Annotated in this window: 51 protein-coding genes and 1 tRNA gene (2 of these 52 running past the window's edge); 22 read left to right on the top strand and 30 right to left on the bottom strand. The window is 57.1% G+C overall.

Annotated features, from left to right (window positions below):
• Both GOW98_RS07085 and GOW98_RS07080 read right to left on the bottom strand, forming a co-directional pair.
• On the bottom strand, window positions 1–1,663 hold the 5' portion of the coding sequence (locus tag GOW98_RS07085) for a sugar phosphorylase (RefSeq protein WP_254437928.1). Its footprint begins 83 nt before the window's first position; 1,663 of the gene's 1,746 nt are visible here — the first part of the coding sequence; it begins with the start codon at window positions 1,661–1,663; its stop codon lies beyond the left edge, outside the window.
• 120 nt (window positions 1,664–1,783) lie between these two features.
• Entirely contained in the window at window positions 1,784–2,401 is a 618-nt protein-coding gene (locus GOW98_RS07080; RefSeq protein WP_170330394.1) for a TetR/AcrR family transcriptional regulator, read from the bottom strand.
• Window positions 2,402–2,584: 183 nt separating this feature from the next.
• On the opposite strand from GOW98_RS07080, the gene GOW98_RS07075 reads away from it, so the two are divergent.
• From GOW98_RS07075 to GOW98_RS07055, 5 genes are all read left to right on the top strand, one after another.
• Window positions 2,585–3,514 carry an AEC family transporter gene (locus GOW98_RS07075; protein WP_170330392.1) on the top strand — a complete coding sequence of 310 codons (930 nt, stop codon included), beginning with the start codon at window positions 2,585–2,587 and terminating at the stop codon, window positions 3,512–3,514.
• Window positions 3,515–3,616: 102 nt separating this feature from the next.
• A complete protein-coding gene (fghA, locus tag GOW98_RS07070) occupies window positions 3,617–4,450 on the top strand; it encodes an S-formylglutathione hydrolase (protein ID WP_170330390.1) in 834 nt (277 codons plus the stop codon).
• A gap of 3 nt (window positions 4,451–4,453) precedes the next feature.
• Window positions 4,454–5,911 (top strand): Si-specific NAD(P)(+) transhydrogenase, encoded by a 1,458-nt coding sequence (gene sthA / locus GOW98_RS07065; protein WP_170330387.1) that lies wholly within the window; start codon window positions 4,454–4,456, stop codon window positions 5,909–5,911.
• On the top strand, window positions 5,908–6,363 hold the full coding sequence (locus GOW98_RS07060; RefSeq protein WP_170330385.1) for a YaiI/YqxD family protein: 456 nt from the start codon (window positions 5,908–5,910) through the stop codon (window positions 6,361–6,363). The genes sthA and GOW98_RS07060 overlap by 4 nt, the downstream gene beginning before the upstream one ends.
• Window positions 6,364–6,508: 145 nt before the next feature.
• On the top strand, window positions 6,509–7,129 hold the full coding sequence (locus GOW98_RS07055; protein WP_170330383.1) for an HAD family hydrolase: 621 nt from the start codon (window positions 6,509–6,511) through the stop codon (window positions 7,127–7,129).
• Window position 7,130: 1 nt separating this feature from the next.
• Here GOW98_RS07055 and GOW98_RS07050 read toward each other — a convergent pair whose 3' ends face one another.
• On the bottom strand, window positions 7,131–8,372 hold the full coding sequence (locus tag GOW98_RS07050; RefSeq protein WP_170330382.1) for an MFS transporter: 1,242 nt from the start codon (window positions 8,370–8,372) through the stop codon (window positions 7,131–7,133).
• A gap of 148 nt (window positions 8,373–8,520) precedes the next feature.
• Between GOW98_RS07050 and zapE the strand changes: the two genes are divergently transcribed.
• Window positions 8,521–9,579, top strand: coding sequence for a cell division protein ZapE (zapE, locus tag GOW98_RS07045; RefSeq protein WP_170330380.1), 1,059 nt, complete (start codon window positions 8,521–8,523; stop codon window positions 9,577–9,579).
• A gap of 75 nt (window positions 9,580–9,654) precedes the next feature.
• Here zapE and GOW98_RS07040 read toward each other — a convergent pair whose 3' ends face one another.
• Genes GOW98_RS07040 through GOW98_RS07025 form a run of 4 tightly spaced genes read right to left on the bottom strand, consistent with a single transcriptional unit; the run spans window position 9,655 to window position 15,907 of the window.
• The gene (locus tag GOW98_RS07040; RefSeq protein WP_170330378.1) at window positions 9,655–10,929 is read right to left on the bottom strand and encodes a bifunctional folylpolyglutamate synthase/dihydrofolate synthase; all 1,275 of its coding nucleotides are present in this window, start codon (window positions 10,927–10,929) and stop codon (window positions 9,655–9,657) included.
• On the bottom strand, window positions 10,926–11,858 hold the full coding sequence (gene accD / locus GOW98_RS07035) for an acetyl-CoA carboxylase, carboxyltransferase subunit beta (RefSeq protein ID WP_170330375.1): 933 nt from the start codon (window positions 11,856–11,858) through the stop codon (window positions 10,926–10,928). Before accD ends, GOW98_RS07040 begins: the two co-directional genes overlap by 4 nt.
• A 58-nt stretch (window positions 11,859–11,916) precedes the next feature.
• The gene (locus GOW98_RS07030; protein ID WP_170330373.1) at window positions 11,917–12,807 is read right to left on the bottom strand and encodes a CPBP family intramembrane glutamic endopeptidase; all 891 of its coding nucleotides are present in this window, start codon (window positions 12,805–12,807) and stop codon (window positions 11,917–11,919) included.
• The gene (locus tag GOW98_RS07025) at window positions 12,800–15,907 is read right to left on the bottom strand and encodes an ABC transporter transmembrane domain-containing protein (protein ID WP_170330371.1); all 3,108 of its coding nucleotides are present in this window, start codon (window positions 15,905–15,907) and stop codon (window positions 12,800–12,802) included. Before GOW98_RS07025 ends, GOW98_RS07030 begins: the two co-directional genes overlap by 8 nt.
• A 243-nt stretch (window positions 15,908–16,150) precedes the next feature.
• On the opposite strand from GOW98_RS07025, the gene GOW98_RS07020 reads away from it, so the two are divergent.
• From GOW98_RS07020 to GOW98_RS07010, 3 genes are read left to right on the top strand one after another with little or no spacing between them, the layout of a single operon-like run.
• Window positions 16,151–16,912 carry a DUF6478 family protein gene (locus tag GOW98_RS07020; protein WP_170330369.1) on the top strand — a complete coding sequence of 254 codons (762 nt, stop codon included), beginning with the start codon at window positions 16,151–16,153 and terminating at the stop codon, window positions 16,910–16,912.
• Window positions 16,913–16,923: 11 nt separating this feature from the next.
• Window positions 16,924–17,283 carry a hypothetical protein gene (locus GOW98_RS07015; RefSeq protein WP_170330367.1) on the top strand — a complete coding sequence of 120 codons (360 nt, stop codon included), beginning with the start codon at window positions 16,924–16,926 and terminating at the stop codon, window positions 17,281–17,283.
• 51 nt (window positions 17,284–17,334) lie between these two features.
• Window positions 17,335–18,888 carry an MFS transporter gene (locus tag GOW98_RS07010; RefSeq protein WP_367646820.1) on the top strand — a complete coding sequence of 518 codons (1,554 nt, stop codon included), beginning with the start codon at window positions 17,335–17,337 and terminating at the stop codon, window positions 18,886–18,888.
• 47 nt (window positions 18,889–18,935) lie between these two features.
• On the opposite strand, the gene GOW98_RS07005 is transcribed toward GOW98_RS07010, so the two are convergent.
• The 7 genes from GOW98_RS07005 to GOW98_RS06975 form a co-directional block, all read right to left on the bottom strand.
• Entirely contained in the window at window positions 18,936–20,276 is a 1,341-nt protein-coding gene (locus tag GOW98_RS07005; protein ID WP_170330365.1) for a S41 family peptidase, read from the bottom strand.
• A gap of 6 nt (window positions 20,277–20,282) precedes the next feature.
• Window positions 20,283–21,413 carry a murein hydrolase activator EnvC family protein gene (locus GOW98_RS07000; RefSeq protein ID WP_170330363.1) on the bottom strand — a complete coding sequence of 377 codons (1,131 nt, stop codon included), beginning with the start codon at window positions 21,411–21,413 and terminating at the stop codon, window positions 20,283–20,285.
• Entirely contained in the window at window positions 21,410–22,927 is a 1,518-nt protein-coding gene (gene gpmI / locus GOW98_RS06995; protein ID WP_170330361.1) for a 2,3-bisphosphoglycerate-independent phosphoglycerate mutase, read from the bottom strand. Before gpmI ends, GOW98_RS07000 begins: the two co-directional genes overlap by 4 nt.
• Window positions 22,928–23,015: 88 nt before the next feature.
• Window positions 23,016–24,704 carry a sulfatase-like hydrolase/transferase gene (locus tag GOW98_RS06990; RefSeq protein ID WP_170330359.1) on the bottom strand — a complete coding sequence of 563 codons (1,689 nt, stop codon included), beginning with the start codon at window positions 24,702–24,704 and terminating at the stop codon, window positions 23,016–23,018.
• 64 nt (window positions 24,705–24,768) lie between these two features.
• Entirely contained in the window at window positions 24,769–25,011 is a 243-nt protein-coding gene (gene nqrM, locus GOW98_RS06985; protein ID WP_170330357.1) for a (Na+)-NQR maturation NqrM, read from the bottom strand.
• A 15-nt stretch (window positions 25,012–25,026) separates the two neighbouring features.
• Window positions 25,027–26,052 carry an FAD:protein FMN transferase gene (locus GOW98_RS06980; RefSeq protein WP_170330355.1) on the bottom strand — a complete coding sequence of 342 codons (1,026 nt, stop codon included), beginning with the start codon at window positions 26,050–26,052 and terminating at the stop codon, window positions 25,027–25,029.
• Between the two features lie 63 nt (window positions 26,053–26,115).
• Window positions 26,116–26,274: a hypothetical protein gene (locus GOW98_RS06975; protein WP_254437949.1), complete on the bottom strand. Its 159-nt coding sequence runs from the start codon at window positions 26,272–26,274 to the stop codon at window positions 26,116–26,118.
• 151 nt (window positions 26,275–26,425) lie between these two features.
• Here GOW98_RS06975 and GOW98_RS06970 point away from each other — a divergent pair, with 151 nt between their 5' ends.
• The gene (locus tag GOW98_RS06970; RefSeq protein WP_170330351.1) at window positions 26,426–26,950 is read left to right on the top strand and encodes a CBS domain-containing protein; all 525 of its coding nucleotides are present in this window, start codon (window positions 26,426–26,428) and stop codon (window positions 26,948–26,950) included.
• Between the two features lie 292 nt (window positions 26,951–27,242).
• Window positions 27,243–28,526 carry a Vi polysaccharide biosynthesis UDP-N-acetylglucosamine C-6 dehydrogenase TviB gene (gene tviB / locus GOW98_RS06965; RefSeq protein WP_170330349.1) on the top strand — a complete coding sequence of 428 codons (1,284 nt, stop codon included), beginning with the start codon at window positions 27,243–27,245 and terminating at the stop codon, window positions 28,524–28,526.
• 36 nt (window positions 28,527–28,562) lie between these two features.
• Here tviB and nqrF read toward each other — a convergent pair whose 3' ends face one another.
• The 6 genes from nqrF to GOW98_RS06935 are packed head-to-tail and all read right to left on the bottom strand — an operon-like array spanning window position 28,563 to window position 34,423.
• The gene (gene nqrF / locus GOW98_RS06960) at window positions 28,563–29,786 is read right to left on the bottom strand and encodes an NADH:ubiquinone reductase (Na(+)-transporting) subunit F (RefSeq protein WP_170330347.1); all 1,224 of its coding nucleotides are present in this window, start codon (window positions 29,784–29,786) and stop codon (window positions 28,563–28,565) included.
• A gap of 10 nt (window positions 29,787–29,796) precedes the next feature.
• Window positions 29,797–30,405 carry an NADH:ubiquinone reductase (Na(+)-transporting) subunit E gene (gene nqrE, locus GOW98_RS06955; protein WP_050603817.1) on the bottom strand — a complete coding sequence of 203 codons (609 nt, stop codon included), beginning with the start codon at window positions 30,403–30,405 and terminating at the stop codon, window positions 29,797–29,799.
• A complete protein-coding gene (locus GOW98_RS06950; protein WP_170330345.1) occupies window positions 30,405–31,058 on the bottom strand; it encodes an NADH:ubiquinone reductase (Na(+)-transporting) subunit D in 654 nt (217 codons plus the stop codon). Before GOW98_RS06950 ends, nqrE begins: the two co-directional genes overlap by 1 nt.
• A complete protein-coding gene (locus GOW98_RS06945; RefSeq protein WP_170330343.1) occupies window positions 31,058–31,873 on the bottom strand; it encodes a Na(+)-translocating NADH-quinone reductase subunit C in 816 nt (271 codons plus the stop codon). The genes GOW98_RS06950 and GOW98_RS06945 overlap by 1 nt, the downstream gene beginning before the upstream one ends.
• Window positions 31,866–33,074 (bottom strand): NADH:ubiquinone reductase (Na(+)-transporting) subunit B, encoded by a 1,209-nt coding sequence (locus tag GOW98_RS06940; RefSeq protein WP_170330341.1) that lies wholly within the window; start codon window positions 33,072–33,074, stop codon window positions 31,866–31,868. The genes GOW98_RS06945 and GOW98_RS06940 overlap by 8 nt, the downstream gene beginning before the upstream one ends.
• 5 nt (window positions 33,075–33,079) lie before the next feature.
• Window positions 33,080–34,423, bottom strand: a complete 1,344-nt coding sequence (locus tag GOW98_RS06935) for a Na(+)-translocating NADH-quinone reductase subunit A (RefSeq protein WP_170330339.1) — start codon at window positions 34,421–34,423, stop codon at window positions 33,080–33,082.
• Between the two features lie 288 nt (window positions 34,424–34,711).
• On the opposite strand from GOW98_RS06935, the gene GOW98_RS06930 reads away from it, so the two are divergent.
• Both GOW98_RS06930 and GOW98_RS06925 read left to right on the top strand, forming a co-directional pair.
• On the top strand, window positions 34,712–35,827 hold the full coding sequence (locus tag GOW98_RS06930; protein WP_170330337.1) for a THUMP domain-containing class I SAM-dependent RNA methyltransferase: 1,116 nt from the start codon (window positions 34,712–34,714) through the stop codon (window positions 35,825–35,827).
• 99 nt (window positions 35,828–35,926) lie between these two features.
• Window positions 35,927–36,003 (top strand) — tRNA-Pro (locus tag GOW98_RS06925).
• 459 nt (window positions 36,004–36,462) lie between these two features.
• On the opposite strand, the gene GOW98_RS06920 is transcribed toward GOW98_RS06925, so the two are convergent.
• The 7 genes from GOW98_RS06920 to GOW98_RS06890 all read right to left on the bottom strand — a co-directional run bounded on the left by GOW98_RS06920 (window position 36,463) and on the right by GOW98_RS06890 (window position 44,425).
• Window positions 36,463–38,256 (bottom strand): TRAP transporter permease, encoded by a 1,794-nt coding sequence (locus tag GOW98_RS06920; protein WP_367646819.1) that lies wholly within the window; start codon window positions 38,254–38,256, stop codon window positions 36,463–36,465.
• 72 nt (window positions 38,257–38,328) lie between these two features.
• Window positions 38,329–39,288, bottom strand: a complete 960-nt coding sequence (locus GOW98_RS06915) for a TAXI family TRAP transporter solute-binding subunit (RefSeq protein WP_170330334.1) — start codon at window positions 39,286–39,288, stop codon at window positions 38,329–38,331.
• 624 nt (window positions 39,289–39,912) lie between these two features.
• Window positions 39,913–40,809, bottom strand: coding sequence for an EamA family transporter (locus tag GOW98_RS06910; RefSeq protein ID WP_170330333.1), 897 nt, complete (start codon window positions 40,807–40,809; stop codon window positions 39,913–39,915).
• A 58-nt stretch (window positions 40,810–40,867) separates the two neighbouring features.
• Entirely contained in the window at window positions 40,868–41,491 is a 624-nt protein-coding gene (wrbA, locus tag GOW98_RS06905; RefSeq protein ID WP_170330332.1) for an NAD(P)H:quinone oxidoreductase, read from the bottom strand.
• A 106-nt stretch (window positions 41,492–41,597) separates the two neighbouring features.
• Window positions 41,598–42,467 (bottom strand): LysR family transcriptional regulator, encoded by an 870-nt coding sequence (locus GOW98_RS06900; RefSeq protein ID WP_254437927.1) that lies wholly within the window; start codon window positions 42,465–42,467, stop codon window positions 41,598–41,600.
• Between the two features lie 961 nt (window positions 42,468–43,428).
• Complete coding sequence (locus GOW98_RS06895; protein WP_367646818.1) at window positions 43,429–43,800, bottom strand: helix-turn-helix domain-containing protein; 372 nt, start codon at window positions 43,798–43,800, stop codon at window positions 43,429–43,431.
• A gap of 169 nt (window positions 43,801–43,969) precedes the next feature.
• A complete protein-coding gene (locus GOW98_RS06890) occupies window positions 43,970–44,425 on the bottom strand; it encodes an Lrp/AsnC family transcriptional regulator (RefSeq protein ID WP_170330329.1) in 456 nt (151 codons plus the stop codon).
• A 115-nt stretch (window positions 44,426–44,540) separates the two neighbouring features.
• On the opposite strand from GOW98_RS06890, the gene GOW98_RS06885 reads away from it, so the two are divergent.
• Both GOW98_RS06885 and GOW98_RS06880 read left to right on the top strand, forming a co-directional pair.
• Complete coding sequence (locus GOW98_RS06885) at window positions 44,541–45,740, top strand: methionine gamma-lyase (RefSeq protein WP_170330328.1); 1,200 nt, start codon at window positions 44,541–44,543, stop codon at window positions 45,738–45,740.
• Between the two features lie 14 nt (window positions 45,741–45,754).
• A complete protein-coding gene (locus GOW98_RS06880) occupies window positions 45,755–48,127 on the top strand; it encodes a 1-deoxy-D-xylulose-5-phosphate synthase N-terminal domain-containing protein (RefSeq protein ID WP_170330327.1) in 2,373 nt (790 codons plus the stop codon).
• 646 nt (window positions 48,128–48,773) lie between these two features.
• Here GOW98_RS06880 and GOW98_RS06875 read toward each other — a convergent pair.
• The gene (locus GOW98_RS06875) at window positions 48,774–49,709 is read right to left on the bottom strand and encodes a LysR family transcriptional regulator (RefSeq protein ID WP_170330326.1); all 936 of its coding nucleotides are present in this window, start codon (window positions 49,707–49,709) and stop codon (window positions 48,774–48,776) included.
• 183 nt (window positions 49,710–49,892) lie between these two features.
• Between GOW98_RS06875 and GOW98_RS06870 the strand changes: the two genes are divergently transcribed.
• A complete protein-coding gene (locus GOW98_RS06870; RefSeq protein ID WP_170330325.1) occupies window positions 49,893–50,873 on the top strand; it encodes an alpha/beta hydrolase in 981 nt (326 codons plus the stop codon).
• A gap of 50 nt (window positions 50,874–50,923) precedes the next feature.
• Window positions 50,924–51,856 carry a hypothetical protein gene (locus GOW98_RS06865; RefSeq protein ID WP_170330324.1) on the top strand — a complete coding sequence of 311 codons (933 nt, stop codon included), beginning with the start codon at window positions 50,924–50,926 and terminating at the stop codon, window positions 51,854–51,856.
• A gap of 216 nt (window positions 51,857–52,072) precedes the next feature.
• Here GOW98_RS06865 and soxR read toward each other — a convergent pair whose 3' ends face one another.
• Complete coding sequence (gene soxR / locus GOW98_RS06860) at window positions 52,073–52,546, bottom strand: redox-sensitive transcriptional activator SoxR (RefSeq protein ID WP_170330323.1); 474 nt, start codon at window positions 52,544–52,546, stop codon at window positions 52,073–52,075.
• Window positions 52,547–52,648: 102 nt separating this feature from the next.
• Here soxR and GOW98_RS06855 point away from each other — a divergent pair, with 102 nt between their 5' ends.
• The 3 genes from GOW98_RS06855 to GOW98_RS06845 are packed head-to-tail and all read left to right on the top strand — an operon-like array spanning window position 52,649 to window position 55,112.
• Window positions 52,649–53,020: a DUF1330 domain-containing protein gene (locus GOW98_RS06855; protein WP_170330322.1), complete on the top strand. Its 372-nt coding sequence runs from the start codon at window positions 52,649–52,651 to the stop codon at window positions 53,018–53,020.
• Between the two features lie 27 nt (window positions 53,021–53,047).
• The gene (locus GOW98_RS06850) at window positions 53,048–54,469 is read left to right on the top strand and encodes an MFS transporter (RefSeq protein ID WP_170330321.1); all 1,422 of its coding nucleotides are present in this window, start codon (window positions 53,048–53,050) and stop codon (window positions 54,467–54,469) included.
• Window positions 54,470–54,473: 4 nt separating this feature from the next.
• Window positions 54,474–55,112 carry an MBL fold metallo-hydrolase gene (locus GOW98_RS06845; protein WP_170330320.1) on the top strand — a complete coding sequence of 213 codons (639 nt, stop codon included), beginning with the start codon at window positions 54,474–54,476 and terminating at the stop codon, window positions 55,110–55,112.
• 116 nt (window positions 55,113–55,228) lie between these two features.
• Here GOW98_RS06845 and GOW98_RS06840 read toward each other — a convergent pair whose 3' ends face one another.
• Window positions 55,229–56,095 carry a LysR family transcriptional regulator gene (locus GOW98_RS06840; protein ID WP_170330319.1) on the bottom strand — a complete coding sequence of 289 codons (867 nt, stop codon included), beginning with the start codon at window positions 56,093–56,095 and terminating at the stop codon, window positions 55,229–55,231.
• A 115-nt stretch (window positions 56,096–56,210) separates the two neighbouring features.
• Between GOW98_RS06840 and GOW98_RS06835 the strand changes: the two genes are divergently transcribed.
• Both GOW98_RS06835 and GOW98_RS06830 read left to right on the top strand, forming a co-directional pair.
• Window positions 56,211–56,642: a VOC family protein gene (locus GOW98_RS06835; RefSeq protein ID WP_170330318.1), complete on the top strand. Its 432-nt coding sequence runs from the start codon at window positions 56,211–56,213 to the stop codon at window positions 56,640–56,642.
• 26 nt (window positions 56,643–56,668) lie between these two features.
• A protein-coding gene (locus GOW98_RS06830; protein WP_170330317.1) for an isochorismatase family protein crosses the window boundary here: on the top strand, window positions 56,669–57,131 show its 5' portion. The gene runs 293 nt beyond the window's last position; the window shows 463 of its 756 coding nt (coding positions 1–463); its start codon is at window positions 56,669–56,671; its stop codon lies off the right edge, out of view.

Here is a 57,131-nt window from a genome sequence, read left to right as displayed (position 1 = left end):
GCGCATCGGTCCAGACCTCCTCGGCGATCATATTGATCTCGGCGGGACTGACATGCACCGGGTCGGCTGACACATTATGCAGCGCAAAGATCGACTGGCTCCGGTCCAGGCTCTGCCGCCAGATGCCAAAGACGTGGTCGTCCAGCCGCAGCGTGAATTGCGTGGCGTTCGGGTGGAACGCCGGTTGTTGTGCCCGCAGGCGCAAACGGCGCGAAAGCTCCGACAACACCAGCGCCTGGTTAGACCCCGGATCGGCCAGTCGTGCCAGCAGATCGGGATAATGCCATCGGTGCCGGTTGATCGCCCGGTTCATGCCGCGCCGTTCCACGGCCTCGTGATCGTTGGGCGTGGCCAGCAGGGAGTGAATGTAAAAGGCCGGTATCCCCTCCAACGACATGACGATGGTTTGCGAGCAGATGAACCGGGCCAGATGGTATTGATCCGGGCCGTCGAACGTTTCGGCCATCGCCTCAAAATACCCGCAGTTTAGTTCATAGGGTTCTTCTCGCCCGTCCGGCAGCGCCCGCATGGACACCAGCCCGCCAATCCGGCGCACGGTATCGATCATGCGCTCTTTTTCTTCGGGGGGTAGCACCCCTTCGGCGGGGCGCATCCCGATGCCGTCATGGCTGGCCGTGAAATTCAGATAGGCACAGCCCAACTGGGCGGGCGGCATCGCGGCCTGCCATTCGCGTAAATATCGCGCTGTACCAGACTGCATCGCGTGCAGGATCAGCGGTGGCAGAGGGAAGTTGTAAACCGCGTGCGCCTCATTCCTGTTGCCGAAATAACTGAGGTTTTCAGTGCGCGGCACGTTGGTTTCGGTCAGCAGAACCAGCGTTTCCGTGGTGTAGTCGCACAACAGCCGCAGCAGTTGCACTATGGCATGGGTTTGCGGAAGGTGGATGCAATTGGTGCCAATCTCTTTCCACACAAAGGCCACTGCGTCCAGCCGCAGGATCCGCACCCCCTTGTCGATATGGAGGCGGATGATCCGCAGCATCTCAACCAACACTTCAGGGTTCGAGAAATCTAGATCCACCTGATCGTGGCTGAAGGTGCACCAGACGTATTTTTCGCCCTGATTGGTGTCGACCTGCCGCAACAGGGGCGTGGTGCGCGGGCGCACGACCTGAGACAGATCATCCTCGGGCGAGGCTTCAAAAAAGAACCGGTCGTGCGGAGATTTCCCCTGCAGGAAACTGGTGAACCATGCACCCTGGCTTGAGACATGGTTCAACACCAGATCGGACATCAGGTGAAAATCCCCGGCGATCCGGGTGATATCCGTCCAGTCCCCCAATTGCGGGCTGACGGTATAGTAGTCGGATACCGCAAACCCGTCATCCGAAGTGAACGGAAAGAACGGCAGGATGTGTACACCGTTTACCACACCGCTCAGGTGCCGGATCAGGAAATCATGAAGCAGGTCCAATGGCTTGTGGGCCTGATCCTCGATCGAGTTGCCATAGGTGATCAGGACGCTGTCTTTCTCCGACCACAGTTTGTTGCCTGGCTTACGCCCCTGTTTGCGCCGATGCGTCCCCTCGGGCCAGAAGGCCTGCATGATCTGGCGGGCCAGTTCAGCTTGATCATGATCGGGGTAAACCTGAACTAGCAGATCGTTCAGTCGTCGGGAAAAGCTGGTGTTCGCACTGGTCAAGGGTCACAGGGCCTTCGCTGTATCCGCCTGATGGTTTTCCAGAACGGTCCCCCTGTCAAACATCAACTGTTTAATCGGCCTTTCTTTAGGCATACGCCCGCGCGCCTGCCCAAATCTTGATCAGACCCCATAGCGAGCCATGAACATGTCCACCGCTTGCAGCGCGATGGTGTCGATCTCCGATTGGCTGAAATTGGTCTGGATACCCAAAGCGGCTTTGGTCCAAATCCGCACCTTGCAGAGTTCCGAAAACTGCTCGGCGGCAATCTGAAGGTCTTCAATTGCCAGTTCGCCCTTTTTCACTGCCTTTTCCAAGTATTCAACCATATGCCGCTGGCCGTTCTGCGGCCCGGCTTCGAAAAATACCGTCCCGAGTTCCGGGAATCTGTCCCGTTCGGCCACACAGATCCGGAACACCTGTTGCGAGAAATCAGACACCAGAAAAGCGGTCAGTTGAGTTGCTGTAATCGTCAGAACTTCGCGCGCGGGTTTGGAATCATCGATCATCGAGATGACGTTTTCGGCCATCCGTTTACACTCGGTCTGCGCGACCTCCATGAACAACAGCCGTTTGTCGGGGAAATAACTATAGAGCGTTGCCTTGGACACACCGGCAGCGCGCGCGATGTCATCGACGCTTGCGCCTTCGAACCCATCCGCCATGAAAACCTCTCGGGCACCACGCAAAACCTGATCGAATTTGCGACCCGTACGAAGGATGGCGGCTGTCTCTGTCATGGGCTCTCCTTGGTTAGATGATCCCCTAAAACTATAAACCGTTCGGTTCAGATACAACGATTCGCGTGAATCCCCTGCCTGCGACGTGGTGAAATCCGTTCATTTTCGCGTCAGGACCTAGTGCTTGCTGGTTGCGTCGGCTAAAGGCTTGTCGCTCCGTCAAACAATGCTAACACTCTCGCCATGGTCGATATCTTTCTACGCACGCTTCCGTTTTTCGCGATAATCGGCCTGGGGTACTGGGCCGGGCGCAGCCGGTTTTTCACCGAGGAAGCAACGGCCTACCTGACCAAATTCGTGTTTTTCTTTGCGCTGTCGGCAATGCTGTTCCGCTTTGCCGCCACCCTGCCCTTTGCCGAGATTTTCAACGGCCGCCTTGTCCTAGGTTATCTGCTGGGCACCGTCGTGGTCTATGTGCTGGCAACACTTGTGGCGTGGATACGCGGGCTCGACATCCCCACCGCCGCCGTCGAAGCTCAATGCGCCGCCATCGGCAATGTCGGCTTTCTGGGCCTACCGATGCTGGCCCTGTTGTTGTCCGAAGCCGCCATCGGGCCGGTAATGCTGGTCCTGACGGTTGATCTGGTGGTGTTTTCGTCCCTGATCGTCATTTTGATCAATGCCGGGCGCGACGGGCGGCTGACGCCCGCGACCCTGCGACTGATCGGGCTGGGACTGCTTAAGAACCCGATGATCGTGTCGATTTCCGCTGGCATGTTGTGGTCGGCATTTCAGGTGCCGGTTCCGGGGCCGCTGAACGACTTTCTGACCATTCTGGGCGGGGCCGCCACGCCGGGAGCACTGTTTGCCATAGGGGCCTCGCTGGCTTCCAAGTCAGCCGAACGCGTTCAGGTCGCAGCCTGGCTAAGCTTTTGCAAACTGGTCATCCACCCGATCTGTGTTGCTGTGGCGTTACTGTGGGTGATTCCGGTCGCCGCGTTCCCGGCTACGGTGGCCATTGCCGCCGCCGCTCTGCCGGTGGCGGGGAATGTATATATGCTGGCAGCCCATTACGGCGTGGCCCCACACCGGGCATCGGCGGCCATCCTGCTGTCCACAGCGGCCAGTATCCTGACCGTACCGGTTGTGATTGCCTGGGTCGCAACACTCTGAGCTTCATCTTTTAAAAAATACTCTCGCCGAAGGCGCGCGGCCTTTACGCCGCGTCCTTGGAGGGTTAGCCATATCGCGACCCAAAGCTAAGGACCCTGCCAGATGGAAACCCTTTCGGAAAACGCCTGTTTCGGTGGCGTTCAGGGCGTTTACCGCCATACCTCCGCAGCCTGCCAATGCGACATGACTTTTGGCCTGTTTCTTCCCGCCGAGGCCAAAGACGGCCCGGTTCCGGTGCTGTGGTACCTGTCCGGCCTGACCTGCACCCATGAAAACGCCATGACCAAGGCGGGCGCTCAGGCCTGGGCGGCCGAACAAGGCATTGCCGTTGTGTTCCCAGACACCTCGCCCCGCGGCGAGGGCGTGGCCGATCACGACGATTACGATCTGGGCCAGGGCGCGGGGTTCTATGTGAACGCAACGCAATCCCCCTGGGCGCCGCATTTCAACATGTGGGATTATGTGGCCGAAGAACTAACGGCTTTGCTGGCTGAAAACTTTGCCATCGACATGGACCGTCAGGCCATCACCGGCCACTCGATGGGCGGTCACGGCGCGCTGACGCTGGCGATGAACCTGCCGGGGCGGTTCCGGTCGGTTTCCGCCTTTGCGCCGATCTCGAACCCGACCGGTTCGGATTGGGGCCGCAAACAGCTGAGCGCCTATCTGGGTGAGGATGAGGCCACATGGGCCAAGCACGACGCCTCGGTTCTAATGAATGAAAAAGGATTCGATGGCCCGATCCTGATCGACACAGGCAGCAATGATCAGTTCATCGACTTGCTACGCCCCGAGGCGCTGGCGCAGGCCATTGCCAAGCGCCGTCAGCAGGCAACCTACCGCCTGCAGCCCGGTTACGATCACTCCTATTTCTTTGTTTCCACCTTCATGGAAGATCACATCACCTTCCACGCCGAAGCGCTGTACGGAGACTGAGGTATGAGCAATTTCGACTATGACCTGATCATCATCGGGTCCGGTCCGTCTGGGCGGGCGGCAGCGATTCAAGCGGGCAAATTGAAACGTCGGGTACTGGTGATCGACCGCAAGGACCGGTTCGGTGGCGTGTCGGTGCATACCGGTACCATCCCCTCGAAGACGCTGCGCGAAACGGTACTGAACCTGTCCGGCTGGCGCGAGCGCAGCTTTTACGGTCGCTCGTACCGGGTCAAGGATCAGATCCGGGCCGAGGACCTCAAGGCGCGTCTGCACATGACGCTGGATCACGAGGTCGATGTACTTGAGCATCAGTTCAACCGCAACCACGTGGAAACCCTCAACGGTCTGGCCAAATTCACCGGCCCGCATGAGGTCGAGGTCGCCACGGATGCGGGCGAAACCACGCGCCTGACGGCGGCCAAATTCCTGATCGCGACCGGAACCAAAACCTATCGCCCGGACTATGTGCCCTTCAACGGTAAGACGATCGTAGATGGGGATGAGTTCCTTGAGATGGCCGAAATCCCCCGCTCGCTGGTGGTGATCGGGGCCGGGGTGATCGGCGTCGAATATGCCACCATGTTCTCGGCGCTGGATGTGCGGGTGACGCTGATCGAGCCGCGCGACACGTTTCTGGATTTCATCGACAGCCGTCTGATCCATGATTTCACCCATCAGATCCGCGAAAATGGTGTTGATCTGCGGCTGGGCTCTGCGGTCGAAAAGATCGAGGATGCGGGTGCCCATGTCGAACTCACGCTGGAAAATGGCCGCCATGTCCGGGCTGAGATGCTGTTGTTCGCGGCAGGCCGGATGGGTGCGACGTCCAAGCTGAACCTGGATGCCGTTGGGCTGGAAACCGATCACCGCAACCGGATCAAGGTGGATCATAAAACCTATCAGACCGCCGTGCCACATATCTATGCAACCGGCGATGTCATCGGACACCCGTCGCTGGCCTCGACATCGCTGCAGCAAGGCCGTGTGGCCGCCTGTCATGCGCTGGACACGCCGACCCTGCCCGAAAGCCCGTGGTATCCTTATGGCATCTACTCGGTGCCCGAGATCTCCACCTGCGGCATGTCCGAGGAAGAACTGCAGGAACGCGGTATTCCCTATGAGGTCGGCGTGGCGCGGTTCCGTGAAACCTCGCGCGGGCACATCATGGGGCTAGAGCATGGGATGCTTAAGATGCTGTTCTCGCTGAAAACCCGCCGGGTGCTTGGCGTGCAAATCGTCGGCGAAGGCGCCACCGAACTGATCCACATCGCACAGGCGGTGCTGAACCTGAAAGGTACGGTGGATTACTTCGTGCAGAATACCTTCAACTATCCGACGCTGGCCGAAGCCTACAAAATCGCGGGTCTGGACGCGTTCAATCGGATGCCTATCCCTGAAGAGTTCAAGGTGCGCAAGAAATCCGCTGAGCCTGCAAAGAAACAGGTCAAGAAGGCGTGACAACGCTTTATGTCGATGGCGATGCCTGCCCGGTCAAAGCCGAGGCCGAACGGGTGGCAACCCGGCACAAGGTGCCGATGGCGCTGGTCTCGAACGGCGGGCTGCGGCCATCGGCGAACCCTCTGGTACAGGTCGTCATCGTGGCGGAAGGCGCGGACGAGGCGGATAAGTGGATTGCCGAACGCTGCGAGCCCGGTGATGTGGTGGTGACCTCGGACATCCCCTTGGCCGCGAAATGCGTCGAGGCCGGGGCGCGGGTGCTACGCCCAAATGGTGAGGCGTTCACAGCAGCCAATATCGGCCAGCAACTGGCGATGCGCGACCTGATGGCCGATCTGCGGGCGGCTAATCCGTTAGGGGCTGGCGGCGGTGGCAAACCTTTTGGCAAGGCGGACCGATCCCGGTTCTTGGATTCTCTGGAGCGGGAATTGAGGGCAGCCCTGCGGGGCTAACTCTCCCGCACGTCGGCGATGCATTATAGGTGCGTCTTCTCCGGTTGGGCCGGGCAGCGCTGCGCGCTGCGGTTCCGCCCTTGTATGTTCGGGCGGGGATTGGTTCAGTCGGCGTAAACTGAGATTAATTTAACAGGTGCACATCATGCCGATTGAAGCCGTGATTTTTGACATTGGGAACGTTCTGATCGAATGGCAGCCCGAACGCTACTACGACAAGGTGATCGGCGAAGACCGCCGCCGCGCCATGTTCTCTGAGGTCGATCTGCACGGGATGAACGATCTGGTGGATCAGGGACATCATTTCACCGACACCATCTATGACTGGGCCGAGAAATACCCCGAATGGCGCGACGAGATTCGCATGTGGCATGACAAGTGGATTGAGCTGGCCGCGCCCGAGATTCCGCATTCTGTTCGTCTGCAGCGGGCCTTGCGCGCCAAGAAAATACCGGTTTTTGCGTTGACCAATTTCGGGGTACAGAATTTCGACTATGCCACCACGGTCTACCCGTTTCTGAGCGAGTTCGACCGGCAGTACGTTTCGGGCCGTATGAAGGCGGTCAAACCGCATGTTCCGATCTATGAGATGGTCGAGGCTGATTGCGGAGTAGCGCCCGAGGCTTTGCTGTTTGCGGATGACCGGATCGACAATATCGAAACGGCACGTGCACGCGGGTGGCAGACGCATCACTTTACCGATCCGCAGGGCTGGGCGGACCGGCTGGTGGCCGAGGGTCTGCTGTCTGAGGACGAGGCGAGGTAGATCAGGCAGGCACTGCGGAGGGAGTACGGTTCTCGCGAATGGGTAGATGGACGATGGCGCTGAAGGCGCCTACGGCCACACCAATCCACCAGACCATCGTGTAGTCGCCGTAGACGTCATACATACGACCACCCAGCCAGACACCAAGGAAGCCTCCGATCTGGTGGCTGAGAAAGATAAAGCCGTAGAGCGTGCCCATGTAGCGCAGCCCATAGAGATGTGCGACGAGGCCCGAGGTCAGTGGCACCGTGGCAAGCCAGAGTGAGCCCATGACGATCGAAAACACGATGACCGACATCGGGGTGATCGGCATGATGATGAAGACCGCCGCCGCCAAAGTGCGACCGGTATAGATGGCCGCCAGCAAGTATTTCTTGGGGAAATGGTTGCCTGCCCAACCCGCCAGAAGCGTACCGCCGATATTTGCGAGCCCTACCAGCGAGATGGCCACCGCCCCAAGGGCCGAAGTGGTTGTGATGCCCAGCGAATGCAGGACGCCACCGGGCTGGATCGGGCCGCACATCTCGGTCACGAAGGCGGGAAAATGCGCGGTGATGAAGGCCAATTGATAGCCGCAGCTGAAAAAGCCCAAAAAGATCATGGCGTAAGACGGATCGCGGAAGGCGCGGCCTAGGATTTGGCTCATGCTCTCTTCCAGTTCCGCTTTGCTGACCGGCTGAGGCGCGCGCATGAAGGGCAGTGTCAGCACAAGCGCGAGGACCGCGGCGGCGAAGACGATGAAAACCTGTTGCCACGGCAAGAAGCTCAGCAGCCACTCGGCTGTCGGAGCACCGATCACCTGACCGAAACTGCCTGCCGCCGTGACAATGGCCAGTGACATCGAGCGGTTCTTGTCGGACGACGCGCGACCGACCACCGCCAGCACCACGCCGAACCCAGTGCCTGCGATACCGAAGCCCACAAGCCAGGCATACATCTGGTGCCCGAAGGGTGTGATCGACCAGGCCGACAGCACCATGCCTGCCGCGTAGGTCAGCGCCCCAAGGATGATCGCCTTGCGGTCCCCAACCTTTTCGGCAATCGCGGCAAAGATCGGTTGTCCGATCCCCCAGGCGAGGTTTTGGATGGCGATGGCCAGCGAGAAGTCAGTTCGCAGCCAACCAAACTCACTGGCAATCGGGATCTGGAACACCCCGAATGAGGCGCGCACGGCGAAACTGACCATGATGATAATACAACCAACGATCAGGATCGGGTTCAGCAGGCGGGCGGATTGCGGCATTCGGACCTCGGGTATTTGGCTGGGCGAGAATTAGCGGTTTTGCACACAGCGTCAAATCAGCAGATTTGCGGTTTCAGTTAAGGAAAATTGATGCGTCGACAAAATGGCTGCTTTTCAAGCCTTAAAGGGGGCGCTATGGCTCGGCTTCATGACGGATTTAGTTTCGCTTTATAACGACCGCATTGCCGAGGGCATTCTGACACGGGATGACGCGCAAGAGGCCGTGCTGCCGCATTTCGAGCGCATCCGCGCAGCCCTTGCTGCTCCGGTCAAGCGGGGGCTGTTTCGCAAGGCCCCTCCGCCGCCGAAAGGATTATATCTGTGGGGTGGCGTCGGGCGCGGCAAGTCGATGCTGATGGATATGTTTGTCGATGCGCTGGGGGATATCCCCGCGAGGCGGGTGCATTTCCATGCGTTCATGCAGGAAATCCACGCGGGAATGCACAAAGCCCGTCAGGACGGTGTCGAGGATGCGCTTGCCCCGGTGGCGCAGGAGGTTGTGAAGACGGTCAAGCTGCTGGCTTTTGATGAGATGCAGATCACCGACATCACCGATGCGATGATCGTGGGGCGGTTGTTTGACCTGTTGTATGAGGGCGGGGTTGTGGTCGTGACGACTTCGAACCGGCATCCCGATGATCTTTACAAGGACGGGCTGAACCGTCAGCTGTTTCTGCCCTTCATAGCCCATATCAAGGAACAGTTGCAGGTGTGGGAGCTGGTCTCACCCACAGATTACCGTCAGAACAGGCTTGAGGGAGCGCCGGTCTATTTTGCGCCTATCGGTCCGGAAGCGAGGCAGAGCGTTCGCAGTGTTTGGAACGACTTGTCGGGTGGCAATGCCGAGCCGTTGATCCTACAGGTCAAAGGTCGCGCGGTTGAATTGCCGGCTTTTCGCAACGGGGTTGCGCGGGCGTCGTTTTATGATTTGTGCGGGCGGATGCTGGGACCTGCGGATTACCTGGCGATTGCCGAGGAACTGAAGGTTCTGGTTCTGGAAGACATTCCACGCCTGTCGCGCAACAACTTCAACGAAGCCAAACGGTTCGTGACCCTGATCGATGCGCTGTATGAAGCGAAGGTGCGTCTGATTTGTTCCGCCGCTGCTGAGCCCGAGATGCTGTACGTCGAGGGCGAAGGAACGTTTGAATTTGAACGCACCGCTTCGCGCCTTCGGGAAATGCAGGATCAGGATTGGGGGAAATAGGGGGCTCTGCCACCGCCGCGCTTTACGCGCCTCCCTCGGGATGTTTTTGGACAGATGAAGCTTTGCGGGCTAATTTCAGCCGTTTTCGCGCAGAATGTTACCGGCCAGGTAAAGCGAGCCGCAAATCAGCACGCGGGCCTGCGGGTTTTCCGCAATGATTTTCATCAATGCATCTGAGACACTATCGGCGGTGGTCGCAGGCAGATTGACCCTGCCCGCAGCGGCGGCGGTGTCTTCGGCGCTGAGCGTGGCGGCCTCTCCGGGGATAGAGACGGCAGTCAGGCTTTGGGCACGTTTCGCCAGCGGAGCTAGATAGCCGGTGACGTCCTTGGTGTTTAGCATACCGCAGATCATATGTGTCGGGCGGTTGGGTAGCTTGGCCAGAACATCGGCCAAGGCGATCCCGGCAGCGGCGTTGTGGCCGCCATCCAACCACAGTTCAGCCTGCGGGGCTGCCTCAATCAGAGGCCCGGTTTTCAAGCGTTGCATCCGCGCGGGCCACTCGGCCTTGGTCACGGCGGCCTCATAGGCGTCATCACCCATATTCAGGTGGCGCAGAACGGCTAGCGCGGCGCCTGCGTTCTGAATCTGGTGTGCACCCAACAGGTTCGGCAGTGGCAGATCGCGCAGGCCGGTTTCGTCCTGATAGATCAGGCGTCCGTTTTCCTCGTGCACGTGCCAGTGCTGGCCGTGAATCAGCAGCGGAGCCCCAAGACGCGCGGCGGTGTATTCGATGACCTCCAGCGCTTGGTCCTGTTGCGGGCCGACGATGCAGGGCACGCCGGGTTTGATAATGCCCGCCTTTTCGGCAGCGATTTTGCCAAGCGTGTCGCCCAGAAACTGTTCGTGGTCGATCGACACTGGCGTGATCACCGTGACTGCGGGTTCATGAACGACATTGGTGGCATCCAGACGGCCGCCAAGTCCGACTTCAAGCAGAGTGTAATCCGCCTGCGCCCGGGCAAAGGCCAGCAGGGCGGCACAGGTTGTGATCTCGAAATAGGTTATGTTTTCGTCGTTGTTCGCGGCATAGCATTCATCCAGAACCGCCGTCAGGTCAGTCTCGGAGATCAACTCTCCGGCCAGTCTGATGCGTTCGTGAAACCGCGCCAGATGCGGCGAGGTATAGGCGTGGGCCGACAGCCCTGCCCCCTCAAGCCCGGCGCGGATCATGGCCTGGGTCGAGCCTTTGCCGTTTGTGCCAGCGATGTGGATCACCGGCGGTAGTTTGGTCTGCGGGTTGTCCAGCGCGGCCAGCAGGCGCCAGACACGATCCAAGGTCAGGTCAATGATCTTGGGGTGCAGCGCCATCATCCGATCAAGGATGACGTCAGATGTCTGGCCGGTCATTTCTCGCTCGCGTCCTCAGCCGGTTCTTCGGCAGGGGTTTCTTCGGGCTCTGGCGCAGGCAGGTCGCCTTTCACCGCCGGAGGCTGGTTCATCAGCATACGGGTGATGGTGATCAGTTCCTCACGCATCTCGGTGCGTTTGGTGACGCGGTCCAGCATTCCGTGGTCCAGCAGATATTCGGCGCGCTGGAACCCTTCGGGCAGTTTTTCACGGATGGTCTGTTCGATCACGCGCGGCCCGGCAAAGCAGATCAGCGCGTTGGGTTCCGAAATATGTACGTCGCCCAGCATCGCATAAGATGCAGTCACGCCCCCGGTGGTCGGGTGGGTCAGCACGACGATGTAAGGCAGGTTCGCCTCTTTCAGCATCTCGACGGCCACTGTGGTCCGCGGCATCTGCATCAGGCTGAGGATACCTTCCTGCATCCGCGCACCGCCCGCAGCCGAAAACAGGATCAGCGGGCGCTTGAGTTTCACCGCTTCTTGCGCGGCGGCGATGATGGCATTGCCGACATACATACCCATCGACCCGCCCATGAACGAAAAATCCTGCGCTGCGGCAACAATTGGCGTGCGGCCAATTTCACCAGCGGCGACAAGCATCGCCTCTTTCTCACCGGTCTTTTTCTGCGCGGCTTTCATGCGATCGGGGTATTTCTTCTGATCGCGGAACTGCAGCGGGTCATCTTTCGGCGCTGGTACCTCAACCTCGGTGAAAATTCCACCGTCAAACAGGTGCTTGAACCGGTCGCGCGGGGTGATCGCCATGTGGTGACCGCATTGGGTGCAAACGTTCTGGTTTTCCGCCAACTCGCGGTGGAACAGCATCGTGCCGCATTCGTCGCACTTGTGCCAAAGGTTTTCGGGCACTTCCCGGCGCGAGAAGATCGAGTTGATCCGGGGGCGGACGTAGTTTGTGATCCAGTTCATGTCGGAACCTTGTTATGCGGCTTTGACGTCAAATAAGACGCAACGGAAGGAAATGCAATCAACGCCTGAGCGCAAGACGCGCAGTAAGCCAACACACAATCATCACCGCGAAATCCACGAACAGCCATTGCCGAAGCATCCCGGTTTCAGTCATCTCATAGGGCAGCAGGTAAAGCGCAAGCCCGCTGAGGGTGTCGGGCAGCGAGATGAACAGCAACGCGACAGTATTGTTGAGGAAATGCAAGGCAATAGCAGGTCCCAGCGTCCCGGATCTGGCGGTCAGATCGGCGGCTAACAGGCCGAAGACAAAGGCCCAGATCGCTACGAGTAAGGCATTATCCCCACTCACTCCCGGTGCATAGTGGCCAGCTGCAAATAATAAGGAAGGTACGCCCATCCATATCACCGGAGACCGGAATCTGGCTGCCAGGGATTGCTGGATATAACCGCGAAACAGGACTTCCTCGGCGCTGGTCTGAATCAGCACTGCAGTTGCCGACACCGGCAGCAGCAGCAACCACGTGGGCAAGGTGAGGTTCTGGGTCAGCGGTTTGCCCATTTCGTATGGCGGCAAAAGGGCCATAACCACGCCCAAGGCTGTCAGGGCCAGCGCTACGAGAACGAATTGTTGTCGGAACAGGGAGCGCTGCCCTAGAATCGCCCTTAACGACCGGCGCTGCATTTGTCGCGCTGCAACAGCGACGCCCAGCGTCAGAAATCCGAAACTCATCAGCAGAACCAGTGTTGCGAAGGTTGAGGTTCCACGCAGAAAGCCTTGCGCCTGATCCGGAGGGATCAGACCGCCGATGAGGGCGAACAGAACGGAATTCAGCGTCAAGTACAGTACGACGACAATAAGCAAACCGACCAGCAGGCGCCAAAGCTCGGGTCGGGCGCGGGCGTCGGCCACAAGCTGTTCATGGGCGGAATAGGCGGCGGGTTCACGCATTGTTGCCGGTGCTTTCGCCTTCGATGGTTTGCGGTAAATCCGGGAAGACATCGGCGGTGTTCTGCACTGTGTTGAGCCTGTTCGATAAGGTGGTCAGATAACCGGCAACCGTCTGCAACAGTTGAACCGCAACCGAGGCGTCGCTTTCGATCACGGCCCGCAACTCCTCGGCGCCGATGCGCAGGAAGGTGCAATCCGTGGTGGCTTCCAGATCCAGTTGGCGCAGATCACCGGTTATGATCGACAGATCGCCGATCAGGCGACCGGGTTCGATGACCGATATGGTGCGCTTGCCGCCCCCTTCTTCGGTCCAGATCAGATTGGCCTGCCCTTTGATACACAGATAGGCCGCATCGGGGGCCTGTCCTCGGGTGAAGACCATCTGCCCCTCGGCCACCTCGTACCACTGTGCCGAGAAGGCCAGCAGACGCTGGTTCCGCGCGTCGATGCCTGAAAACAGCTCGGTTGAGGCGATAATTTGCAGCTTACGGCTGAGATCAGCCGAGGCTCCGTCTTCGTGGCGGTCCTGGGTTCGCGCGACACCGTCGATGCGACCATCCTTAATCTCGACAAACAGATCATAGGCCTCGGGGTGGGCAAAGTGATCCTCCATGAAAATCATGATCGAGTCGGGCAGCAGTTCCCGCAACCGCAGGCGCGTGCGCAAGCGGCTTTGGGAGTCGTGGCTGGCCAGTGCCTTGTCGAGGATCAGAATGTCAGGGCGTTTGATCCCCGCCCGCGAAAACGCCGCGCGTTCCTGAAACACGGTCGGCAGGTTGTTTCCACCCAACCCGGTGGGCAGGTCGAACATGGTCGATGCTGCTCGCCGCCGCAGACCAGCCTCGTTGACAGCCTGCGCCACCACGTCCTCAATCTCTTCGGCGTGGGCACCCGCCATCAGCGAGACCCGGCCATAGAGCGCGTTCTCCATTACAGTCAGCCGTGGCAGGTAACTGTCCGGCGACAGTGGCACGAACATGCCGTCCAAAGCCCCGCGCAACCGTTCGGCGTGGTCTTTTCGAATGGATAGGATCTTGTCCTTGTATTCCTCGGGGAAGTCGGGACCAATCTGCTCGGCCGTCAACAGGAACGGGATGGTTAGCAACAGCGAGCGTTCAGACTCGCTGATATCTCCGACTTCTTTGGACTTGCGGCGATCCTTGATGTCGAGCAGACGGTGATACATGTCCTTCGACATCCCCAAGCGCAGGAACAGAGGGTGATCCGTCCCGTCGCGCCCAAAGGCCTGATCCAACGTCTCAAGCACGGCACTGGCCATGGTCATGGCATCTTCGGCCAGCTCATGCATCCCGAACATGTTCCTAAACCGCGCGTCACTGGCCAGTGAGTCCGGCGTGATATCCCGTGCCGGGGTGGCGAACAGCAGGTTACCGCCAAGCGGTACGGCGGGGTTAAAGCGTTCGGGGTCAAAGCGATAGACATGACGATCCAATCCCATCTCCCTCAGCCGTTCTGAGACCGTTTCACGCAAGTCAACGACCCCTTGCGCCAGAACCGGGTGCAGTTGCGGGTCAAACCGCGTGCGCAGGGTGCGCCGCAGCATGAACTCGTCGATTCCCATCGCCTCGACCAGTTTGAACCACCAGTCCCGGATGTCGTCGATATCGTCCAGCCCGGCCAGTTCCGGATCGATCCACTCGTCAGTCAGCGAATCCGTTGGATTTCCTGCGCGGGCCGCCTCGATCTGCCACCGGTTCGGCGATTGTGCCGCGTCGGCCTCGTGTTGCGGATGCGGGCGCAGCGGCATCAACAGGTTGTCGCCCAACGTACCGTTGAACAGGTATGGCCGGGAATAAGCATAGCCGATCCGGGCCGCGATTACCGCCTGATGCAGGTCTTTCAGGTTGTGACCGGCCAGGATGACGTCGCCCTGAACCGGCAGGACTTCTCGGGTCAGCACCTGAGCTAGCGCATTGCGCTCGGACGCATGGCCGGACTGGATCGCCACCCGGGCGCCCTTTGGAATGGTCAGGTCAATATCTTCCAGAATGGTTTTGCCATCATCATCGCGCACGGTCACATTGCGCAGTTCAATTTCGCCGGTCAGATGAGGGATCACCTCTGGCTCGCCCACGAACAGCTCTTCCGGGATCATGTTCGAGGGCGCAAAGCGTTCGGTTACCACCTCCCACCGCAGGGACATATCCTGAACCTGATTGTAGTAAGTCAACAGGTCTTTCCACGGGCCGCTGAGATCCTTGTAGGCGCCAAGCGCTGCGACCAGTGCACCAACCGTGACCTCTCCCTTGATCGCCAGATAGCCGCCGACCGAGTAAAACAGGAACGGCGTCATCTGCGTGATCAGGTTGTTGAGGAACTTCATGAAGAATTTCTTGTTGTAGATCTTGAAACGGATCTCGAACAAGAGCCCCAACCGGTGGCTGAACTGCGCCAGCCTGTAACGCCAGCCGCCATTGGTGCGCAGATCACTTATGCCCGCAGCACTTTCGCCGATCTCAGAGCTGAGGTTGCGCACCTCCTGAATGCGTTCCTTGTTCAGCAGGTTGATCTGGCGCTGCAGTTTTGGGATCAACCACGCCTGCAGCGGGATCAGTGCGATACTAGCCAGCCCGAACCACACGCTCTGCATGAACAGGAAGGTGACGATGGTCATCATCTGACCGAACTGGAACACCGGCTGGGCGATCGCGTCGCCCATCAGCCCGCCCATCGGCTCCGCCTCGGAGGTGATCATCGACACCAGCTCGCCCTGACTGGTGGTGGCGAAATAGGATTTCGGGAATCGCATGGTTCGGTGGATCAGGGTGAATCGCAGCCGACGCAGCATCCGTTCGGCCAGAATGCCCTTCATCGTGTTGATGCGCATCTTCATCAACCCGCTGGCGATCACCGTGGCCAGAAAGGCAAAGCACAGGATCATCAGATACTGCACCTGAGTCACAGTGAATCCCAGCACTGCGACCGAGTCACTGGGGGCACCGATGGCACCGTTGATGATCTGCTTGGGCAGCTCAAGCGAGGCATAGAGGAATGGAAACGACAGGACGGTCAACAACAGTAGGACAAGCTGTTGTTTCCTGGAGTGTTTCCAGATGAATGCGAACAGAGTGGGTTCCATGCCCCGGACGTGCCTCAAATCTTTTGAATGCGATTTTGGGTTGATCAAACGCAATCAGGTGACAGACGGTACGCACTGGTCCCGGCGATTGCAAGAATGCGGCGGGGTAACAGATTGCCACCGGGTTGACCATCCGCCCGGCCGTTCACGAATTTGAGAGTTTTGATCCTCAATATCGTTTATTCACCTTTAACCCCTGCGCCGTCTTTGACTAAACAGGGGCACATTCTGAATGATGGGGCCATGGGCAGACTTCTGGATCGCTATATTCACCGCCGGGTTATAGCGCGTTGGCGCGAAGCGTTACGCGGAGCAGCTGAAGCGCCCGAGCCGCAGTTGCGCCAACAGCGTGACGAAGCCCGCAAGCTGCGCTCGCAACTGGATATGCTGATCCACAAAGCCGATGGCCGTCTGGCCCGCCCCCGAATGGGATCGATGCAGTTTCCAAAACCGCTGGGCACGGACTGGTGCTGGCGACCGGATCTGTGGCGCGGGCCACTGTCGCGCCCCGGGGTGGCCTCGGCCCCGCGCAGGGCGCAGATGAATCGGCAGGTAACGCTGTTTCATGACTGCCCTCTCGCCGAAATCGGCATGCGACAGACCCGAAATTCCAGCGACAAGGATCTGGCCGCTTTCGGGCTGACGGTCGATGTGTTCGGATTTTCAGGCTCGTTCCTGTCCCTGTCCGTGGAACTGCCACCCGAGGCCGCGCACGGGCTGACCAAACAGCATCTGATGCGCACCGACGTACAGATTGAGTTGGAACAGCCACTCGAGATGTTCGCGCGCCTTAATATACAGCACGGCCCCAACACCGAGCAGGTGCTGCGCAAACTGGACCTTTCCAACCCATCCAATTCGGTGGACTTCGATCTGGCCCACCTGCCCCTGAACGAATCGCGGATCGAGAAGATCTGGCTGGACCTGATTTTCGACAATCCCCGAATGAACCGCGCCACGCTGCGCGACCTAACCTTCTGTCGCCACCACCGCGCCGATTTGTGAAAGTGCCTACCATGACGCATCTGATATTGACCCCTATCCGGTTCGAAAATGGCATCTGGCAGGGGCATCTTCAGGCTGACACCGAGCCACGGGTGGAAGTGCGCTATCTGGGTGAAACCCTGGACGATGTGCAAGTTTCGGCATCTGAAGGCGGGTGGGACCTGACGATTCCCGTGCCGGTAGCCGCGCTGTCGGATGGGGTCCATTGCTTTGTGATCGCAGATGCGGCGAGCTCGGAAAAGCTTGGCGATTTCACCATCATTGCTGGCACCCCCGCAGCGGATGATCTGCGGGCCGAGGTCGAGCTTTTGCGCGCCGAGCTGGATATGCTGAAACGCGCCTTTCGCCGGGCGCATAGCGTCACCGAGTAGCCCGCCCGGGGCAAGTCCCTATCTTTTCAGCGGAATTCCGTGCATCCTAGAGTGACCCGCAACAGCCTGGGCAAGCTCATGGATCGCAGCAGCATCGTCAAAGTCATTGCGTTGATGGTCACGGGGTTCGGGATCGGCATCGACTTTACCGGCGCATTGATCCTGGTTCCGGCCATTGAGAACAGCTTCGATGCGGATATCACCAGCACGCAGTGGGTTCTGAATATCTACGCCCTGTTCTTCGCCATGACTATGGTCGCTGGGGGGCGCATGGGCGATATGTTCGGGCACCGCAAGATGATGTTGATCGGGTTGTCGATCTTCCTGTTCTCGTCGGTTATGTGCTTTGTCTCGCCCAGTCTGGATTTCTTGATTGTTGCCCGTGCCCTGCAAGGGATCGGGGCTGGGTGTGTATGGCCTTGCACGCTTGCGTTCGGGGCAACTAAAGTCTCGCACCCGGAACACCGGGCCATGATCATGGGGCTGATCCTTGCAGGCGTGACATGCGGCAACGTCTTTGGGCCTTTGATCAGTGGAGCGGCGGTGAACTTTGGGGATTGGAGGCTGTTTTTCCTAGCAAACGTGGTGTTTTCGACCATTTCGATGGTGACCGCCCTGCTGCTGATGCAACGTGAAACCCAACACAAGCAGGGAGAGCATATCGACTTTGCCGGGATGGCCGTGCTGTCCTTTGCCGTTTTGCTGCTGCTCTACGGGCTGGATGTCGGCGCGGACTGGGGCTGGACTTCGGCCCCGCTTCTGATGCTGTTTTTTGTCAGCGCAGTGTTGTTCGTTCTGTTCCCGCAGGTGGAAAAGCGTGTGAAAGAGCCGCTGTTGCTTCCGCAAATGATGGCCAACCGCGAATTTCGCATCACCTTGGGGCTGAACATGTTCAACGTGTCAGCCGCGTTCGTCGGGCTGATGTATTTTCCGCAATACATGCAAAAGGTTCTGGGGTGGTCGACGCTGCAATCGGCTTTTGGATTGGCACCTCTGACCATTCTGCTGGCCGTGGGGTCCATCGTGTCCGGCAAACTTTATAACGATTTCGGTCCCAAGCGGCTGTTATTCTGGGGCTATCTCTGCGCCACAGTTGGTGCAGCCAGCGTTGTCATAATGCCCAGCAACTTCGGTTATTTCCAGATCCTGCCCGGCATGGCCATGATCGGGCTTGGGGCTACTCTGACGGTCGGGCCATCCGGAACCGCCGCCGTCTGTGCCGTAAAACCGGAACGGGCGGGGCTGGTTGGCGGGCTGAGTTTCATGACCCATCTGGTCTATGGTGCCATCTCGGTCGCCTGCGCCACGGCGATCATGTACCTTGTCAGCTTGCGCAGTTTGGGTGACCAACTGACAGCCGCCGGGATCGACATTTCCGAAGCCGGTCAGCGCGCGATCAATGGGAGTACATTGACCACATCTTCCGCGAAAGCCGTTATGGAGAAACTGAGTAACGCCGAGGCCGAAAAGGTCAAATCAGCCATCGCCGCTGCTTTTGACACTGGAATGAACACGGCCTTCATCTTCGCAACCCTGTCCGTTTCGGTTGGGGTCTTGCTAGCGATGATGCTGGATGAGGAAAAGCTGCATAAGGTGGAAAGCTGACACACCTGCAAGGAAAAAGGGCCGCCGGATCAGGCGGCCCTTTTTTGTTACTGAGACGGCCCGTTCGGGTTGAAAGCCGACAGACCCTTTAGGATGTCGATGGCATAGGCCAATTGATAATCCTGCTCCCGCAACTCAGCAGTGGCTTCGGCGCGGGCGCGGTCTTCCTCAATCTGGCGGATTTCATCCTCGCTGAGGCTGTCATTGTTCAGGCTGCCGCGCAGATCGGCCTCGGAACGCGAAGGACGATCAGACTCCTCCTCGTCCGTGTTCGGAGTGGGGCGCGGTTGTTCGACGATGATGTCAGGACTGACACCAAGCGCCTGAATCGAGCGGCCCGACGGTGTGTAGTAGCGCGATGTAGTCAAGCGCATCGCACCGTCGCCGCGCAGCGGCATGACGGTCTGGACCGAACCTTTTCCAAAGCTCTTGGTGCCGACCACGATGGCGCGGCGGTGATCCTGCAGCGCACCGGCTACAATCTCGGATGCCGAGGCCGAACCGCTATTGATCAGAACCACGATCGGCTTGCCTTCGGCCAGATCGCCGGGTGTCGCGTTGAAACGTTCGCCTTCGCCCAGATCACGACCACGAGTCGATACAATCTCACCTTCGTTTAGAAACGCATCCGAGACTTTGATCGCCTGCGTCAGCAAACCACCGGGGTTGTTGCGCAGGTCCAGAACAAAGCCGTTGATCTTGTCGATGCCACCAGCTTCTTCGATCTGTTCGTTCAAACCTTCCTCAAGGTTCGGAAAGGTCTGATCGTTGAAGGTAGTCACACGCAGCACAACGCTAGTCCCTTCGGTGCGGGCGCGAACAGCGGTCAGTTTGATTGTGTCACGGATGATGGTGACATCAAACGGGTCTGCCTCACCCTCGCGCACGACAGTGATCACGATTTCTGAACCGACAGGACCGCGCATCAAATCCACGGCCTTGTCCAGCGTCAGGCCCAGAATGCTTTCGCCATCCACGTGGGTGATAAAATCACCAGCCTCAATACCCGCTTCATCCGCTGGCGTGTCATCGATAGGAGAGACGACTTTGACAAAGCCATCCTCTTGTGTGACCTCGATGCCTAACCCGCCAAACTCACCGCGGGTCTGGACCCGCATCTGTTCGGCATCGTCTGGCGACAAATAGCTGGAATGCGGATCCAGCGAGGTCAACATCCCGTCAATGGCGGCTTCGATCAGCTCTTCGGGCTCAACTTCTTCAACATATTGCGCGCGAATGCGTTCGAAGATGTCGCCAAACAGGTCCAGTTGCTCATAGACACTGGCCTTGCTCTCGGCCTCCTGCGCCAGCAGAGGGCCTGCGATTTGTGTGGTTGCGATTATGCCTGCCACGGTTCCGGCCAGACCGGCCATCACAAATTTCTTCATACGTGTTCATCCATCCTTGCTGGTCCGAAACCACGACTCCGGGTCCACGGGGCTGTTATCCTGTCTTACCTCTATATAGAGCGTTTCTGACCGGTCAGTTCCAGTGCCATCACCGCTTGTTGACAAAATAGCGCCGATTCCAGGCGTTTCACCTGGCATCAAGCCCACTGGCGTTCCCTTGGAAATCACCTGTCCGGTGTTGCCATAAACCTCTTGCAAGCCCGAAAATACGAACAAAAGTCCGGGTTGAGGTTCCAATATTACCAGATTTCCGAGGTCAAGCAGAGGGCCGCGATAGCGGATAGTGGCCGCTGTCGGCGATGTAACAATAGCGCGGGGTCGGGTCGCCAGAACCACACCGGGGCGTTTGACACCGGCTGCATCCGTCTCTCCGGCGCCGTGCAAAAGCACGCCCTGCACAGGTAATTCGATCTCGCCCTTGTGATCGGAAATATCGGCGTTGGTTTCAGTGATCTCTCCTTCGGCGATCTCCGACAAACCACTGGCAAACCCTTCCAGCGTTTCCGTAGATGAGATCAGGATCGCAGTTCTAACGGGGTCTTCGACAAATCGGCTTGGCAGGTCTGTGCGGTCGGCGATGGCAGTGCTCAACTGCGTACGAGCCGTCTGAACGCCGGACAGGCCTTCCGTCAGGGTTTCCGATGCACTTTGTTGTAGCTGCTGCAGAGTCCGAACCTCTTGCAGATCATAGGCCAGGCCTTGCGCACGGGCGTTGAGGCCCGGTGTAACTTCGGACAACATCATACCTGCCCGTGCCGACCCCAACGGTCCCGAAGGGTGCAGCATCAGAACTGGCGGAGCCGTCGTCTCAATAGTTTGCAATACGCCCAGCAACTGCGCGATTTCCTCTTCGCGACTGTGCAATTCTGCGGTCAGCTGCGCCTCGCGCGTGGCGGCACGGCGCAGGCCATCACGCATGGCGGCCAACCCAGCTTCATAGGCCTGAATGGTCTCGGTCAAGGCACGCACTCGGTCGCGGGCGCTGTCGGCCTCAGTCAGGGCGACGGAAGCGTCCTCGAGCATCTGCGCCGCATTCAGCGCCGCTGTGGCCGGGTCTGACTGCGCGTGGACAGGTGTTGCAAACAGCAGCGCCAGAAAAAGCGCGCGCATGGTCATGACAGCAGGCTCTTCCCGGTCATTTCCGGCGGTTGTTCCAACTCCATCAACTGCAACAGGGTTGGCGCTAGATCGGACAAACGCCCGTTGCGCAGCGTAGCACCCTCAGGTCCGCCTACCAGCGCCACGGGGACTGGGTTCAGTGTGTGCGCCGTGTGCGGCCCGCCGGTTTTCGGATCAACCATCATCTCGCAATTGCCGTGGTCGGCAGTGATGATCATCGCGCCCCCGGCCTTTTTCAATGCGTCAACTACCTGAGCCAAACCCTGATCCACAGCCTCACAAGCCTTGATCGCCGCTTGCAGATCGCCGGTATGGCCAACCATGTCCGGGTTGGCATAGTTGGTGACGATCAGGTCATACCCGGCCTCAATCGCCTCGACGAACTTCACGGTCACCTCGGCCGAGGACATTTCGGGCTGCAGATCATAAGTCGCCACTTTGGGGGATTTCGGCATGAAGCGGTCCTCTCCTACCTCGGGCGTTTCCTTGCCGCCGTTGAGGAAGAATGTGACATGCGGGTATTTCTCAGTCTCGGCCAGACGGAACTGACGCAGACCCTTCTTGGCGACCCATTCGCCCAATGTGTTCACTATGTCCCGCTTGGGGAAAACGGTGTTCATATAGGCGTTGTGACCATCCGAGTATTCGACCATCCCCAGTAGAGCCGACAGTTGTGGGCGCCGGCCGGTATCGAAATCGGCAAAGCCGGGTTCACCAATCGCGCGCAGAATTTCGCGGGCGCGGTCGGCGCGGAAGTTGAGACAGAAGAATCCGTCTCCGTCTTTCACCCCGCCAAAGCCATCCAAAACCGTGGGCACGATGAACTCATCGGTTTCCGACTGGTTGTAGGCATGGTCAATTGCGCCATGCGCGGTGGCGGCTGTCCGGCCTTGCCCTTTGATCATCGCTTCATAGGCCTCGCTGACGCGTTCCCAGCGATTGTCGCGGTCCATCGTGAAATAGCGCCCGCTGACGGTGACAATGCGCGCGCCTGCGGGCAGGCGGTCTTCCAACTCGGCGATATAGGTAAAGGCGGATTTCGGCGCCACGTCGCGGCCATCGGTGATTGCGTGCAGTGCGACCGGAACGCCCGCGTCGGTGATCGCCTTGGCGGCGGCAACGATGTGGTTCAGATGTCCATGAACCCCGCCATCCGACACCAGACCCATCATATGCGCGGTGCCGCCCGAGGCCTTCACCTTAGCAATGAAATCCTGCAGGGCGTCGTTGTCGAAGAACGAGCAGTCCTCAATCGCCAGATCAATCTGTCCCAGATCCATCGCCACGACGCGGCCAGCGCCGATATTGGTGTGACCAACCTCGGAATTGCCCATCTGACCGCTGGGCAGACCCACATCCGGCCCGTGCGTAATCAGAGTCGCGTGGGGACCGTTGCCCATTATCGCGTCGAAGGTGGGCGTGTTGGCCAAGTAAGGCGCGTTGGCTTTGGTGTCCTCGGACAGGCCCCAACCATCAAGAATGCACAGGACAACGGGTTTGGGGGCGGTCATTTCGGTTCTCCGGATTTCTGCTCTTGGTCCGTCTTGTATCGCCTGACCTGCCTAGGGTGAACCGCCTTTTGGCCTGCACCGGTCAGAATTAATCCCGTTGCGGTTTGTCCCCGCTGATATATTCGGCAAAAGGTCGGGCTTTTCGCCCGCGGTATTTGACGGTCAGGTCCAGCGGGGCCTCGTTTTCGTCATATATCCCCAGGACAACCCCCCTGCCCCGGCTTTTTGTGCGCATCTCGATCAGTTGCTGTTCCGACCGCGTGGTCCGCTGGGACGGGCGGCGGGTCCAGGCAAAGAGGTGGTCGTACATCTCAGCGATGGCCTCGGCGTGGTCGGCACTGCCGCTCAGATCGGTCAGTTCGTCCGGGTCGTTTTCCAGATCGAACAGGATGGGCCGGTGGCCACCTTCGCAATGAATCAGTTTCCATTTCTTGTTGGCGACCATGAACATCACCGCATCGCGAACCGATGCATTCAGCATGTCGGCAATGGGTGAGGCGGAGTAATCGTATTCGCAGATCACCACATTGCGCGGCGTTTCATCCTGCTGCCCATGCAGGATCGGCAGCAGCGAATGCCCTTCAAGGATATGTGGCGCAACATCGCCGCCAGCCACATCGACAAAGGTCGGGGCAAGGTCGATGGACTCGACCAGGGCGTTGCTGACGGTGCCGCGCGTCGCGTCGGCCTCGGGTGACGGGTCGTAAATAATCAAGGGCATCTTGGTCGAGGCATCGTGGAAGAACGTCTTCTCTCCCATCCAGTGATCGCCCAGAAAGTCGCCGTGATCCGAGGTCAGCACGATCATCGTATCCTCCATCCGACCGGTTTTCTCCATCCAGTCAAACAGACGGCCCATCTGATCATCTGCTTGTTTGATCAGTCCCATATAGGCGGGGATCACCGCCTCGCGCACGTCTTGACGCGAGAAGGTCTGGCCGATTTTCGTGTCCATGAAGGCGCGCAGCACCGGATGGGCATTCTGATGCTCGGCCTCGGACCGGACCACTGACAGCACATGCTCGGGACCGTACATTGAGGCATAGGGTTCAGGCACAATGTATGGCCAGTGCGGCTTGATAAAGCTCAGGTGACAGCACCACGGGGCGTCATGGCTTTCCATGAACTCGATGCCGCGCCCGGTCAGATAGGGGGTTTCGCTGTCCTCTTCGGCGATATTCGCCGCCTCGGTCGAGTTTTTCAGGAACCAGCCCGACAACACGTTGCCATCCGCATCCAGACCGGAATTGGCAAAGTCGTGCCACGGGTTGTCGCTCTCATAGCCTTTGTCGGTCAGGTACTCGTTGTATTTCCCCGCCCCGTTCGGGTCATAGAACCCATCCGGGCCTTCGGGGCGCATCCCGTCGTCGCGCTCATAGACATCGAACCCGCACTCCGCCACGCGGGCGCCGATTAGACTGTCGGGCTCCAGACCAAGCCGCGCCATCCCTTCGGCATCTGCTTTCATATGGGTTTTGCCAACCAGCCAGCAGTCCATGCCCGCCTTGCGCAGATGGTCGCCCATGGTGATTTCACCCACCTTCAGCGGGATGCCGTTCCACGAGGCCCCGTGCGAGTGCACGTAACGCCCGGTATAGGTGGACATGCGCGAACTGCCGCAGATCGGGGATTGGATATAGGCCCGGTCGAACCGCACGCCACGAGCGGCCAGACGGTCAATATTGGGGGTGTGCAGATGCGGGTGGCCGTAGCAACTCAAATAGTCCCAGCGCAACTGGTCGAACATGATGAACAGGATGTTCTTGGCTTTGGCCATGGCTGTGCCTCCCCGATAGTCAGGGACTTAGTTAGCCAATTCTCAGCCCGGGGCGAAGCGTAATTTAGGCTTCGACCTGCCGTTCCATCTGTTCCAGCATCTTTTTGGCGCGCTTGCACTGCAGCTTGTCGCGCAGCGGCGAGTTCGGATCGACGTCTTTCTGGCAGACCACGCATTTGTCGGCACCCGAGATCGCGTTCAGACCGCCGCAGCTGCCCTTGATGGTTTTACCCATCAGCATCACGCCCAACGACATGCCCACCACGACGAGGGTCAGCAGAATGAAGGCCAGAATAAAAGTGCTCATCGTGGGTCCTACCGGTTAGTTGGTGCCAATCGCGTCTTTGAATGCGGAGCTGTGTACGGTGATATAGGCTTCTTCGCCGCCTGTCACATCCCGCGAGATGAAATACACGGCAAGTTCATGCTTTTCGGCCAGCTCAAGGCCCTTTTCCTGCCCCAGCGCCAGCATTGCGGTGGCCCAGGCATCCGCCATCATCGCGTTTTCGGCCAGAACGGTGACCGAGGTGGTCCGGTGCGTGATCGGACGGCCCGTAGTCGGGTCAATGATATGCGAATAGCGCACACCGTCCTGTTCGAAGAAATTCTTGTAATCGCCGGAACTGGCCATGCCCAGATCGCCCACCGATACGATCAGTTGCGGGGTCTGTGCAACGGCCTGCGGCTTTTCGATGCCGATGCGCCAGATTTCGCCCTTGTCGTTCTGACCCTTGGTAACCAGATCGCCGCCGATCTCGACCAGATAATCTTCGATCCCCGCCTCACGCAGCCTCTCGGCGACGGCGTCGATGCCATAACCCTTGGCGATGGCGGACAGGTTGATGCCCACGCCGGGTTCAGACTTCGCCAGCGTGCCCGCCTTAACGTCCAGAGTCAGCAAGCGGTTTTGGCCGACACCGCTCAGCGCGGCCTCAATTTCGGCATCCGAAGGCACCGGGTCTTCCGGCGTGCGCGGACCAAAGCCCCACAGCTCAATCAGCGGGCCCAGGGTGACGTCGAAGATACCCCCGGATTTCTCATGCACCTCATTCGCCGCCGTTATCACCTGCGCGAATTCGGCGGATACGGACATGGGGTCTGTGCCGGTTGCGGCGGAAAAGGTCGAGACCTCGGAATTCGGATCCCAGTTCGACATCTTGGCGTTGACTTCGGCCAAGGTTTCTTGGACCGCGCTGGCCAAAGCGTCCTCGTCCAGATTTTCACCAATCGCGGTGATATTGAACGTTGTGCCCATCGTTTCGCCCGACAGGCGGACCACTTCGGGCTCCTTGTCGAACAGGCAGCCGGACAGAAGTGTGGCAAAGGCCAGTACAGGCACAAGACGCATGGGGTGGTCTCCGAAAATTCAGTGCCCGGCATATGCCAGCCACCCTTGCCGGAGTCAAACCGGTCACAGTTTCAGCGGCAAAAAGCCCAGCATCAAAAGGCCAACCCCTGCGGGCACTCCGAACAGCCAGGCTCGTTTCTGCCAGCCCGGAGCCTTTTGTTTCCACGTCTTGCGGAAATTATGGCCGCATACGACCACCGCAAAGAAAATCAACGCGGCCACGGGCGGGGTAAGATACAGCTCGTTCAAAGGCTTAAGGTTCCTCTGCAGTCGGGAGATTCCGCCGATCAGCGAAAATGCACCCTATACAGGTCGTTTAGCTGCGCTAAGGTGAAAGGGAAAGACTTTGCAAGAACCATGAAGGAGATTGCCCATGGCCCCAACCTCTTACCAATCGCCATCGCGTGGCGACAAGGCAGACAAGTCCACGTACAGCCAATCGACGGACTCGAACCTGTCGCACTCGCAGACAACCGTGGCCAAGTTGCTGGAAGGTAAAGGGGATGCGGTGTTTTCGGTGCGCCCGAACGAGACGATCCATTCTGTCGTCAACACGCTGAAGGAAAAGCGGATCGGTGCGGTGCTGGTGACCGACCAGAACGGCGCGCTGCAGGGCATCCTGTCCGAGCGTGACATCGTACGGCGCATGGCCGACACACCCGGCCAGACCCTGCCGCAAGCGGTCGAAGATCTGATGACGCGCGAGGTAAAGACCTGCTCGCCGGATGACTATCTGAACGATGTTCTGAAAACCATGACCGAAGGCCGCTTCCGCCACATGCCGGTTCTGCGTGACGGGAATCTGGTCGGTGTCATCACCATCGGCGACGTCGTGCATTTCCGCCTTGAAGAGCTGGAATATGAAGCGCTTCGTATGAAGCAGATGATCGTCGGCTAGGCGTTTCACCCCAGAATCCCCTTGACCTTGCCGCTGCGACAGTATCCCTGATGCGTCAAAGTCTGCGCTAAGGTCGAGGGTTACATGAAACGGTTTCTGGTCACAGGCTCTGGGGGATTTTTCACCCCCCTTCTGGCAAAGCTTCCGTTTTCAGAGGGGTTTCACGATCGCGGTTCTGGCGACGTGAACCTGCATTCAGGAAACATCTGGCTGCGTGCCAGATCGAAGTCGGGATCGCGTGCCTCCTCTATTTGTTTCTCAGTTCCCACATTAGGCGACCTAGGGGTCTTTGATGCTTGACGCCAACCCAAATTCCCGTCGGATCGCTGTTATTGGCCTTGGGTATGTCGGCCTGCCGCTGGCTGTGGCCTTCGGCAAGATAGGCCCGGTTGTGGGCTACGATATTAACCCGGGACGGATTGAGGCTCTGCGTGCGGGGATGGATGCAACGCAAGAGGTCGAACCGGAAGATCTGGCTGCCGCGTCCGGTTTGGTTTTCACCACAGAAATGACCGACCTGGCGGCCTGCGATACCTACATCGTGACAGTCCCCACTCCTATCACCGAAGGCAAGCAGCCTGACCTGTCCCCGTTGCTTAGCGCATCGGAAATGGTCGGTGGCTTGCTCAAGCCGGGTGATCTGGTGATCTATGAATCCACCGTCTATCCCGGCGCTACCGAGGAAGACTGCGTGCCAGTTCTGGAGCGCGCTTCGGGGCTGACCTTCAACCGTGATTTCTTTGCGGGTTACAGCCCGGAACGGATCAATCCCGGCGACAAGACTCACAGGATTTCGAATATCTGCAAAGTCACGTCCGGCTCCACTCCCGAAGTGGCCGATCTGGTAGATGCGCTTTATGCCCGGATCATTGCGGCGGGCACTCACAAAGCCGAAAGCATCCGCGTGGCCGAGGCAGCGAAGGTGATCGAAAACACCCAGCGTGACCTGAACATTGCGCTGGTCAATGAGCTGGCGATGATCTTTGGCCGCATGGATATCGACACGGATGCCGTTTTGCGCGCCGCAAGCACCAAATGGAACTTCCTGCCCTTCCGACCCGGTCTGGTCGGGGGTCACTGCATCGGTGTCGACCCCTATTACCTGACCCACAAGGCCGAGGCGGTTGGCCATCATCCGCAGATCATTCTGGCCGGGCGAAGGCTGAATGACAGCATGGGTGAATATGTCGTCTCGCAACTGGTCAAGCGGATGATGCGCGACGGGATCAATGTAGGCGCGGCGCGGGTTCTGGTGATGGGGTTAACCTTCAAGGAAAATTGCCCCGACCTGCGCAATACGCGAGTCGTCGATATTATCGAAGAACTGCGGGATTACGGCGTTACCGTGGACGTCTATGACCCTCACGCCGATCCACGCGCAGCTCAAGCCGAATATGGGATCTCACTGATCGAAGGCCCCCAGAACGCCACCTACGACGGCGTGGTGCTGGCAGTGGCTCATAGAGAGTTTCTGGACCTAGATCCCGCGCAGGTGCGTGCCTATGGCAAGGATCAGAGCGTTGTGTTCGACGTCAAATCCTGCCTTCCAAAAAAGGCCAGCGACCTGCGCCTGTAAAAAAAACCGGCGCATCAGGCGCCGGTTTTTCGTTTCTTACCCACCGAAATCGTCGAGCATGATGTCTTCGCGGTCCACGCCCAGATCCAGCAGCATGTTGATGACCGACTGGTTCATGATCGGCGGACCACACATGTAGAACTCGCAATCCTCGGGCGCGGGATGGTTCTTGAGGTATTCTTCGAACAGAACGTTGTGGATGAAGCCGGTGTAGCCTTTCCAATCGTCCTCGGGCTGCGCGTCCGACAGGGCCACGTGCCATTCGAAATTGTCAAATTCCTCGGCCAGCGTGTCGAAGTCTTCGACAAAGAACATCTCTTTCTTCGAACGCGCACCGTACCAGAAGCTGATCTTGCGGTTGCGGTTCTCAAGACGCTTGAGCTGGTCGAAGATGTGGCTGCGCATCGGCGCCATACCGGCACCACCACCGATGAAGACCATCTCTTTCTCTGTCTCGCGGGCGAAGAACTCACCAAACGGGCCCGAAATTGTAACTTTGTCGCCCGGTTTCAGGTTGAAGATGTACGATGACATCTGCCCCGGAGGGATGCCTTCTGAGCCAGGAGGCGGCGAGGCAACCCGGACGTTCAGCATGATCATGCCCTTTTCGTCCGGATAGTTGGCCATCGAATAGGCCCGCTCGATCGGTTCGTTCACAACGGACTCGTACTGCCAAAGATTGAAGCGGTCCCAATCTTCGCGGTATTCCTCTTCCACGTCGAAATCCGTGTATTTCAACGCGTGTGCAGGGGCTTCGATCTGGATATAGCCACCGGCGCGGAAGTTCACATCCTCGCCCTCGGGCAGGTCCAGTGTCAGCGCCTTGATAAAGGTTGCAACGTTCTCGTTCGAGCGAACGGTGCATTCCCACTTCTTGACGCCGAAGACCTCTTCGGGAACTTCGATATCCATGTCCTGCTTGACCGCGACCTGACAGGACAGACGGTCGCCGCATGCGGCTTCTCGCTTGGTGATGTGGCTTTCTTCGGTTGGCAGGATCGACCCGCCGCCCGAATGCACCTTCACCCGGCATTGCGCGCAGGTGCCGCCGCCACCGCACGCGGACGGAACGAACAGTTTCTCAGCCGCCAGTGTCTGCAGTAGCTTGCCGCCCGCAGGCACCGAGATGGTTTTCTCACCATTGATGGTAATGTTCACGTCACCGGTCGATACCAGTTTCGAGCGTGCCGCCAGAATGATGGCCACCAATGCAATGACGATCAGCGTGAAAAGGACTACGCCAAGGCTAAACGTTTCCATGGGCCCCTCCTTACAGTTTCACGCCCGAGAAGGACATGAAGGCCATCGCCATCAGTCCCGCGGTGATGAAAGTGATCCCCAGACCCTGCAGGCCGTCGGGAATGTCCGAATATTTCAGCTTTTCACGAACGCCCGCCATCGCGGTGATCGCCAGCGCCCAGCCAAAACCGGAGGACAGACCATAGGTAGCGGCCTCGGCAAAGTTGTAGTCGCGTTCCACCATGAACAGCGAACCGCCCAGGATGGCGCAGTTCACCGTGATCAGCGGCAGGAAGATCCCCAGCGCGTTGTAGAGCGGCGGGAAATACTTGTCCAAAACCATCTCGAGGATCTGAACCATCGCCGCGATCACGCCGATATACGAGATCAGGCCAAGGAAGGTTAGGTCCACATCAGGGAACCCGGCCCAAGCCAGCGCGCCCGGCTTCAGCAGATAGTTCAGCAGCAGGTTGTTGGCAGGCACGGTAATCGCCTGCACGACCATGACCGAGATGCCCAGACCCAGCGCGGTCGAAATCTTCTTGGATACGGCGATGAAGGTACACATCCCCAGGAAGAAGCTGAGCGCAAGGTTTTCGACAAAGATGGCCTTTACGGCCAGTGAGATCAGACCTTCCATCAGTGGGCCTCTACCTGCTGAATTTTGTATTCACGTTCTTCCACCTGGTTCGGCTTCCATGTGCGGAAGGCCCAGATGATCAGACCGATGATGAAAAACGCCGACGGAGGCAGCAGCAGCATGCCGTTGGGCACATACCAGCCACCGTTGTTGACGGTTTCAAGGATAGTCACTCCGAACAGAGACCCAGCACCGAACAGTTCACGAATGAAGCCAACAAGCAGCAGAATCAGGCCATAGCCCATGCCGTTGCCAACACCGTCGATGAACGAAGCCATCGGAGGGTTCTTCATCGCAAATGCCTCGGCGCGGCCCATCACGATACAGTTGGTGATGATCAGACCGACGAAAACCGACAGGGTTTTCGAGATTTGGAAGGCATAAGCCTTGAGAACCTGATCCACCAGGATCACCAGCGAAGCGATGATCACCATCTGCACGATGATCCGGATTGAGCCCGGGATCTGGTTGCGCAGGATCGAGATGAACATCGACGCAAACGCGGTCACGAAGGTCACCGCCAGCGCCATCACAAACGCCACCTGCAGCGAGGACGTCACCGCCAGCGCGGAACAGATGCCCAGAACCTGCAAGGTGATCGGGTTGTTGTCGACAAGCGGGTCGACCAGCATCTCTTTCTTGGTCTGAGACATTAGAACTCTCCTGCTTGCAGTTTGGCCAGGAACGGAGCGTAGCCCGCGTCACCCATCCAGAATTTCACCAGGTTATCGACACCCACGGATGTCAGCGTGGCACCCGCCAGCGCATCGACGTAGAAATCAGGTCCGGCTGCCGGTTGCGATTTGGCAACTGTGATCTGCAGTTCGCCCGCGTCATCGCGCAGCTTTTTACCGCTCCACAACGCTCTCCAGCGCGGGTTGTCCACCTCGGCACCAAGGCCCGGTGTTTCACCGTGCTGATAGAACTGCAGGCCGTAGATATCGTTGCCGTTGTTCTCCAACGCGATAAAGCCATAGAGCGTGGACCACAGACCATAGCCGTGGAGCGGCAGGATCACTTTGTCCAAATCGCCTGCATCGTCACGCAGCAGATAGATCACGCGGTACTTTGCTTTGCGGCCGATGCCCGCCGGGTCGTCATCCAGCGCGACGCTCAGCTCGGGGTCGCTGGCGGCTGCGGTATCGTCGAAAGTGGCTGGATCGAACTGATCATCGACGAACTCGCCGGTGGCCAGTTCCAGCACATGCGGCTCGAACGCGGCGAAGGCCTCGGATACGTTAATGCCGGGTTCATAGACACCCGCCACCTGCAGAACGTTCACCTGCCTGTCTTTCAGAGCGTTGGCTTCCTGCACCGGGCGCAGACTGACCGCAGCAGCAGACACGACCATCGACGCGACAAGGCAGACGGCCACGGCGATGAAGACTGTCTTGCCAACCGAATCCGGCGAGGCCGCCAGAAACTTGGCGATCGCGCCTTTTGGTTCTTGGGATTGCGTATCAGACATGGCGACGCGCCCTCCGTTTGATGTTGGCCTGAACGACGAAGTAGTCGATCAGCGGTGCAAAGACGTTGCCGAACAGAATGGCTAGCATCATGCCTTCTGGGAACGCCGGGTTGAGGACGCGGATCAGCACGACCATGACACCGATCAGCGCACCATAGATATAGCGACCCAGATTGGTGTGGCTTGCCGACACCGGTTCCGTGACCATGAAGGCCAGACCAAACGCATAGCCACCCAGCACGATGTGCCAGTACCAGGGCATCGCGAACATCGGATTGGTGTTCGACCCGATGAGATTCAGCAGCCAGGTGAATACGATTGTACCGGCCAGACAGCCTACGATTAAGCGATAGTTGGCAATCTTGGTCACCAGCAGGAAGGTCAGACCGATCATGCAGGCCAGCGTCGAAGTCTCACCAAAGCTGCCCTGAATGGTGCCGTAAAAGGCGCTCCACCATGTGATACCCTCGGCGGCCAGCGCCTGCATCCCGTCGGCTGCGGAAACCGCCAGAGCTGTTGCGCCAGAAAACCCGTCAACCGGTGTCCAGACCGCGTCACCCGACATTTGAGCCGGATAAGCAAAGTATAGGAACGCGCGGCCAACCAGCGCGGGGTTGAGGAAGTTTTTGCCGGTGCCGCCAAACACCTCTTTGCCGATTACGACGCCGAAGATGATGCCCAAGGCCACCTGCCACAAGGGCGTGCTTGCAGGCATGATCAGCGTGTAAAGCATTGATGTTACGAGAAAACCCTCGTTTACCTCGTGGCCGCGAACGGTGGCGAAGATGACCTCGAAAATACCACCTGCGACCAGAGTCACGATATAGATCGGCAGGAAGTAGAGCAGCCCGTGCATGACATTTGCAAAGATGCTGGACGGGTCCAGCGAAATGCCGAACATCTGCAAAAGGGCAATCCGCCAGCCGGTGGCGGCATCTGGGCCCAAGGCCGCGATCGCGGAATTGGCCTGATAGCCGGTATTCCACATCCCCCACAGGATACAGGGGATCGTCGCGATCACGACGTAAGTCATGATCCGCTTCATATCCACATAGGACCGCGCATGGGGGGCGACGGTGGTTACGGTTTTCGGAGTGTAGATGAAGCTTTCGACCATCTCGTAGATGGGGAAAAGTTTCTCGTACTTGCCGCCCTTGGTAAAGTTCGGCTCGATCCGGTCAAAGAAGCTGCGCAAACCCATTCGGATTAGCCCTCCTTTTCAATCTTGGTCAGGCAGTCGCGCAGCGCCAGCCCGTATTCATATTTCGCCGGACAGGCAAAGCCGACAAGGCCCAGGTCCTCTTCGTCCAGCTCCAGTGCACCCAGTGCCTGAGCGGTGTCGGTGTCCATGACCAGCAATGCGCGCAGCAGCTGTGTGGGCAGGTAGTCCTGCGGCATCAGCTCTTCGAACGTTCCCGTCGGCACCATGGCACGACGGCCACCGTTCAGGTTGCTGGTCAGTTTGTAGAGCTTGCGTGCGAACGCCGAACCCAGCACAGGCTGGATCGCAAATTTCGACGGCATCGGAAGAATCCAACCCATAGTGTGCTGGTCATGATCTTCACGAATGATCGAAATTTGCCGAGCGAAACGCCCCAGATAGGCGGTCGGGCCGTCGGCCTGCGTTCCGGACAGGATCGAGCCTGAGATGATCCGGGCGGTGCCGTCCACGTCAACCTCATCGCGTGTCAGATCATCTGTCGAAGCGCCCATCACGGTACGGATCAGACGCGGTTGCCGCGCACCGGGACCGCTGAGGGCAATCACAACGTTGGGGTCCAGATGCCCGGTTTGGAACAGCCGGCCAATGGCGATCACGTCCTGATAGCCAATGGTCCAGACCTGCTTGTCGCCTGCCAGCGGTTCAAGAAAGTGAATGTGCGTGCCTGCCAGACCTGCAGGGTGCGGGCCCGAGAAGGCCGCAGCCTCAACACCTGCCACATTCGCGCCCGGAATGGTATCGCCGTCCTTATGGCACAGGTAGGTTTTGCCCTCGGTCAGCTTGGATATCACACCTAAGCCCGCGGCAAAGGCCTCACCTGCATCAGCAATGATCACGGCTGTGTCGGCGGCCAGCGGCTCACTATCCATCGCGGTGACGAAAATCGCAGCCGGCTTGCTGCCCGGCGCCGGCATTCTCGAATAGGGACGCGTACGGAAAGCCGTCCACAGGCCTGCTGCGCATAGTTTCTCGGCCACACCTTCAGCGCTGTCACCGTTGCCGACGCCCGAGAAATCAACACCCGTATCGTTCGGGTCCGAAACCTCGATCACAACGCTCTGCAGCACTCGGCGGGCACCGCGATTGATTGCAACGACCTTACCGCTGAGCGGAGCAACCATCATCGCCTCGGGAACGTCCTTGTGGCAGAACAGCGGCGTACCGCGCTGAACCGCATCACCTTCCTGAACCAGCATACGCGGTTTCAGGCCAAGGTAATCGCCCCCCAACACTCCTACGGTTTTGAATTCTGGTCCCGGATGGATGGTTTGTTCCGGTGCGCCCTGCACCGGTAACTCCAACCCTTTTTTCAGTTTGAAAGTTTGCATGTCGCTACTGTCTTCCAAGCCTCATTACCTGCGCCAGCCATGCCGACACCTTTTCAGGATCGGACAATAACGCGGGATTTTCAAACAGTCGTCGCAAAAGCGTCGAAATGCGTCCGAATTCCGCGGGCGTAATTCTGATTGTGGCCCCTTTACGCGGGGATGATGCTAAAAGCAAACCTGTTACCGCAAAAACTAAACTTAGGATGTCACTTTCTTTTAAAGACATACGTTTTGTCGCAGCTCAAATTGCGTGTCGCACCCGGAATGCTTCCAGTGTAAGCACATCCAATGGAACAAACGACCGATTTTGAGATTTTTCTGGTAGCCACCCCGGGGCTTGAGGCGCCTTTGCACGCCGAAACAGTCGAAAAGGGATTCGGTGCTGCCAAAATCGTGCCCGGCGGCGTCAGTTGCCGTGGTGACTGGCCCGAGGTCTGGCGCGCAAACCTGTGTCTGCGCGGGGCAAACAAGGTTTTGGTTCGGTTGGGCAGCTTTCCGGCCGTCCACTTGGCGCAGCTCGATAAACGAGCGCGCAAGTTTCCATGGTCCGATGTCCTGCGCCCCGACGTTCCAGTCAAGGTCGAGGCTACCAGCCGCAAGTCACGTATCTATCACGCAGGTGCCGCCCGTCAGAGAATCGAGCGGGCGATCTCGGAAACGCTGGGTGCAACGATTTCATCTGACGCGGGCCTGCGCGTTTTGCTGCGTATCGAAAAGGACATCTGTACTTTGTCTGTCGACACCTCGGGCGAGCCGCTGCACAAACGTGGACATAAACCCGCGGTGGCCAAGGCGCCGATGCGCGAAACGATGGCGGCGATGTTCCTGCGTGAATGCGGCTTCGACGGGTCAGAACCCGTTCTGGACCCGATGTGCGGTTCGGGGACATTTGTCATCGAAGCGGCTGAGATTGCTCAAGGTCTAAACCCCGGCCGGTCCCGTCATTTTTCCTTCGAGGACCTGCAAGGTTTCGATGCAGAAGCGTGGGCTGCGATGCAACAAAGCGATCCGCGGTCAGAAACGGACATGGTTTTCTACGGGTCCGATCGGAATACTGGTGCTGTGGACGCTGCAACCACCAACGCCGACCGCGCCGGAGTAGCCGCACTTACCCGATTTCAGTGCAAATCGGTCAGTGACATCAAAGCTCCGGTTGGTCCAGCAGGTCTGATCATCGTCAACCCGCCCTATGGTGCCAGAATCGGAGACGAAAAGCGCCTGCGCTCTTTGTATGGCAGCCTGGGCAAAGTGCTGATGACCCGGTTCAGCGGCTGGCGCGCAGGTATCGTGACCAGCAATCAGTCGCTCGCCCGTGCCACCCGCCTGCCTTTGCTGGCGCCGGGGCCCGTAGTGGATCATGGCGGCACGAAAATCCGGCTGTACCAAACCGCTCCCCTGCCCTGACGGGAACTTATCGACGGTTGCCTGTCTGGGATTCCAACAAACGGCTTCAAAATCCCTCTTGCACATCCAAATCCCCGGGTATAGATCACCCGCCACGGTCGGAGTGTAGCTCAGCCTGGTAGAGCACTGTCTTCGGGAGGCAGGGGTCGGAGGTTCGAATCCTCTCACTCCGACCAATAAAACAAGGCGCCCAAGGGCGCCTTTGCTGTTTTTAGAGGAATGGCCGCAACGATATCCGCAACGTTTCGTTCGATAGATGTGCTCAGTTCGTTCACTACGGGCATCCACCAACTGCCGAATTAGCCCTTCATATCTTCCAGTCCATAACCCTGGCTGCATCGCAGCCCCGACCGCACGCAGTCGGCGTCGGTTTTGTGAATTGCTTGATCAAGACAATCTTCCCGATGCCCTGGGATGTTCCGATGAACGAGGTTATGTTGTCCGATGGAAGCCGGCTGCCTTTGCCTAAGTAGAAGATCTTTACTCACAACTAGTTGGAGTTGGCGTCGGCACTTCGCTCATCGCTAAAGTCCTCAAAAAAGCCAGATGCATTGCCCAAAAATCGATGAACTTCCGCTGAGTAAGTTGGGCGAGGTTTGACTGTGAGCGACCATGCATTGTTCCTGATAGTAAGTTCAAATCAGCACTGGTCCTAAAATCATGGCTACTCCGCAGAGTGCCAATGCGGCCCTGAACAGCAAACTGACTCGCCCGATAAGGGCAAAAGAAAGCGCACCTAGTCCAAAGGCCAAGGCAAAAAACGCTGTCAGCGCACCCGTTGGATCCGACGGCAACCGGATCAATTGCGGCCTCGTTATCATTCCGACCGGGATAAAATATAAGCCTACACCCAAGGCCATCGCTGTTACGGCGACCTTGATCCAGTTTTCGCCAGCCATGCCCGAAGCGATGAAGACCGCTCCGCATACTGGCGGAGTGATAGTAGATAGTAGAGCAAACCAGAAGACGAAGAGATGGGCCTGAAGCGGTTCAAGGCCAAGCTGCATCAGGGCCGGACCAGCGACCGACACGCAGATCACATATGCTGCAGTCGTTGGCACTTCCATCCCCAGGATCAGACATGCAATTGCTGTCAGCAACAAAGATGCCCACAACACTCCACCGGATCCCTCAAGAATTACAGACGTAATCTTTACGCCCAACCCGGTTGCCCCCAGAACGCCGATAATGATCGAAGCGCAAAAGATAATTGCAGCGATCATCGACACTTGTCGCGCAGCAGTAACCAGGGCTTCGGTAACGCGGCTTGCAGTCTTGGTTGCGCTGAACTGCAAGCGCCCGTCGATTGCCAACAACAACGCACCTGCAAGAATGGCAAGGCAGGCTGCGTATTGCGGAGTATATCCTGCACCAAACATGCCCAGCATCAGCACGGTAAACGGCACCAGAAAAAACAGCGACGTTACCACAACATCCCGTGTTTGGGGACGTTGCGACGGGTCCAGCCCCTTGAGTTCGAACCTGGTTGCATAGGCATTGATGCCGACCCAAATTGCCACAAAGTAGAGGATGGCGGGAAGTAGTGCGGCCCCCATGATCTGTGTGTAGGGAACCCCTGTGAGTTCCACCATGACAAAAGCGCCAGCCCCCATCAGTGGCGGCATGATTTGCCCGCCTGAGCTCGCCACGGCTTCAACGCCCGCCGCCAATCGTTTGGGATATCCCAAACGCATCATCGCAGGCAGAGTGATGGCTCCCGTCGAGGCGACATTGGCGCTCGCCGAACCAGAAATGGATCCGAACAGCGCGGATGAGAGAACCGACACCTTTGCCGCTCCACCCTTGAGGCGTCCGGCGGCAGCAGCGGCCACGTTCATGAAACCTTGCCCAGCCTCGCCAGCGTTCAGCACTGCACCGAAGATCACGAATATCGACACTACGCCGACGGAAACTGCAGTGAGGCTGCCCCAGATACCGCCCTCAGCGATAGTCATCGACCCCAGAAAAGAGCGCAACGGTATTCCAGAGTGGCCGAACTCTCCGGGTATGTGTTGACCAAAGAAGGCATAAACAAGGGCTAAAGTAGCGACTGTCGGCAGGGGCCAGCCGATGGCGCGGCGCGCTGCTTCAATGACCACGGCCAACAAGGCAAACCCAACCACTACCTGGAAACGGCTTTCCAGAAAGCCATACTGATCTCCGAGCATAACGTGGTTCCAGGCCACCCACACGGCTGAGGTAACTCCGATTGCACAGAGCACTGCACCAGATACCAATAACCTACGATTGGTGACGCCGAACAGGAACACCCAGGGCAGAATAAGCGCCAGGTGCAACGGACGGCTCACCAGGTTAGGAACCAGGCCCAGAAAAACGAGCCCTATGTGGAAAGCCACCAACACCAAGGCCAACGCAATCCACGACGCTCGCACAACCGGTTTCGCCGGAAGATCGGTCAATCCGCTCACGATGTTTCCTTCCCGACAGAAAGGCCGGGCCATATTAGACCCGGCCTCTTTGTTATTTTTCTGTTTGTTCGCTTACATTTGGTCGTCGGTCAGCGCAATGCCCGCTTCTTCGTAGTAGCGGATTGCACCGGGATGCATCTTGCCGGAAATGTTCTCCATCAACCCGGCATCCACTCCGCCCCACCAGGCTGCAGCATCTGCCATGGCTGCCTTGCTTTCCCAGAAGGTTTTGGTGAGTTGATAGGCGGCTTCATCGTCCATCTTGGTGGTGGTGTAGGCCACTACCGGCAGCGAGGTCGTCACGATGTCCTCATCCTGGCCAGCATAGGTGCCTGCGGGGATCACAAGGCGCGCTCGCTTGGTCTGCGCAACCTGTTCATCGTTCAGGGACAGCACGTTTACACCTGCTGAGGCAGCTGCTTCGACCACATTCGGAGCGGGCCATGAACCAGCTGTTACGAAGCCGTCGATCTGACCATTCTTCAGGGCGGCGACGGCGTTGGAAAGTTCGGCATCGGCAATGTCCACTTTGCCTTCAAGCCCAAAGAGCTTGAGATATTTTTCGCCTTCGCGTGCTCCAAAACTGCCCTTTCCAAGAAGGATGGATTTACCCTCCATATCCTCGAAGCTGTTGATCCCGCTGTCTGCTGAAACAACAAAATGCATTGTCAGAGACGGGATCGGAAAGAGGGCGCGAATTTCATCAAAGGACGGGTCTCCCTTACCTTCGAACATGGCCTTGCCACCTTGGGCCAGATTGACGAGAACCGGAGGTGTTGTGAAGACGTAGTCACCGCCTCGAGCGCGCACCTCCATTACGTTCTGAACCGAACCTTGGCCTTCTTCGACGGTAACAATGATCTCTCCGTCCGACCCAGATTTCATGGCTTCCGCAATCTGAACACCCATCTGGTAGTAAGACGTTCCTGCCTTTGCGGACTTGTAGGTTACGCGCGTTTCGGCCCAGGTAGGCGCCGCCAACATAACGCCGGCCGCCAGACCGGCTGCCAAGCACTTGAAACTGTCAAACATTATGAGGTCTCCCATTGATTGCCGCGATAAAGCACTACGAGCAATCTAAGGTCAATGTTTTGAATTCATAAGAATAACTGAAGAGCGCCAACTTGGCAGCTGACATTTAGAGCGCCCCCAAAGTCCAAAAGAAGCCCCCTGGTGTAGGTTCTGTTGCATCTTTTACGAGATGTTGGCATCGGGAGCACTTACTGTTTGGCGGTGATGAAAAGGCTCCGAGTCTATCCTGAAATCAGTCCAGTTCCAGAACTGTATTCTAAGTCATCCAAAGCTAAGTCAGTGACAGAAATCCACTGACATCCCCCTACTTCGAATTCGTATTTCGAAGGTGTTCCTTGGCAATATTCTACAGCTGGATGCTGAGCTATAGAAACTCGACTTACCTTGCCTATTATATACCTCTCAACCCGCTCAGCGCTTGGTTTGCTCTCTGAGAGTGTCCCTGTAGTTAGGGGAGGTTTGGGACACCCGGATGCTGCGGCGCCAGAAACCATCCCCTTAATCATGCGTGGGGAAACCTAGGACTTCGGTATTGTAGGGATCTAGTAAACGGGCTTGAGCCAGGCGCTGAGCCATTCCTCGCCCACTTGCGTGATCGGGCCCATTGTTTGCGACTCAAACCCATCAAACAGATCCAGCTGTTGCTGGTCTCCATTTTTTCAAACTCGAATTGTCCCTTCGACTCACGCTCTGGCCGACCACAACAGAGCCAATAACTATGACTGCTCCTATAGACTGAGTGAGGCTAAGCGTTTGTCCCAAGTATACCCAGCCGAGCACGACAGCTGTAACAGGACTCATCATGCCGAGCATCGAGACTGCACTGGGGTCCAGGCGTGCTATGCCACGAAACCAAAGAGCATAGGTTGCTGCGGCACCAATCAACCCAAGCCAAATAAGGCCGGCGACATTTGTCGCGCTGAGCGCAGGTAGAGGCGGCTCAAGGAACAGTGCGACTGGCACCAGTATCAAACCACCGGCTGTTAATTGCCACGCTGTGAAACTCAGCGCCGAGACCGGAGGTTGCCATTTCCTGCTGAGAACCGTGCCAGCAGCCATTGACGCGGCTCCTCCCAAACCCGCTGCTATCCCGATCCAATCAAGTTGTGCTTCTGGTCCGATCAGCAGCAGAGACACACCCATTACGCCAGTCGCGGCGGCGCCAAGTGCACCAAGTCGGATTGGGGTTCCCAGCCATCCCCACGCCATCAAAATCACGATCATAGCTTGCAACGATCCTAGGGTAGCGGCCACACCACCAGGTAACCTATACGCAGCAACGAAGAGAAGCACCCAGAACAGAGCGAAATTGAGGCTGCCTAAGACGAAAGTTCGACCGAGCCATTCGCGTGGTGGAACACAGCGCGTCACTGCAAGCAACAACAAGCCAGCTGGCAGAGCTCGCAACGCTGCCAGGGTAATCGGATAGCCAGCCGGGAGCGCTTCCGTAGTTACCAGATAAGTGCTTCCCCATACCGCTGGGGCGAGTGATGTAAGAAGAATATCGGTTAGGCGTGACATTGTATGTCTCCCGGCTGAGGCGTTTGAGAATTTGAGTGAGACGTCAGAGGCGCGCGGGTTACGCTGCTTCCGCTTGCAGGTTTGATCCAGCGAGGCACGCTGTAATCCTTGCAACATGAACACCCTGGAACCGCGCTCCGGCTAGGTCAGTTTCGGTAGGCGTGCGGGAACCATCAGCACCGGCGATCGTTCCCGCACCATATGGTGCACCGCCAATAATTTCTTCTGATGTAGTCTGGCCAGCAAATGTGTAGGGCATTCCAGCAATCAGCATCCCAAAGTGTTGAAGAGGGACTTGCGTTGTCAGAAGGGTCGCCTCGTGCCCGCCATGTTGCGACCCCGTAGATGCAAAGACCGCCCCGACTTTACCAACCAGAGCATTCCTGGCCCAAAGCCCGCCAGCCTGATCCAGGAACGACTTCATTTGGCCGGCCATCATGCCAAATCGGGTCGGCGTTCCTAAAATTATTGCACCATAGTTTTCCAGATCTGCCGGCAAGGCTATAGGCGTATCATCGACGACATAGCCGGCCTGCTTGCGGACTTCCTCAGGGACGGTTTCGGGAACACGCCGAACGTCAACTTCGATGCCGGGAACACTTCTGGCGCCTTCAGCTTCGGCATAGGCCAATGTGCGGATGTGGCCATAGCTTGAATAGTAGAGAACGAGAATACGTGACATAGGATACCTCTCAGGGCTGTGACTTGTTCCCTGAGAGGATGAGGCTTGTTCCGCCGCCAATTAAGTGCTGGCTTCTGACTTCACTCTTTACCTGGATTGAATAATGTCAGGACCTGAGAGCCTGATGCAGATGATCAAGAAAGGCTGTGACCTTTGCATCCATTCCCAAGCGAGATGCTGTAACGGCGAATACTTCTGGCGCGGGCAGTTCGTAGTCAGGAAGAACTCTCACCAAGGTTCCGCTAGCTTCAGGAGCATCGGAAACGAACTCCGGCAGGGTTCCGATACCTTGCCCCGCTATCAGCAGATCCCGCAAAACGAGGCTGTTGCCGACCCGCACGCGCGGATCAAGCTCTAATGCTATGACACCGTTGGCGGCCGAGAGCTTCCAGCTTGTCAAATGATCAGCAAGCAAAAAGCCGATGATTGCGTGGTTTTTCAAATCCGCCGGCTGGGTCGGCGTCCCGCATCGCTCCAAATAGTCAGGAGACGCAAATATTCTTTGCCGCATCACGCCGATCCGTCGGGCAACAAGTGCCGAGTCCGGCATGGCAGCACGGATACGTATCGATAGATCGAACCCACCCTCGACCATATCGATCACCTTGTCGTCCATCGAAAGAGTAAATCGCAGATCGGGATAGGCTTCCAAAAACCCAGGCAGCATCGGCGCGATAACGGTTTGGCCGAAGGAACTTGAGGCATTCACCCGAAGGTGACCACGCACTGCTTTTGAGCCTTCCCTAATGGTTTGTTCCGTTTTTTCAACCGCATCGAGGATTCCAATTGAATCCTGGTAATAAAGGCTGCCGGTGTCAGTCAGTGACATGGAACGTGTCGTTCTGGTGAGGAGAACGGTTCCCAGACTTTCTTCAAGAAGCTTGATTTCTCTGCTGAGAAGCGCAGGAGAAACACCAAGGTCTTCCGCCGCACGGGCAAAGCTACCGCGTTCAACGATACGGCGAAAAGCTCGCATGACTGACAGTTTGTCCAAGTTATCACCCTTCGAAAAATCTGCTTTTGACGTGTTACGCGATAGATCGGGTCTAAGACATGCCCAAATCCACATTCTTTCATTTTGAGCTGATCCAGTTCAGTTCTGTTTGGGGAGCATCCACCACACCTGTGAACTATAGCTCGGGAACAGTTTTCGATTTTGAGAGCTCCTCCCTACAATCTCCCCATCACCAGTCTCTTTATTAGACAACCAGCTTTTAGGACGGACCTAGCACTACTTTGCATATCTAGTCACAGTCAGCCTCTATGCGGTGCAGCTCACTATTCACGACTATTCCCCAGCTATTAGCAATCGTCGGTTTCTTCTCTCCGGAGTAGTTCGAATTACTGTCTGGCTTAGACCTCTGTGTTTGCTCTCTATGTGGTTCTCTCTCAGGAGCGCTGTGCTCTGGCCAGAGTTGCGTCCGTGTTTGTTTGTGTGCCTAGTGTTAGCTGGCCTGTGTTTCGTCGCTGTGGGCGCTTTTCTGGCCTGTGTTGGGATGCGTTGTCTTCAGAAGGCCATGTTTTGTTGGGTTTCTCTGGTTCAAAGGTTTACATTTTGGTTGTAAAAACCTGATTTCGGTCCGGATCTGTCAAGTTAATGTAAGCTTAGTGTAACCCTTTTGGCCCGAAATCGGCTGTTTTGAGGGGTGAAAGGTTTACATTCCGCCGATCCCGGCCATCGCGATGTAAACCTTTGTCAACCTTGAGCAACCTTTTGACGTTGTCGCGGGATCCGGCGAGGTAGGACGAACCAGCCATTCCTCACCGCAGGACCGGTGCCGACTACTTCATAGCTCTGCGAGCTACGCAGAGGTGACGTAGAAGCTGCACCCACCGCAACGTAGGCTCAGGATCGCTTCCGTTGCTTACGTCGCAGAGGAAACGCAACCAGGCGCGCTCATTCAATGTCAGATCATCTTGCCGGTCATACATGGCACCTACCTTCCGAAGATGGTCTTGATCGCCGTCTCTGACCGACTGGTCAGCCGAGGATCTGTGCTATTAGAAGCCTTGCGAATTGCTTTCAGCCAGCCAAGTTCATTCGACGTGACGGGTTCTCCGAACACCTCGACAACTGCCTCGGCTGCGGTCAGGCCGACCGACTGCTCAATTGCGAGGCGCATAAGGTAGGCGGCGTCGCATTCTAAAGCTTTCGCTAAAGCCGGGACGCGATCTAATGCAACCTTGGAACTACCCTGCTTGATCATCGTGATCATGTTCGGGCTGACGTATCCCACCTGCGCCGCGATCTCGGCTTGGCTCTTGGTAGGTTTCAGTTCGAGCACCCTCCGTTCGACATACTTCGCCATCCGGGTGTCTCCATACGGTTTATTTGTCATCGCTACCCTCTCAGAAGTGATCCAGCACTCGCTGCATGTCTTTGATATAGCGACGGTAAGAATGGGAAATTGCGGAGGGGAAAATCAATCAACTAAAATGTTTAGCCGATTGGCAACAACTCATTCTAATTGGGTCCATCTATCCGGGCGGAAAAACAGCGGTCTTTTTTACCGTTCCATAGACAAAGCTGGTATCGATCGAGGCAATCCCGCCGATCGGATGAATTCGGTGACGAATAAATTCCTCGTAGGCTTCGAGATCCGATACCAAAACCCGCAATTGATAATCCATTGCCCCTGTAAGCACGTGGCATTCAAGAACTTCATCGATCATCCGAACGCGTTTTTCGAAGTTCTGAACGTCGGTTTCATTGTGTCGCTCCAACCTGATACGCACGAAGACGGTAATGGCCATCCCATACGCGGCAGCGTCAACGTCGGCGCTGTATCCCTTTATCACTCCGTTGGCTTCTAGGTTCTTGACCCGGCGCAAACACGGTGAGGGAGATAGGTTCACCTCGTCGGCAAGATCCTGGTTCGTTATGCGCCCGTCCCGCTGTAGCGCTCGAATGATCTGCCTATCCTTAGCGTCCATTTATTCCTCTTGCTTAGCAGAATATGCCAATTTTTTCACTCGTGTTGGTATATTTCGCAACCATTAGCCCAAAGTAAAGGCGCAAACTGGCTTCAACATGAATCAGGAGCTTGCAATGACTCGTTCAACCGGATTTGCCACCCGCGCCATTCACTATGCTTATAACCCTCTGGAAAATGACGGCGCTCTGACACCACCGCTACATTTGACGTCCACGTTTACCTTCGAAACCGCAGAGGCTGGTGGAGAGATGTTCGCGGGCGAGCGTGAGGGTCATATCTACAGCCGTATTTCAAACCCCACATGCGACCTTCTTGAGCAACGCATTGCCGCGCTTGAGGGGGCCGAGGCCGGGCTAGCTCTCTCAAGCGGCATGGGGGCGATCACGGCAGTGCTTTGGACCCTGCTGTCGCCAGGTGACGAAGTCATCGTGGACAAAACGCTCTATGGCTGCACCTTCGCCTTTATGCGTCATGGTTTGGCGAAATGGGGGGTCACGATCACACATGTCGACATGACAGACCCTGAGAACCTGAAAGCAGCCGTTTCCGACAAAACCCGCGTTGTCTATTTCGAAACTCCGGCTAATCCGAACATGCGCTTGGTGGACATCGCCGCCAGCTCCGAAATTGCGCACTCGGTCGGTGCAACGGTCGTCGTCGACAATACGTATGCCAGCCCGTATCTGACACGCCCGATCGAGCACGGGGCAGATATCGTTCTGCACTCCGCCACCAAATACCTCGGTGGGCATGGCGATGTGGTTGCCGGTCTGGTTGTCGGGTCCGCCGAACAGATTGCTGAGATCCGCCTTGTTGGGATGAAGGACATGACCGGCGCGGTAATGGCCCCTTTCAACGCGATGCTGATCCTGCGTGGTCTGAAGACACTGAACCTGCGTTTGGATCGCCACTGTGCGTCCGCCAAGGTCGTCGCAGATTTCCTTGAAGCACATCCCGCTGTCGGCGAAGTTTATTTTCCCGGTCTTGAGAGTTTCACCCAGCATGATGTCGCGCAGCGCCAGATGTCCCAACCCGGCGCTATGATAGCGTTTGAAATCAAGTCCGGCCTGTCCGGCGGGATTGGGTTCATGAACCGCCTGAACATGATCCAGCGTGCGGTGTCCTTGGGCGACGCGGAAACCCTGATCCAGCACCCCGCATCCATGACTCATTCGACGTATACCCCGGAAGAGCGGGCCGAGCATGGGATAAGCGATGGCCTGATCCGTCTGTCTGTCGGGCTAGAGGATGTGGAAGATATCCTTGCAGACCTAGAGCAGGCTTTGCCCTACCCTGCTCGCAGCGCCGCCTAAACCCGGAGACCACCATGCACATTGATCCCACCCAACTAAAGATCGTCGAACAGCGCCTGCTGTGGTTGTCTCATTGGATGATCCACCATGCCAACCATGTCCGACCAAAGGTGGATGGGATCAAGATTGGTGGCCATCAGGCTTCGTCTGCTTCGATGGTATCGATCATGACCGCGCTCTACTTCTCAGCCTTACGCCCTGAGGACCGGGTTGCAGTAAAACCGCATGCGTCGCCGGTGTTTCATGCGATGCAGTATCTCATGGGTAATCAGACCCGCGAAAAGATGGAGAATTTCCGCGGATTTGGCGGTGTGCAAAGTTATCCCAGCCGGACCAAGGACATAGACGATGTTGATTTCTCGACCGGGTCTGTAGGTTTAGGTGTCGCGATCACCTCGTTTGCCTCGATCATTCAGGACTACATCAAGGCCAAAAGCTGGGGTTCAGACGCCCCGATGGGGCGTATGGTGGCACTTGTTGGCGATGCCGAACTGGACGAAGGCAACGTCTATGAGGCGTTGCAGGAAGGCTGGAAAAACGACCTACGAAACACGTGGTGGATCATCGATTACAACCGACAGTCGCTGGACGGTATCGTCCGGGAAGGACTGTTCGAACGGATCGAAAAAATCTTCGATGCATTCAGTTGGGATGTCGTGCGCGTAAAATACGGAGTTCTTCAACGCGCGGCCTTTGAAGAGCCCGGCGGCAACCGATTGCGTGATTGGATCGACGCTTGCCCCAACCAGGACTACTCGGCGTTGACTTTTATGGGTGGTGCGAATTGGCGACAGCGTCTCATGGACGATCTGGGGGATCAGGGGGATGTGACTGCCTTGATTGAAAGGCGGACGGATGCAGAGCTTGCAGCCCTTATGGAGAACCTCGGCGGCAACTGCGTCGAGACCATGGCCCAGACATTTGCCGCCATCGATCATGATCGCCCGACATGCTTCTTGGCCTACACCGTCAAAGGATGGGGCACACCCATTGCAGGCCACAAGGACAATCACGGCGGGCTGATGAATAATAACCAGTTTGCCGCGTGGCAGTCGCATATGGGAGTGCCGAAGGGCGAAGAATGGGAACCGCTAGCGACAGTGCGGAAACCAGACAAGCTCAAGGACTTCCTTGCAAATACACCTTTCTTTGCCAAAGGTCCGCGCCGCCATATTGATGACAAGTTGGATGTGCCTCCAATCGGGATCGACACCAGTCGCGAAATCTCGACACAGATGGCGTTTGGCAAGATTCTTGACGATCTGTCAAAAGGCGACAGCCCATTGGCCGAACGCATAGTGACGACCTCCCCAGATGTGACAGGCACAACAAGCCTCGGTCCTTGGGTGAACCGGCGTAAACTGTTCGCCCGATCCGAGCAAGCCGACGCCTTCATAGAACACCGGATCCCTTCGACGGCGAAATGGGAATTCACACCGGAAGGGCAGCATATCGAACTTGGTATCGCCGAAATGAATCTCATGTTGCTTCTGGGAGCGGCGGGTCTGTCGTATTCACTGTTCGGTAAGAGGCTGATCCCAATTGGCACCGTCTATGATCCATTCGTGAGCCGCGGCCTAGATGCCTTAAATTACGCCTGCTATCAGGACGCGCGTTTCATGCTGGTTGGCACACCTTCCGGCGTCACACTCGCACCAGAAGGTGGAGCACACCAGTCCGTTGGAACACCTCTCATCGGGATGAGCCAAGATGGGTTGGCCGCTTTTGAACCCGCATTTGCCGATGAGCTGGCGGTGATTATGGAATGGGCCTTCGACTACCTGCAGCGAGATGGCGAAGGGCAGCCCGACGAGCGCACATGGCTGCGCGATGAAACCGGAGGGTCCGTCTACCTGCGTCTGACCACCAACCCGATTGAACAGCCTGGAAAGCGTGTCGACGACGAGTTCCGCCAAGGTGCCATCGATGGGGCCTATTGGCTACGAAAACCGGGGGCCAATTGCGAAGTTGTAATCGCCTATCAAGGAGCAGTCGCGCCGGAGGCAATCAAGGCCGCCGGTATGATTGGTGAAGGCCGTCGCGACATAGGTGTATTGGCCGTGACATCTGCAGATCGCCTGAATGCCGGATGGACCGCCGCTCAACGAGCGCGTTCCCGCGGCAACCAAGCGGCACGCTCCCACATCGAAACCCTGATGTTCGACCTTCCGCCACACTGCAAGCTGGTCACCGTCATCGATGGACATCCCGCGACTCTCTCCTGGCTTGGGGCAGTGCTTGGACATCAGACGATCCCCATGGGCGTCGAGCATTTTGGTCAGACCGGAACAATCGGCAATCTGTATCGCCACCACTGCATTGACGCAGACGCTATCCTGGAAAAAGTGAATGGCCTGACCCATGGCAGGTCCCTTCACCGTGCATAAGTGGATTGGATCTGGGCAATAAGATAGAGATCAAACTAGCACTGAACATAAACCAAGATAATTTTCGGGCCATGTAAACAGTGGTCTTAGGTTCAATGAACCTGGCGGACCTGAACTTGGCTGGTTTGATTGGAGATGACGCCTGCAAAACAGGGCTCCTTTGACCAAAAAATCAATAACTTGGCCCTCTGCACCGGTCTTCGGGAGGCCGGGGTCGGAGGTTCGAATCCTCTCACTCCGGCCAAGTAATCCAACTGTCAAATGCAGAGATTTTTTGCCTTTCGACCAATTAACTTACCTTTTCGCCAACTAAAATTGCTTCCACTAGCCTGAAGCTTTGCTAGTTCAAGTCGTAATTTTGAATTAACGGTCCGAAGGAGACATCCGTCAATCGAGTTGCTGCAGCCATGCAGCGTCCCGAAAGCTGGCGCTCGCTGCAATCGCAAAGCTGGAAAGTAGACGATGATCAGGAGCACGGCTCTGAGCAGAGATGTAACAGTAACGATCGATGTTGTAGCTCAGCCAACTAAAACAGCCATAGCGGGATTGTGGATTCGTTAGGGCCCAATAGCGGCTGGTGATTTGATGGCTTCTCCGTGCTTCGAAGTTCTCACGCCTAAACCATCATTAAAGCTCGAACAGCTAATCAGTCGGACTTGGTGATCTCCGATGCTTGTTCCCTCAACCAATTGACCGCGGGATTGAAGCGGCTACGCTCGTGGCGAACCAAGTAATAAGGGAAACCGCAAGTCGGCCGAAACGGCGCTGAACAAAGAGAGGTCAATTTCTGGACTTGCTTTGCCAGCCGATTGGGGACAGCTGCAACCGCATCCGTCTGCCCTACCAAGAATGGCAGTGTGGTGAAGTAGGGCTGCTGGAATACGGCATTCGAACCATCTCCTTCTTGCCGCATGATCGTATCCGGTTTCAAACCCGTAGCGCCCGGAAAACTGAACTCGATTAACCGGTAAGGCGACACGTCTTGCGGAGTAAGGGCCCGTTTTTGCGCTGCGTGTTCCACAAGTGGATGGCCTTGTCGGAAAAGGACTTCGTAGGTTTCATCAAATAGTTTCTGAATGAGCAAATCGTCCCTGGCGTCCAAATCTGCGTATAGCAGCAGATCAATTGCTCCTTTTTCCAAGTCGCTAAAGCTTTGCGGCACCAGTGGCGAGACATCGAACCTTAGTGCTGGTGCGGTAACGGCAAAGACTTCCATCATGGGTCCCAGGACAGCCGCGACACCGTAATCTGTCGAGGCGATGCGGTAGCAATGGCTGGACTGTGCCGGATCAAAGGCGGAAGGCCTGAAGACGTCAGCTATTGCCAGCAGCGCGGCATCGACTGATTCATTCAGGTTCAGAGCATGATCCGTCAATTGGTATCCGGACTGCGTTCGTATCAGCACCGGATCTCCAATCAGATCCCGTACCCGGGCGAGGATTCGACTGGCAGCGGGCTGGCTGATCCCCAAGTGCAGTGCAGTGCGTGTCACGCTACTTGTTCGAAGCAGGATCTGCAGGAACCGCAGAGTTCGCACATCCAGAGAAGTTAGGACGTCATTCATTTTTTGCATGTTCTTCATGCTGTTTGCGTCATCCAAATTATGCCGATCGCGGGCTAACTGACAAGTGAAGCCCAGCCGGGCACCCCAGATCAGACGTTCTGTCCAAGAACTTTTGGGTGTGGGGGCCATCAAACTGAATTCGAAAGGACAGCAGCAGTGATTACACGACGCATGTTCAATTCAATTGCGATTGTAACATCCATGACCGGAGCTTTCGCCGCCCGGCCCAGCACTGCGGAGGCATCCGGTGACGTAGATCAATCGGCACTTGGCTCATATGATATTGAAACAGTGTCCTTTGCCAGCTCTGGGGAAACCCTTGTTGGAAAGTTGTTAAGACCTGCTTCGGAAGGACCTCACCCGGCAGTCGTGATCATCGGGCCTGTTGCATTCGTGAAAGAACAGTCACCCGTGCAATATGCAACCCGTCTGGCATCGCGAGGGCTGGCAGTTCTGATATTCGACCCGCGCTTTCACGGGGAAAGCTCAGGCACACCCCGGCGCTACGAGTCTGGTGAAGCCAAGGTTGAGGACTGCCAGGCCGCCCTCGGTTTTCTCGCAAACCAGGAAGGCATCGACGCAAACCGGCTTCATCTTCTCGGGATCTGCCAGGGCGTCAACTGGGCGATTGAAACAGCGGTATTAGATGATCGCGTGGCGTCTCTCGGGGTTGTTGCGGGTCATTATCTGACCGCGGAAACCGCCAGAATGTACCTTGGCAGCGATGCCGCAGTGGAAGCGCGTATGGAACGCGCGACCAAAGCCGCCGCCGATTTCGCAAAAACAGGGGAAGCGAGTTACATTCCAATTGTCGGCGCTGAGGATGCCCTTCTGACAGCGACAGCCATTGCAGACTGGTACCTGCCCTGGGACAACAGGGCCCCTTGGCTGGCTTTCAAAGGGGGTTGGGAGAACCGTATCACAGCGATGAGCGAAGCCGGCATCTGGAGCTGGCGGATCGACGAAACAGCCCCTCAACTGAGTCTGCCAGTATTGATGATCCATGGCGACAGAGCTGCAAGCGGCCCCGACATTCCCCGCCGCATTTTTGAAGATATCGCGTCAGAGCAGAAGACGTTGCATTGGATCGACGGCGCCAACCAGCTTCAGTTTTATGAAGACCCGCTGATCATTGACGCCACCGTCAATGCGCTGGCTCCGCACTTTCTGGCCTTCGGGTGAAGCCTTTGATGCAGACCACTTGATTCGTTGCGGCTGCCCCAGAGCAATCATTGCCGGAGAAACGAGCGGCAACATCAAAGCACAATCACACAGGAGATTTATTTGAGATGAAAGTACTTTCATTATTAGTCGCTTGCAGCGTGGCCTGCCCTGTTGTCGCCGAACAGAAGCTGCCGCCCTTTACCGAAGCTGTACTGCCAATGGGCAACTATATCTATGCCGTATCGATTGGACCGGGTGGGCCAGATGAAGAGTTCGGCTCAAACGCAGCAAATGGCGGGCTCTACAAGCTTACTCCCGAAGGCGAGACTGAAGAAATCAAACTCTCGGATGGGCAAGGTCTGCGCAATCCGACCGGAATGGTGCGTTCTGGCAACCAGATTGTCATCGTGGATGGCAATGAAGTCATTTCTACCGCGCCGGATGGCACAATAAACTGGCGGCAGGCCCTCGATGACGATGGCGTCTTTCTCTACGATATCGAAGCCCTCGACGAGAGCACCCTTCTCGTGAGTGATTTCGGGCGCGGCGTGTTTTTTTCGGTCGCAACCCAAACCGGGCAAATTCAACCTTACAACGGCGATCTGCACATCAGTGGGCTTGCCCGGTTCGCAATCACAGAGACGGGAATTTACGCGGTGTCCTGGAGCGGCGACGACGCCTGGGACAGCGCTTTGTATTGGGTTCCGCATTCCGGCAACGGGGATACGGCTACAAGTCTTGCAAATGGCTTTGGTAACTTGGAATCCGTTGAAATCATTGACGACACAGTTGTTGTCGGAGGATATCGGGGTCACGAAGAGCATCCGACTGCGAAGCTCTTGCGCGTTGCAACTGATGGGGCCATTCATCCGCTGAGCGCAGGGTCTCGTTCGCGCGGGATTTCTGATATACTCTTCGATGGGTCGTCAATATGGCTGACTTATTTCTATAACGCATCCTATGCAGAGTTGCCGTCTCAGGCGGCACAAAATCTCGACTAATAAACGGATGTACTCTGGTTTTCATGGCACAAGGTTTCCGCCTGTAGCATATGCACCGAGAGCTATCCACGGCCCAAAGCAGTCATTAACAGCTACAGGCCACGCCGCAATGCAGCTTCTCCGAAGCAGTAATTCTCCGCGCAAGAAATATGAGCTTTTAGAGAAAAGTCGGCAATTACAAAACAGTCGATACCGCTTCAACTAAACCAACTTTGACTATGTACCAATAAAGACTCCTACCTCTGGCGCATCTTCCTCAAGGTATCGCGGCCCGGGGCCGTTAGCACCGATTTTGTCATCTGGATTGACGAGCTTGCATGTATCCATCGACAAGCAACCACATCCGATACAGCCAGCCATTCCGTCTCTCAACCGCCGCAAACGTGCGATACGGTCATCCAGATCTTCCGTCCACTGGGTTGAAAGTTTTTCCCAGTGTTTGACCGTCACCTTTTCCTCGGGTGGTAGAAAATTCATTGCATTGGCAATCTCCCGAAGCGGTATGCCCGCCCGTTGCGCCACCTGAAAAATGGCAATCTTTCGCAAAACAGTCGGGGAATAACGGCGATGGTTGGCATCATTACGCACCGAAGCGATCAGCCCTTTACGCTCATAGAAATGTACCGCAGACACAGCGATACCGCTGCGTTCAGCCACTTCGCCTACCGTTAGACCGCCACGACGCTTCATCTTGCAACTCCTGCCATCAACCACTTGACCTCAACTTAAGTTGAGGAAGTAGCAACGCAAGGGCAGGCTCGAAACATCGGGCAAAAAGACACGGAGATTGAAATGTCGAAACAGAAGCCAGCCTACCTTGTGGCCAGTTCGTTCATGCCGGAAGGGCACGGCGCGCTTGATCCCTACGGTCAGGCCACACACCCCATTATGGAAAAGTGGGGCGGGGAGTTGATTGTCGCAGGCGAGTCTGGGCAGTTCATGGATCATTTCGAGGGTGAATGGAAAGATGACGCCCGGTTCACATTGTTCCGGTTCCCCTCGATGGAGGCGCTGCAGGGTTTTTGGCATTCCGAAGAGTATCAGGCCGTCAAACACCTCAGAACGGATGTGATCCCTCCGAATTTCACCTTTGCAGTTGAGGGGTTTGATGCCGAAGAATGGGCCGAGCAAAACCCCGATCACGCGTACGTACAAAAAGACTGAATACTGATTTTGAGCGCGGAGCGAACCATGACGACAGCCGTTGAACACAAAACAGAGGCCGGATGGCAGGAAATCCTGAGGGGAGAGTTCTCAGCAGCGTCTGCCGTCCTTGCGGCTGGCATCGCGCTCCACGCGGTGAACATCACCCTCTCTGCTACGATGCTGCCATCCATCGTGGCAGAGATTGGCGGGCATAGCCTTTATGCCTGGAACGCGACGCTCGCGACACTTGCGGCGATCCTCAGTGCGGCGGTTACTGGCAACTTGTTGAGGCGCACAGGTGTGCGTCTTGGATTTGGGCTGTCCGGACTTGTTTTTGCGACTGGCAGCCTGTTGGCTGCACTGGCGTGGACCATGCCGGTTTTATTGGCAGGCCGGGTCATTCAGGGCGCGGGCGGCGGAATGCTGTTCACGCTCTGCTATTCGATGATTATCGTCGTCTATCCAGAACGCCTGTGGTCCAGGGCGATGGCTCTCTTGTCCGGAACATGGGGGATCACAATGCTGTTTGGTCCGGCTATTGGAGGCATCTTCGCCGAGCTTGGCATGTGGCGCATGGGGTTTGGAATCATGCTTCCTATCACGGCCTTGTTTGTCGCACTGACCCTAAAGCTACTTCCTCGTAATCAACAGGATCATAAGCCGACCGAGCGGATTGCATTTGGGCAATTGGGATTACTTGCAGGGTCAGTCTTGGCGGTTTCCCTTGGCAGTATCGCACCATCAATCACATGGGCGGTCGCGGCTGTGCTTGTGTCTGTCTTGCTTTTGCTAACTCTGATGCGCCGTGAACAGGTTCAGACCGTACGACTGTTCCCTCGCGGTGCCACCATACCTGGAACACCGCTTTTTCTGGCTATTTCGGTCATGGCGCTTTTAATCTTCTGTATCAATGCCGAGTTCTTCATGCCGTTTTATCTGCAACGGTTGCACGGGCTAAGCCCGTTGATGGCAGGCTACGCGGCGGCTTTGGTCTCTATTGGCTGGGCAGCGTCCGAGGTTTATTCAGCACGCTTTACTGGTCGAAAGATGCAACAAGCGGTCCTCGCCGGGCCAATCCTGATGATGATCGCGTGTGTGGCGCTTGGCATTGCTACACCAATGTTCGAAAACGCGGGACCAGCCATGACGTCGCTGTTGTCAGTCGCCCTGATTGTTCTGGGTGTCGGCATCGGCTCTGGCTGGCCTCACCTCAATACATTCATCCTGCAATTCACGGATGAGAACGAAAGGGACATGGCCGCGTCCGCCCTATCTACAGTTCAGATGTTTGCAGTCGCGTTTGGCACCGCTACGGCTGGCCTGGTCGGCAACTTCACCGGGTTCAATGACGCCAGGAACCTGACGACCATAGCCAATTCCGCAGTATGGCTGTTCGTGACTTTCGGGTTGGTTGCCGGGGTTGCAGTTCTTGCCAGCCGTGCCCTGATTGCCGGGCAGAAGGAGTAGCAGGATGGAACAGCTATTCCCGGACCTTTGGCAAACACCGCTTGAACTGCGCTTCGGGACATTGAAGTCCCACGCCTATCTTATTCAGCATTCTGCAGGGCTAGAATTGATCTATGTCGCCGAAGAACCGTCGACGCTGCATGACATAAAGACATCTGGGAATGTGGATCACCTGTACCTCAGCCACAATCATGAGATCACCGACGGGCTGGCCAATGCGAAATCCATTCTCGGCGCGCCTTTAGTGGGACATGCGGAAACGCAGAAATACTTCCCGACAGGTCAGAAGCTGGATCGGAGCATAGAAACAAATGGTCATGCAATACTCAGTGGTGGGTTAGAGGCGATCTACACGCCGGGGCATACGGATAACAACATCTGCTACCGGTACGCCTCACCGCATGGCAAGACATACCTCTTTGTCGGCGACACGTTGTACCCGGATAACGGCGAGTGGAGGGCGTTGGTCATGGAAAACCACGGGGGAAACAAGAAGACGTTGATCAAGACGCTCGAAAGACTCAAAACCGTTCAGGCAGAGGTGATCATCCCCAGCGTCGCCGTCGGAAACTACCAAATAGCCGGCTTGACCAAGAGTGAATGGGATACCGCGCTGGACGCAGCTATCTTGTCTATGCAGTGAAGAGAAAACAGGTAGCACTGTTTGGTCCGAAAACTGTTGTACGTGCCCAGATCGGAGGGAGTGTACAGGCCGCTTGTCTCCAATGGTTGGGATGGGAGCACCTAAAGGATCCGACCTCAGCCGCTCTTTTCGACCAGAAAATCAATCATGGCACGGGCCTTTGCGGGCAGGTTGTCACGGCTGGCGTAGATCACGTTGACCCCGATCGACGGTGCGCGGAAATTGGGTAAAATCGCCACCAGTGTTCCGGCATCCAGTTCCGCCCGGCAGGAAAGCTCTGGCAAACGGGTGATCCCACGACCGGCAAGTGCCAGCACCTTTTCGGTATGGGCATCGTTGCATCGTATTCGGGGAGCGATTGGCACCGTGATCAATTCTCCGTCTGGTCCTGGATAGGTCCAGTTTTGTGTGAACCCGTGAAACGAAAAATCAATCAGTTGGTGCTCTTTTAGTTCATTGGGATGGCGCGGCGTGCCATTGCGCTTCAGATAAGTGGGCGAAGCCACCGTAAGACCCTGTGTACAAAAAATCTCGCGGGCGATCAGGTCGGACGGGGGCAAATCACCGATGCGCACCAGCAAGTCGATGCCCTCACCGATCATGTCGGCGCGGCGCTCGGATACGTCGATGTTCAGATCAACTTCGGGGTATCGCTGGAGGAATTCGGGCAGCCAGTCATTTAGCCACCCGTGCGCGAACACCACAGGCACGCTCATCCGAAGTTCTCCAAAGGGCCGGTCGCCCACCGAATGCAACCGGTTCTGCACCGCACGGGTGTCATCCACAATCCGGCGGGCGTTTTCATAGTAAATACGACCGGATTCCGTGAGGCTGATCCGGCGCGTCGTCCGGTTCAAAAGCCGAGTGCCAAGCCGCGCTTCAAGCCGCGCGATCTCTTTACTGACATGGCTGGGCGTATGGCCCAACAGTTTGGCGCCTGCACTCATACCTTCCTGCTCCACGACTGCGCAGAAAAGAATCATGCCATCAAAGAGATCCCTATTATAATCCATATGGAACAAATGCCATTCTAAACGAGATATTAAAGTCCAATACAGGCATAGCTACCTTTGTTGCAAGCAAAGGAAAGGTCAAACTATGTTGGATATCAAAAATTTCGATCACATCGGCATCCGCATCAGCAACCGCGATGCATCCGTCGCCTTTTATGAGTTGTTGGGGTTCGAAATGGTCGCTGACGGCGGCTATTACCAAGGCCATCCGCTGGTGATGCTGCACCCGTCCGGGATCAACATCAATCTGTTGGGCCCGGCAACTGCAAAAGCAGGCGAAAACGTTCTGATGGACGAGACCGAGAAGTATCCGGGCATCACCCACCTGGCCGTCAAGGTGAAGGACGCCGAAGCAACCGAAACCTTTGTTACCGAAAGCGGCATTGCCATCACCGGCCGTCGAGAATTTCGCGGTATCAAAACCATCTTCATTCGCGACCCGGATCGCAATGTTCTGGAGCTTGTCGGCCCCGGCCCCTCTGTCGCGCAGCTCATCGCCGAGCATGCACACCGCTAACACCAATCACTCAAGGAGACACTCTCGTGGTCACTTTACTAAAACCGTTCGATGTGGCACTGAGCCTGACCATCGCCACCACAGCATTGCCGACACTGGCTGAAACTCCGATGATCAAAACAGTGGATGGTGTTGCGACATACCCGGAAGGCTATCAGGGCAAATCGAACCTAGCCGCTGACGAAGACCCGTTTTTGTCACCAACCAACTCGGCACTAATCCTGATCGACTACCAGCCGCCTATTTTGGCTGGTGTCAGGAATATCGATCATGCAGAACTGATCAACAACACCACGGGTCTGATCAAAACCGCCGTGATCTATGACATTCCGATCATTTTCAGCAATGTCGCCGTGGGCCTGAACGGTTATGATCCGATGATCGATGAACTGCGTGAGTTGGCTCCGAACGCAGTCTTTGTTGACCGGACAAATGTCAACGCTTGGGAGGAACCTGAATTCGTCGCTGCGGTCGAAGCAACCGGCCGAA

Source organism: Ruegeria arenilitoris (assembly GCF_013032445.1).
In the GTDB taxonomy this organism is placed as follows: Bacteria; Pseudomonadota; Alphaproteobacteria; order Rhodobacterales; family Rhodobacteraceae; genus Ruegeria; species Ruegeria arenilitoris_F.
Note: the sequence above shows the minus strand (reverse complement) of the source record. Positions and strands in the feature narration are given on the sequence as shown.

What these genes read in the sequence shown, in the direction of transcription:
- GOW98_RS07080 (WP_170330394.1), bottom strand. Translation starts at nt 2,401, where the DNA reads ATGACAGAGACAGCCGCCATCCTTCGTACGGGTCGCAAATTCGATCAG.
- GOW98_RS07075 (WP_170330392.1), top strand. Translation starts at nt 2,585, where the DNA reads ATGGTCGATATCTTTCTACGCACGCTTCCGTTTTTCGCGATAATCGGC.
- fghA (WP_170330390.1), top strand. Translation starts at nt 3,617, where the DNA reads ATGGAAACCCTTTCGGAAAACGCCTGTTTCGGTGGCGTTCAGGGCGTT.
- sthA (WP_170330387.1), top strand. Translation starts at nt 4,454, where the DNA reads ATGAGCAATTTCGACTATGACCTGATCATCATCGGGTCCGGTCCGTCT.
- GOW98_RS07055 (WP_170330383.1), top strand. Translation starts at nt 6,509, where the DNA reads ATGCCGATTGAAGCCGTGATTTTTGACATTGGGAACGTTCTGATCGAA.
- GOW98_RS07050 (WP_170330382.1), bottom strand. Translation starts at nt 8,372, where the DNA reads ATGCCGCAATCCGCCCGCCTGCTGAACCCGATCCTGATCGTTGGTTGT.
- zapE (WP_170330380.1), top strand. Translation starts at nt 8,521, where the DNA reads ATGACGGATTTAGTTTCGCTTTATAACGACCGCATTGCCGAGGGCATT.
- GOW98_RS07040 (WP_170330378.1), bottom strand. Translation starts at nt 10,929, where the DNA reads ATGACCGGCCAGACATCTGACGTCATCCTTGATCGGATGATGGCGCTG.
- accD (WP_170330375.1), bottom strand. Translation starts at nt 11,858, where the DNA reads ATGAACTGGATCACAAACTACGTCCGCCCCCGGATCAACTCGATCTTC.
- GOW98_RS07030 (WP_170330373.1), bottom strand. Translation starts at nt 12,807, where the DNA reads ATGCGTGAACCCGCCGCCTATTCCGCCCATGAACAGCTTGTGGCCGAC.
- GOW98_RS07025 (WP_170330371.1), bottom strand. Translation starts at nt 15,907, where the DNA reads ATGGAACCCACTCTGTTCGCATTCATCTGGAAACACTCCAGGAAACAA.
- GOW98_RS07020 (WP_170330369.1), top strand. Translation starts at nt 16,151, where the DNA reads ATGGGCAGACTTCTGGATCGCTATATTCACCGCCGGGTTATAGCGCGT.
- GOW98_RS07015 (WP_170330367.1), top strand. Translation starts at nt 16,924, where the DNA reads ATGACGCATCTGATATTGACCCCTATCCGGTTCGAAAATGGCATCTGG.
- GOW98_RS07005 (WP_170330365.1), bottom strand. Translation starts at nt 20,276, where the DNA reads ATGAAGAAATTTGTGATGGCCGGTCTGGCCGGAACCGTGGCAGGCATA.
- GOW98_RS07000 (WP_170330363.1), bottom strand. Translation starts at nt 21,413, where the DNA reads ATGACCATGCGCGCGCTTTTTCTGGCGCTGCTGTTTGCAACACCTGTC.
- gpmI (WP_170330361.1), bottom strand. Translation starts at nt 22,927, where the DNA reads ATGACCGCCCCCAAACCCGTTGTCCTGTGCATTCTTGATGGTTGGGGC.
- GOW98_RS06990 (WP_170330359.1), bottom strand. Translation starts at nt 24,704, where the DNA reads ATGGCCAAAGCCAAGAACATCCTGTTCATCATGTTCGACCAGTTGCGC.
- nqrM (WP_170330357.1), bottom strand. Translation starts at nt 25,011, where the DNA reads ATGAGCACTTTTATTCTGGCCTTCATTCTGCTGACCCTCGTCGTGGTG.
- GOW98_RS06980 (WP_170330355.1), bottom strand. Translation starts at nt 26,052, where the DNA reads ATGCGTCTTGTGCCTGTACTGGCCTTTGCCACACTTCTGTCCGGCTGC.
- GOW98_RS06970 (WP_170330351.1), top strand. Translation starts at nt 26,426, where the DNA reads ATGGCCCCAACCTCTTACCAATCGCCATCGCGTGGCGACAAGGCAGAC.
- tviB (WP_170330349.1), top strand. Translation starts at nt 27,243, where the DNA reads ATGCTTGACGCCAACCCAAATTCCCGTCGGATCGCTGTTATTGGCCTT.
- nqrF (WP_170330347.1), bottom strand. Translation starts at nt 29,786, where the DNA reads ATGGAAACGTTTAGCCTTGGCGTAGTCCTTTTCACGCTGATCGTCATT.
- nqrE (WP_050603817.1), bottom strand. Translation starts at nt 30,405, where the DNA reads ATGGAAGGTCTGATCTCACTGGCCGTAAAGGCCATCTTTGTCGAAAAC.
- GOW98_RS06950 (WP_170330345.1), bottom strand. Translation starts at nt 31,058, where the DNA reads ATGTCTCAGACCAAGAAAGAGATGCTGGTCGACCCGCTTGTCGACAAC.
- GOW98_RS06945 (WP_170330343.1), bottom strand. Translation starts at nt 31,873, where the DNA reads ATGTCTGATACGCAATCCCAAGAACCAAAAGGCGCGATCGCCAAGTTT.
- GOW98_RS06940 (WP_170330341.1), bottom strand. Translation starts at nt 33,074, where the DNA reads ATGGGTTTGCGCAGCTTCTTTGACCGGATCGAGCCGAACTTTACCAAG.
- GOW98_RS06935 (WP_170330339.1), bottom strand. Translation starts at nt 34,423, where the DNA reads ATGCAAACTTTCAAACTGAAAAAAGGGTTGGAGTTACCGGTGCAGGGC.
- GOW98_RS06930 (WP_170330337.1), top strand. Translation starts at nt 34,712, where the DNA reads ATGGAACAAACGACCGATTTTGAGATTTTTCTGGTAGCCACCCCGGGG.
- GOW98_RS06915 (WP_170330334.1), bottom strand. Translation starts at nt 39,288, where the DNA reads ATGTTTGACAGTTTCAAGTGCTTGGCAGCCGGTCTGGCGGCCGGCGTT.
- GOW98_RS06910 (WP_170330333.1), bottom strand. Translation starts at nt 40,809, where the DNA reads ATGTCACGCCTAACCGATATTCTTCTTACATCACTCGCCCCAGCGGTA.
- wrbA (WP_170330332.1), bottom strand. Translation starts at nt 41,491, where the DNA reads ATGTCACGTATTCTCGTTCTCTACTATTCAAGCTATGGCCACATCCGC.
- GOW98_RS06900 (WP_254437927.1), bottom strand. Translation starts at nt 42,467, where the DNA reads ATGCGAGCTTTTCGCCGTATCGTTGAACGCGGTAGCTTTGCCCGTGCG.
- GOW98_RS06895 (WP_367646818.1), bottom strand. Translation starts at nt 43,800, where the DNA reads ATGGCGAAGTATGTCGAACGGAGGGTGCTCGAACTGAAACCTACCAAG.
- GOW98_RS06890 (WP_170330329.1), bottom strand. Translation starts at nt 44,425, where the DNA reads ATGGACGCTAAGGATAGGCAGATCATTCGAGCGCTACAGCGGGACGGG.
- GOW98_RS06885 (WP_170330328.1), top strand. Translation starts at nt 44,541, where the DNA reads ATGACTCGTTCAACCGGATTTGCCACCCGCGCCATTCACTATGCTTAT.
- GOW98_RS06880 (WP_170330327.1), top strand. Translation starts at nt 45,755, where the DNA reads ATGCACATTGATCCCACCCAACTAAAGATCGTCGAACAGCGCCTGCTG.
- GOW98_RS06875 (WP_170330326.1), bottom strand. Translation starts at nt 49,709, where the DNA reads ATGAAGAACATGCAAAAAATGAATGACGTCCTAACTTCTCTGGATGTG.
- GOW98_RS06870 (WP_170330325.1), top strand. Translation starts at nt 49,893, where the DNA reads ATGACCGGAGCTTTCGCCGCCCGGCCCAGCACTGCGGAGGCATCCGGT.
- soxR (WP_170330323.1), bottom strand. Translation starts at nt 52,546, where the DNA reads ATGAAGCGTCGTGGCGGTCTAACGGTAGGCGAAGTGGCTGAACGCAGC.
- GOW98_RS06855 (WP_170330322.1), top strand. Translation starts at nt 52,649, where the DNA reads ATGTCGAAACAGAAGCCAGCCTACCTTGTGGCCAGTTCGTTCATGCCG.
- GOW98_RS06850 (WP_170330321.1), top strand. Translation starts at nt 53,048, where the DNA reads ATGACGACAGCCGTTGAACACAAAACAGAGGCCGGATGGCAGGAAATC.
- GOW98_RS06845 (WP_170330320.1), top strand. Translation starts at nt 54,474, where the DNA reads ATGGAACAGCTATTCCCGGACCTTTGGCAAACACCGCTTGAACTGCGC.
- GOW98_RS06840 (WP_170330319.1), bottom strand. Translation starts at nt 56,095, where the DNA reads ATGATTCTTTTCTGCGCAGTCGTGGAGCAGGAAGGTATGAGTGCAGGC.
- GOW98_RS06835 (WP_170330318.1), top strand. Translation starts at nt 56,211, where the DNA reads ATGTTGGATATCAAAAATTTCGATCACATCGGCATCCGCATCAGCAAC.